This window comes from Peribacillus kribbensis DSM 17871 (assembly GCF_000430765.1).
GTDB classification, from domain to species: domain Bacteria; phylum Bacillota; class Bacilli; order Bacillales; family DSM-1321; genus Paraperibacillus; species Paraperibacillus kribbensis.
In genome coordinates, this window is the sequence record NZ_KE387238.1 from 302,435 (window position 1) to 356,879 (window position 54,445).

60 protein-coding genes, 1 pseudogene and 4 riboswitches are annotated in these 54,445 nt (G+C 43.4%); of the genes and pseudogenes, 22 read left to right on the top strand and 39 right to left on the bottom strand.

Going from position 1 to position 54,445, the window contains the following annotated elements; genetic code table 11:
- A pseudogene (locus H539_RS32530) lies at nucleotides 1-198 on the bottom strand (spore coat protein); the annotation flags it as partial.
- 183 nt (nucleotides 199-381) lie between these two features.
- On the opposite strand from H539_RS32530, the gene H539_RS0115215 reads away from it, so the two are divergent.
- Complete coding sequence (locus H539_RS0115215) at nucleotides 382-807, top strand: SRPBCC family protein (RefSeq protein ID WP_026694232.1); 426 nt, start codon at nucleotides 382-384, stop codon at nucleotides 805-807.
- 2 nt (nucleotides 808-809) lie between these two features.
- Nucleotides 810-1,136 (top strand): ArsR/SmtB family transcription factor, encoded by a 327-nt coding sequence (locus H539_RS0115220; protein WP_026694233.1) that lies wholly within the window; start codon nucleotides 810-812, stop codon nucleotides 1,134-1,136.
- A gap of 360 nt (nucleotides 1,137-1,496) precedes the next feature.
- Here H539_RS0115220 and pssA (H539_RS0115225) read toward each other — a convergent pair whose 3' ends face one another.
- A complete protein-coding gene (pssA, locus tag H539_RS0115225; RefSeq protein ID WP_425414730.1) occupies nucleotides 1,497-2,213 on the bottom strand; it encodes a CDP-diacylglycerol--serine O-phosphatidyltransferase in 717 nt (238 codons plus the stop codon).
- A 162-nt stretch (nucleotides 2,214-2,375) separates the two neighbouring features.
- Between pssA (H539_RS0115225) and H539_RS0115230 the strand changes: the two genes are divergently transcribed.
- Nucleotides 2,376-3,194 carry an SGNH/GDSL hydrolase family protein gene (locus H539_RS0115230; RefSeq protein ID WP_026694235.1) on the top strand — a complete coding sequence of 273 codons (819 nt, stop codon included), beginning with the start codon at nucleotides 2,376-2,378 and terminating at the stop codon, nucleotides 3,192-3,194.
- Nucleotides 3,195-3,309: 115 nt separating this feature from the next.
- Here H539_RS0115230 and H539_RS0115235 read toward each other — a convergent pair whose 3' ends face one another.
- From H539_RS0115235 to H539_RS0115315, 16 genes are all read right to left on the bottom strand, one after another.
- Nucleotides 3,310-4,437, bottom strand: coding sequence for a CAP domain-containing protein (locus H539_RS0115235; RefSeq protein ID WP_026694236.1), 1,128 nt, complete (start codon nucleotides 4,435-4,437; stop codon nucleotides 3,310-3,312).
- A 311-nt stretch (nucleotides 4,438-4,748) separates the two neighbouring features.
- On the bottom strand, nucleotides 4,749-5,621 hold the full coding sequence (locus tag H539_RS0115240; protein WP_026694237.1) for a proline iminopeptidase-family hydrolase: 873 nt from the start codon (nucleotides 5,619-5,621) through the stop codon (nucleotides 4,749-4,751).
- A gap of 102 nt (nucleotides 5,622-5,723) precedes the next feature.
- Nucleotides 5,724-6,740 (bottom strand): PTS sugar transporter subunit IIC, encoded by a 1,017-nt coding sequence (locus H539_RS0115245; protein WP_026694238.1) that lies wholly within the window; start codon nucleotides 6,738-6,740, stop codon nucleotides 5,724-5,726.
- 270 nt (nucleotides 6,741-7,010) lie between these two features.
- Nucleotides 7,011-8,912, bottom strand: a complete 1,902-nt coding sequence (locus H539_RS0115250) for a PTS fructose transporter subunit IIABC (protein ID WP_026694239.1) — start codon at nucleotides 8,910-8,912, stop codon at nucleotides 7,011-7,013.
- Nucleotides 8,909-9,835: a 1-phosphofructokinase gene (pfkB, locus tag H539_RS0115255; RefSeq protein ID WP_026694240.1), complete on the bottom strand. Its 927-nt coding sequence runs from the start codon at nucleotides 9,833-9,835 to the stop codon at nucleotides 8,909-8,911. The genes H539_RS0115250 and pfkB overlap by 4 nt, the downstream gene beginning before the upstream one ends.
- Nucleotides 9,832-10,584 (bottom strand): DeoR/GlpR family DNA-binding transcription regulator, encoded by a 753-nt coding sequence (locus H539_RS0115260; protein WP_026694241.1) that lies wholly within the window; start codon nucleotides 10,582-10,584, stop codon nucleotides 9,832-9,834. The genes pfkB and H539_RS0115260 overlap by 4 nt, the downstream gene beginning before the upstream one ends.
- A 201-nt stretch (nucleotides 10,585-10,785) precedes the next feature.
- The gene (locus tag H539_RS0115265) at nucleotides 10,786-10,971 is read right to left on the bottom strand and encodes a hypothetical protein (RefSeq protein WP_026694242.1); all 186 of its coding nucleotides are present in this window, start codon (nucleotides 10,969-10,971) and stop codon (nucleotides 10,786-10,788) included.
- Nucleotides 10,968-11,981 (bottom strand): nucleotide-binding protein, encoded by a 1,014-nt coding sequence (locus H539_RS0115270; protein WP_026694243.1) that lies wholly within the window; start codon nucleotides 11,979-11,981, stop codon nucleotides 10,968-10,970. Before H539_RS0115270 ends, H539_RS0115265 begins: the two co-directional genes overlap by 4 nt.
- Before the next feature lie 209 nt (nucleotides 11,982-12,190).
- Nucleotides 12,191-12,355 carry a hypothetical protein gene (locus H539_RS31605; protein WP_155890080.1) on the bottom strand — a complete coding sequence of 55 codons (165 nt, stop codon included), beginning with the start codon at nucleotides 12,353-12,355 and terminating at the stop codon, nucleotides 12,191-12,193.
- A gap of 164 nt (nucleotides 12,356-12,519) precedes the next feature.
- Nucleotides 12,520-12,625: riboswitch (TPP riboswitch) on the bottom strand.
- Between the two features lie 86 nt (nucleotides 12,626-12,711).
- Nucleotides 12,712-13,182, bottom strand: a complete 471-nt coding sequence (gene ribH, locus H539_RS0115285) for a 6,7-dimethyl-8-ribityllumazine synthase (RefSeq protein ID WP_026694244.1) — start codon at nucleotides 13,180-13,182, stop codon at nucleotides 12,712-12,714.
- Between the two features lie 94 nt (nucleotides 13,183-13,276).
- Nucleotides 13,277-14,410 (bottom strand): 3,4-dihydroxy-2-butanone-4-phosphate synthase, encoded by a 1,134-nt coding sequence (ribB, locus tag H539_RS28710; RefSeq protein ID WP_051348610.1) that lies wholly within the window; start codon nucleotides 14,408-14,410, stop codon nucleotides 13,277-13,279.
- A gap of 13 nt (nucleotides 14,411-14,423) precedes the next feature.
- Nucleotides 14,424-15,065, bottom strand: coding sequence for a riboflavin synthase (ribE, locus tag H539_RS0115295; protein WP_026694245.1), 642 nt, complete (start codon nucleotides 15,063-15,065; stop codon nucleotides 14,424-14,426).
- A gap of 143 nt (nucleotides 15,066-15,208) precedes the next feature.
- Nucleotides 15,209-15,338: riboswitch (FMN riboswitch) on the bottom strand.
- Between the two features lie 216 nt (nucleotides 15,339-15,554).
- Nucleotides 15,555-16,292, bottom strand: coding sequence for a FixH family protein (locus H539_RS0115300; protein WP_026694246.1), 738 nt, complete (start codon nucleotides 16,290-16,292; stop codon nucleotides 15,555-15,557).
- A gap of 146 nt (nucleotides 16,293-16,438) precedes the next feature.
- Nucleotides 16,439-18,892 (bottom strand): SH3 domain-containing protein, encoded by a 2,454-nt coding sequence (locus tag H539_RS0115305; RefSeq protein WP_026694247.1) that lies wholly within the window; start codon nucleotides 18,890-18,892, stop codon nucleotides 16,439-16,441.
- A 321-nt stretch (nucleotides 18,893-19,213) separates the two neighbouring features.
- The gene (locus H539_RS0115310; RefSeq protein WP_026694248.1) at nucleotides 19,214-19,696 is read right to left on the bottom strand and encodes a spore coat protein; all 483 of its coding nucleotides are present in this window, start codon (nucleotides 19,694-19,696) and stop codon (nucleotides 19,214-19,216) included.
- Between the two features lie 55 nt (nucleotides 19,697-19,751).
- Nucleotides 19,752-20,078: a hypothetical protein gene (locus tag H539_RS0115315; RefSeq protein ID WP_026694249.1), complete on the bottom strand. Its 327-nt coding sequence runs from the start codon at nucleotides 20,076-20,078 to the stop codon at nucleotides 19,752-19,754.
- A gap of 334 nt (nucleotides 20,079-20,412) precedes the next feature.
- Between H539_RS0115315 and H539_RS33130 the strand changes: the two genes are divergently transcribed.
- Nucleotides 20,413-20,547 carry a hypothetical protein gene (locus H539_RS33130; RefSeq protein ID WP_281171429.1) on the top strand — a complete coding sequence of 45 codons (135 nt, stop codon included), beginning with the start codon at nucleotides 20,413-20,415 and terminating at the stop codon, nucleotides 20,545-20,547.
- 52 nt (nucleotides 20,548-20,599) lie between these two features.
- Here the strand turns inward: H539_RS33130 and H539_RS28715 are convergent, their stop codons facing one another.
- Nucleotides 20,600-20,839: a GNAT family N-acetyltransferase gene (locus H539_RS28715; protein WP_051348611.1), complete on the bottom strand. Its 240-nt coding sequence runs from the start codon at nucleotides 20,837-20,839 to the stop codon at nucleotides 20,600-20,602.
- A gap of 403 nt (nucleotides 20,840-21,242) precedes the next feature.
- Nucleotides 21,243-21,351: riboswitch (TPP riboswitch) on the top strand.
- A 114-nt stretch (nucleotides 21,352-21,465) separates the two neighbouring features.
- On the opposite strand from H539_RS28715, the gene thiM reads away from it, so the two are divergent.
- From thiM to thiE, 3 genes are read left to right on the top strand one after another with little or no spacing between them, the layout of a single operon-like run.
- Complete coding sequence (gene thiM, locus H539_RS0115335) at nucleotides 21,466-22,272, top strand: hydroxyethylthiazole kinase (RefSeq protein ID WP_026694251.1); 807 nt, start codon at nucleotides 21,466-21,468, stop codon at nucleotides 22,270-22,272.
- A 19-nt stretch (nucleotides 22,273-22,291) separates the two neighbouring features.
- Nucleotides 22,292-23,098: a bifunctional hydroxymethylpyrimidine kinase/phosphomethylpyrimidine kinase gene (gene thiD / locus H539_RS0115340; RefSeq protein ID WP_026694252.1), complete on the top strand. Its 807-nt coding sequence runs from the start codon at nucleotides 22,292-22,294 to the stop codon at nucleotides 23,096-23,098.
- Complete coding sequence (gene thiE, locus H539_RS0115345; RefSeq protein ID WP_026694253.1) at nucleotides 23,095-23,748, top strand: thiamine phosphate synthase; 654 nt, start codon at nucleotides 23,095-23,097, stop codon at nucleotides 23,746-23,748. The genes thiD and thiE overlap by 4 nt, the downstream gene beginning before the upstream one ends.
- A gap of 184 nt (nucleotides 23,749-23,932) precedes the next feature.
- Here the strand turns inward: thiE and H539_RS0115355 are convergent, their stop codons facing one another.
- Nucleotides 23,933-24,415 (bottom strand): hypothetical protein, encoded by a 483-nt coding sequence (locus H539_RS0115355; RefSeq protein ID WP_026694254.1) that lies wholly within the window; start codon nucleotides 24,413-24,415, stop codon nucleotides 23,933-23,935.
- A gap of 415 nt (nucleotides 24,416-24,830) precedes the next feature.
- Between H539_RS0115355 and H539_RS0115360 the strand changes: the two genes are divergently transcribed.
- Together H539_RS0115360 and H539_RS0115365 are read left to right on the top strand one after the other, a co-directional pair.
- Nucleotides 24,831-25,400: a tyrosine-type recombinase/integrase gene (locus H539_RS0115360; RefSeq protein WP_026694255.1), complete on the top strand. Its 570-nt coding sequence runs from the start codon at nucleotides 24,831-24,833 to the stop codon at nucleotides 25,398-25,400.
- Nucleotides 25,401-25,450: 50 nt separating this feature from the next.
- Entirely contained in the window at nucleotides 25,451-26,335 is an 885-nt protein-coding gene (locus H539_RS0115365) for a YitT family protein (protein WP_026694256.1), read from the top strand.
- 55 nt (nucleotides 26,336-26,390) lie between these two features.
- Here H539_RS0115365 and H539_RS0115370 read toward each other — a convergent pair whose 3' ends face one another.
- From H539_RS0115370 to H539_RS0115395, 6 genes are all read right to left on the bottom strand, one after another.
- Nucleotides 26,391-26,684 (bottom strand): LapA family protein, encoded by a 294-nt coding sequence (locus tag H539_RS0115370; protein WP_026694257.1) that lies wholly within the window; start codon nucleotides 26,682-26,684, stop codon nucleotides 26,391-26,393.
- A gap of 89 nt (nucleotides 26,685-26,773) precedes the next feature.
- Nucleotides 26,774-28,255, bottom strand: coding sequence for a flavin monoamine oxidase family protein (locus H539_RS0115375; RefSeq protein WP_026694258.1), 1,482 nt, complete (start codon nucleotides 28,253-28,255; stop codon nucleotides 26,774-26,776).
- Nucleotides 28,256-28,404: 149 nt separating this feature from the next.
- Nucleotides 28,405-29,199, bottom strand: a complete 795-nt coding sequence (fdhD, locus tag H539_RS0115380) for a formate dehydrogenase accessory sulfurtransferase FdhD (protein ID WP_026694259.1) — start codon at nucleotides 29,197-29,199, stop codon at nucleotides 28,405-28,407.
- A gap of 129 nt (nucleotides 29,200-29,328) precedes the next feature.
- Nucleotides 29,329-29,871 carry a helical membrane plugin domain-containing protein gene (locus tag H539_RS0115385; RefSeq protein WP_026694260.1) on the bottom strand — a complete coding sequence of 181 codons (543 nt, stop codon included), beginning with the start codon at nucleotides 29,869-29,871 and terminating at the stop codon, nucleotides 29,329-29,331.
- Complete coding sequence (gene fdhF / locus H539_RS0115390) at nucleotides 29,856-32,783, bottom strand: formate dehydrogenase subunit alpha (RefSeq protein ID WP_051348634.1); 2,928 nt, start codon at nucleotides 32,781-32,783, stop codon at nucleotides 29,856-29,858. The genes H539_RS0115385 and fdhF overlap by 16 nt, the downstream gene beginning before the upstream one ends.
- A gap of 162 nt (nucleotides 32,784-32,945) precedes the next feature.
- Nucleotides 32,946-33,248, bottom strand: coding sequence for a hypothetical protein (locus H539_RS0115395; protein WP_026694262.1), 303 nt, complete (start codon nucleotides 33,246-33,248; stop codon nucleotides 32,946-32,948).
- A 395-nt stretch (nucleotides 33,249-33,643) separates the two neighbouring features.
- Between H539_RS0115395 and H539_RS28720 the strand changes: the two genes are divergently transcribed.
- The 3 genes from H539_RS28720 to H539_RS31610 all read left to right on the top strand — a co-directional run bounded on the left by H539_RS28720 (nucleotide 33,644) and on the right by H539_RS31610 (nucleotide 34,939).
- Complete coding sequence (locus H539_RS28720) at nucleotides 33,644-34,351, top strand: hypothetical protein (RefSeq protein WP_035322706.1); 708 nt, start codon at nucleotides 33,644-33,646, stop codon at nucleotides 34,349-34,351.
- Nucleotides 34,352-34,450: 99 nt separating this feature from the next.
- On the top strand, nucleotides 34,451-34,651 hold the full coding sequence (locus tag H539_RS0115405) for a hypothetical protein (RefSeq protein WP_026694263.1): 201 nt from the start codon (nucleotides 34,451-34,453) through the stop codon (nucleotides 34,649-34,651).
- A 144-nt stretch (nucleotides 34,652-34,795) separates the two neighbouring features.
- Complete coding sequence (locus H539_RS31610; protein WP_155890084.1) at nucleotides 34,796-34,939, top strand: hypothetical protein; 144 nt, start codon at nucleotides 34,796-34,798, stop codon at nucleotides 34,937-34,939.
- Nucleotides 34,940-35,096: 157 nt separating this feature from the next.
- Here H539_RS31610 and pssA (H539_RS0115420) read toward each other — a convergent pair whose 3' ends face one another.
- Nucleotides 35,097-35,792: a CDP-diacylglycerol--serine O-phosphatidyltransferase gene (gene pssA, locus H539_RS0115420; protein ID WP_026694264.1), complete on the bottom strand. Its 696-nt coding sequence runs from the start codon at nucleotides 35,790-35,792 to the stop codon at nucleotides 35,097-35,099.
- 467 nt (nucleotides 35,793-36,259) lie between these two features.
- Here pssA (H539_RS0115420) and H539_RS30860 point away from each other — a divergent pair, with 467 nt between their 5' ends.
- Nucleotides 36,260-36,433 carry a YjcZ family sporulation protein gene (locus H539_RS30860; protein WP_081415901.1) on the top strand — a complete coding sequence of 58 codons (174 nt, stop codon included), beginning with the start codon at nucleotides 36,260-36,262 and terminating at the stop codon, nucleotides 36,431-36,433.
- A 38-nt stretch (nucleotides 36,434-36,471) separates the two neighbouring features.
- Entirely contained in the window at nucleotides 36,472-36,570 is a 99-nt protein-coding gene (locus H539_RS30865; RefSeq protein WP_081415902.1) for a YjcZ family sporulation protein, read from the top strand.
- 112 nt (nucleotides 36,571-36,682) lie between these two features.
- Here the strand turns inward: H539_RS30865 and H539_RS0115440 are convergent, their stop codons facing one another.
- The 6 genes from H539_RS0115440 to H539_RS0115470 form a co-directional block, all read right to left on the bottom strand.
- On the bottom strand, nucleotides 36,683-38,509 hold the full coding sequence (locus H539_RS0115440) for an APC family permease (RefSeq protein ID WP_026694265.1): 1,827 nt from the start codon (nucleotides 38,507-38,509) through the stop codon (nucleotides 36,683-36,685).
- 213 nt (nucleotides 38,510-38,722) lie between these two features.
- Nucleotides 38,723-38,870, bottom strand: a riboswitch (cyclic di-AMP (ydaO/yuaA leader).
- A 71-nt stretch (nucleotides 38,871-38,941) separates the two neighbouring features.
- Nucleotides 38,942-39,130, bottom strand: coding sequence for a nucleotidyltransferase family protein (locus tag H539_RS0115445; protein ID WP_026694266.1), 189 nt, complete (start codon nucleotides 39,128-39,130; stop codon nucleotides 38,942-38,944).
- 113 nt (nucleotides 39,131-39,243) lie between these two features.
- Nucleotides 39,244-40,083: an STAS domain-containing protein gene (locus H539_RS0115450; protein WP_026694267.1), complete on the bottom strand. Its 840-nt coding sequence runs from the start codon at nucleotides 40,081-40,083 to the stop codon at nucleotides 39,244-39,246.
- A gap of 123 nt (nucleotides 40,084-40,206) precedes the next feature.
- Nucleotides 40,207-40,611, bottom strand: coding sequence for an anti-sigma regulatory factor (locus H539_RS0115455; protein WP_026694268.1), 405 nt, complete (start codon nucleotides 40,609-40,611; stop codon nucleotides 40,207-40,209).
- 779 nt (nucleotides 40,612-41,390) lie between these two features.
- Nucleotides 41,391-41,591 carry a cold-shock protein gene (locus H539_RS0115465; protein ID WP_026694269.1) on the bottom strand — a complete coding sequence of 67 codons (201 nt, stop codon included), beginning with the start codon at nucleotides 41,589-41,591 and terminating at the stop codon, nucleotides 41,391-41,393.
- A 144-nt stretch (nucleotides 41,592-41,735) separates the two neighbouring features.
- Nucleotides 41,736-42,992 carry an MFS transporter gene (locus H539_RS0115470; protein WP_035322708.1) on the bottom strand — a complete coding sequence of 419 codons (1,257 nt, stop codon included), beginning with the start codon at nucleotides 42,990-42,992 and terminating at the stop codon, nucleotides 41,736-41,738.
- A 125-nt stretch (nucleotides 42,993-43,117) separates the two neighbouring features.
- Between H539_RS0115470 and H539_RS0115475 the strand changes: the two genes are divergently transcribed.
- The 3 genes from H539_RS0115475 to H539_RS0115485 all read left to right on the top strand — a co-directional run bounded on the left by H539_RS0115475 (nucleotide 43,118) and on the right by H539_RS0115485 (nucleotide 46,266).
- On the top strand, nucleotides 43,118-43,552 hold the full coding sequence (locus H539_RS0115475; RefSeq protein ID WP_026694271.1) for a DUF2512 family protein: 435 nt from the start codon (nucleotides 43,118-43,120) through the stop codon (nucleotides 43,550-43,552).
- Nucleotides 43,553-43,736: 184 nt separating this feature from the next.
- On the top strand, nucleotides 43,737-44,372 hold the full coding sequence (locus tag H539_RS0115480; protein ID WP_026694272.1) for an FMN-dependent NADH-azoreductase: 636 nt from the start codon (nucleotides 43,737-43,739) through the stop codon (nucleotides 44,370-44,372).
- A 313-nt stretch (nucleotides 44,373-44,685) separates the two neighbouring features.
- Nucleotides 44,686-46,266: an amidohydrolase gene (locus tag H539_RS0115485; RefSeq protein ID WP_026694273.1), complete on the top strand. Its 1,581-nt coding sequence runs from the start codon at nucleotides 44,686-44,688 to the stop codon at nucleotides 46,264-46,266.
- Between the two features lie 19 nt (nucleotides 46,267-46,285).
- Here H539_RS0115485 and H539_RS28725 read toward each other — a convergent pair whose 3' ends face one another.
- Nucleotides 46,286-47,713 (bottom strand): S8 family peptidase, encoded by a 1,428-nt coding sequence (locus tag H539_RS28725; protein WP_245602193.1) that lies wholly within the window; start codon nucleotides 47,711-47,713, stop codon nucleotides 46,286-46,288.
- 148 nt (nucleotides 47,714-47,861) lie between these two features.
- On the opposite strand from H539_RS28725, the gene H539_RS28730 reads away from it, so the two are divergent.
- The 3 genes from H539_RS28730 (at nucleotide 47,862) to H539_RS0115505 (ending at nucleotide 49,837) form a co-directional block, all read left to right on the top strand.
- Nucleotides 47,862-49,073: a M20 family metallopeptidase gene (locus H539_RS28730; RefSeq protein WP_051348613.1), complete on the top strand. Its 1,212-nt coding sequence runs from the start codon at nucleotides 47,862-47,864 to the stop codon at nucleotides 49,071-49,073.
- 12 nt (nucleotides 49,074-49,085) lie between these two features.
- Nucleotides 49,086-49,469 carry a VOC family protein gene (locus tag H539_RS0115500; protein ID WP_026694274.1) on the top strand — a complete coding sequence of 128 codons (384 nt, stop codon included), beginning with the start codon at nucleotides 49,086-49,088 and terminating at the stop codon, nucleotides 49,467-49,469.
- A gap of 161 nt (nucleotides 49,470-49,630) precedes the next feature.
- Nucleotides 49,631-49,837 (top strand): alpha/beta-type small acid-soluble spore protein, encoded by a 207-nt coding sequence (locus tag H539_RS0115505; RefSeq protein WP_026694275.1) that lies wholly within the window; start codon nucleotides 49,631-49,633, stop codon nucleotides 49,835-49,837.
- Between the two features lie 90 nt (nucleotides 49,838-49,927).
- On the opposite strand, the gene H539_RS0115510 is transcribed toward H539_RS0115505, so the two are convergent.
- Nucleotides 49,928-50,686, bottom strand: coding sequence for a GNAT family N-acetyltransferase (locus H539_RS0115510; RefSeq protein WP_051348614.1), 759 nt, complete (start codon nucleotides 50,684-50,686; stop codon nucleotides 49,928-49,930).
- Nucleotides 50,687-50,920: 234 nt separating this feature from the next.
- On the opposite strand from H539_RS0115510, the gene H539_RS28735 reads away from it, so the two are divergent.
- The gene (locus H539_RS28735; protein WP_051348615.1) at nucleotides 50,921-52,063 is read left to right on the top strand and encodes an AI-2E family transporter; all 1,143 of its coding nucleotides are present in this window, start codon (nucleotides 50,921-50,923) and stop codon (nucleotides 52,061-52,063) included.
- Nucleotides 52,064-52,355: 292 nt separating this feature from the next.
- Here the strand turns inward: H539_RS28735 and H539_RS0115525 are convergent, their stop codons facing one another.
- The 4 genes from H539_RS0115525 to H539_RS33445 all read right to left on the bottom strand — a co-directional run bounded on the left by H539_RS0115525 (nucleotide 52,356) and on the right by H539_RS33445 (nucleotide 54,152).
- Nucleotides 52,356-52,961, bottom strand: coding sequence for a LysE/ArgO family amino acid transporter (locus H539_RS0115525; protein ID WP_245602200.1), 606 nt, complete (start codon nucleotides 52,959-52,961; stop codon nucleotides 52,356-52,358).
- Nucleotides 52,962-53,017: 56 nt separating this feature from the next.
- Nucleotides 53,018-53,569 (bottom strand): cysteine hydrolase family protein, encoded by a 552-nt coding sequence (locus H539_RS0115530; protein WP_026694279.1) that lies wholly within the window; start codon nucleotides 53,567-53,569, stop codon nucleotides 53,018-53,020.
- Nucleotides 53,570-53,654: 85 nt separating this feature from the next.
- Entirely contained in the window at nucleotides 53,655-53,903 is a 249-nt protein-coding gene (locus H539_RS33440) for an NrtR DNA-binding winged helix domain-containing protein (protein ID WP_425414727.1), read from the bottom strand.
- Nucleotides 53,904-53,945: 42 nt separating this feature from the next.
- Nucleotides 53,946-54,152, bottom strand: a complete 207-nt coding sequence (locus tag H539_RS33445) for an NUDIX hydrolase (protein WP_026694280.1) — start codon at nucleotides 54,150-54,152, stop codon at nucleotides 53,946-53,948.
- Between the two features lie 65 nt (nucleotides 54,153-54,217).
- Here H539_RS33445 and H539_RS32185 point away from each other — a divergent pair.
- Nucleotides 54,218-54,445: hypothetical protein (locus H539_RS32185; RefSeq protein WP_026694281.1), on the top strand; the 228-nt coding region annotated here is incomplete at its 3' end.

A 54,445-nucleotide genomic window follows, 5' to 3' on the forward strand; every position in this document is an offset into this window, starting at 1 on the left:
CATTCCGTAGCCTGGATATCCTCCGCTCATTCCGTAGCCTGGATATCCTCCGCTCATTCCGTAGCCTGGATATCCTCCTCCCTGAACAGGCGTCCCATAACCCATTGTTCCTGGCAAACCGCTGTATCCCATCCTGTCTTCCATTTCATGTATCATTCCATATCCTGCAAATTCATTGCCAAACTGATTTATTAACATCTCTATTTTCCCTCCTCAACTATTCGTGATAGTGTATGTGCTGATTTCTGTTTGGAATGAGGAGGATGCCTAGTACATTGAAAAACTAAAAGGTGTCAGGTGTTGCAAAATGACACTTGAAGGTGTTATAATTATCGTAATAATAACACCTATTAGTGTTACTTTATCAAGGAGGTATTATGAATGGAAACTAAAGAGACATTTCAGGAAATCCGTAAGACGGTTGTGCTTCATGCACCACTTGAAAAGGTATGGAAAGCGGCTGCAACTTCGGAAGGAATTGCGGCATGGTGGATGCCAAATACATTTGAACCGATTGTCGGGCATGAATTCATCCTGCATGCTGGTCAATTTGGGGATTCACCCTGCAAAGTAACAGAAATCATCCCAGAGAGCCGGGTCAGCTTCAATTGGGGGAAAGACTGGCAGCTTACGTTTGAATTAAAAGGAATTGATGAGCAAAAAACAGAGTTTACCTTAATTCATTCCGGATGGGATGAATCAAAGGCTACCGAATTTGGGCAGCCGCACAGCATTGTCCGCGGAATCATGGATGGCGGCTGGGAAGGCATTGTCAAAAAGCGCCTTAAGGAATATATCGAGGGATAACATTGGCACAGCCAGCGCTTAAGCATGATGTATTTCAGGCTATTGCCGATCCTACCCGCCGCAGGATGCTTAAATTACTCGCTGACAGGGAAATGCCGATTGCTTCTATATCCGATTGTTTTCCCATCACGAGGACAGCTGTCAATAAGCATCTGCATGTCCTGCTGGATGCTGGCCTTGTCAGCCGGAAGAAAGCAGGAAGAGAAACCCGCTATAAGCTTCAGCCGGCCCCGCTTTCCGAAATTAAGGAGTGGCTTTCTTTCTTTGAAGAATATTGGGATGATAAGCTATCCGCTTTAAAACAATTTGTAGAATCCGACAGCGAATAAAAAAGACCCTTTCGTTTTAGAATTCATACTTTTAAACGAAAGGGTCTTTTATCTATTTATACTGTGTTATTTCAGCCAGCAATTGGACCATCATACGGTCAAAAGAGGTAATTTATGTCTGGATAATAAGGGAGTACGTCATTTGGCCTATCCATAAAGTAATACAGATTATTCCAGAGGTAAATAAAATCTATTCAATTTAGTTTACATAATATAAATTATTATTTAATAAACATAAAAAGATACGAACATTGATCACCTTTGGATTACACAGTCCTTCCTGCCGGAAATGACCTGTAAGCGTTCGGTCAAGCAATGTTCGTATCTTTCTTACCTATTAATTACCCCATGGTATCAGAATTAAACTTCCTCTGCTTTATTCTTTTTAAAAAAATGATAGCCAATGAAAATAATATAAAGGGGAATCGCTATGTAGATAAAGTATGGGAATTCTTCATGCTTTTCCTTAAAAACGACATATAAGGCATATCCTAAATATGCTGTTACAATGATTCCGTATTTTGGAAGCGGCACATCCTTCAAGCTTGGGATCCTAATTTTGCTGACCATTAACACACAGATTACCGCAAAAGCCAGTGGAAGAACAAACGATGGAATCTTCCCCTGCAGCAGACAAAGCAGTGTAAGAAGCCCTCCCCCTGCTGGTATCGGAATGCCGACAAAATAATGGGAAGATGTCTTCCCGGACTGAATGTTAAATCTTGCAAGTCTGTAGGCACCAAAAAGCGGGAAAAAGCCGACTATCACCCGTCCAAGTACCCCAAACTCCGAAAAATAGGAATAATAAGCCATCATGGCCGGAGCCGCACCGAACGTAATCACATCAGCCAGAGAATCGAGCTGTTTTCCCAGCTCGCTGTCTGAGCCTAACAGCCTGGCCATCCTGCCATCCATACTATCGAGCATCATGCCGATTAAAATTAAGACAGCCGCATTCTTATATTCACCAAGGGCGGAATACATGATGGAAAGAAAGCCGAAATATAAATTAAATAGAGTAAATAGGTTAGGGATGCTGTTTCGAAGAATGTAAACTTCCCCCTTTTTATGAATAATCCATGATTATAGGATGCTTCAATTCTTTCCTGTCATACAGAAAGGAAGAAAATCCTAAATTTTTGCTTCTTTTCTTCCTCTCTGGGTATACTAATTCCAGAATTTTCTCCAGCGCCAATTATGTAAAAATCTGTTATAATAAGTATATAAAGAGGTGACAGCATGAGAGTGTTAACATATATCGTAAGTATTGCCGCCATTGCGGCACTTTGTTTTGCAGGCTGGTTTTTCTATCCTCAATATCAGCTCCATAAATTAAAGGCGGAGGCAGCTGAAGGGGAAAAGATGCATAAAGAAACACAAACTTCTTATATAGATTACTTCCGTAAATCCCCAAAGAAAGAGTTATCTCATCTTGCACTAGGCGATTCAGTGATCAAAGGATATGGAAGTGAAGAAAATAAGGATTTGGTCACTGACTTCTCCCTTTCCTTAGAAAAAGAAGTAAACAAACCCGTAGTGTATCAAAATAAAGGGATCAATGGGATTACCAGCTCACAGCTGAAGGACCTTATTCAGTCGGGAATTTATAACCAGGATATTATTTCTGCAGATATCGTTACCATTAATGTTGGGGGAAATGATATTCTAAAGCTTGCACGAAAGCAGAATTTTGCGGATGCCCTTAATTCCTTCGATACCCTGCAAAAGGGGTTCTCCATCAATATTCAGGATATCAGCGATTATATCAAGGAATTGAATCCAAACGCTACAGTCGTATTCCTGGAGCTTTATAATCCTCTTCCTCCGGACAGCCCTTATTATTCCATTGGAAACAAGCTGCTCCCAAGATGGAATGTTGCAATCTATCAAACCGCAGAAAAACTTAATTCCGCCCTCGTAGTGGAAACCACCCAGGTCATGAACAGCAAACATGTGCAGAATTTGTCTGACGACGGGATTCATCCAAGTGATCAAGGCTATGCCGCCATTTCAGACTTGATGCTCCACCAATTCAAGCATCGAAGCTTTCCGGCATAAATGAATAAAATCATAAAACAGGCTGCCAACAAGAGGAGTCACCAGCCCTGCGAAATGCTCTGCATCTCGCCTTGCGGGTGGAATCCTTTCTGTGGCAGCCTGTTCTGTCTTATAGCTATTTTGTGTAGAAGTTTTCAGTATAATAGGGCTGTGACTGTGAGTTAAACGCAACGCCCACTCCCAGGCGCTCGAAATCAGGTTTTAAAATATTTTCCCGATGTCCGAGAGAATTCATCAGACCTTCATGGGCAAAGATACTGCTCATTTGGCCGTAAGCGATATTTTCCCCTGCTACACTAAAATAAATATGATCATTGTGCATGCGGTCGAATGGTGATTGGCCCTTCAGGTTGGTGTGGTCAAAGAAATTATGGACGGCCATGTCATCACTGTGTTTTTCTGCAGTACCCTTGATGCGTTCATCCCAGGTCAGCGGCCTCAATCCATGAACCACCCTGGAAGCATTGGTCAGGTCGAACAACTGGGCTTCAAAGCCCTGGATCAATGACTTGCTTGGTTTTGTATAATAATCCTTTTTTTCTCGTTCAATATCCTTGCGGATCAGCTGGAGAGCAGTAACTGTATTATTTTGATGTTTATCATAAAATATAGTTGCATAGCTGTCGTCCAACAAATACATATCATATTCCTTATCCTTCGGGAGGAGGTAAAAAGCAAACCCTTTTTGAATTTTGGTCAGCGGGGTTCCCAGTGCTTTTTCTGCAGCTGACTGCTGTGTACCCAGCTTGATTCCCTTGGAAGAAGAAATGAGATCTTGGTCTGTATAGAGGGCTGCGATCCGGTTATCCTTATCATAAGCTGCCATAACAAAATTCTGGTAGTTTTTATGATACGAATACCACTTCAAACCATATTCATTGATACTTGAGCGTTTAGGGGCTCCAAGCTGCTTTTCTGCATTCGCCCTCGAATCCCCTAGCTCCAGATTATAAATGGAAAAAACATGCTGGGCTGGCGTGGTCAATTTAGGCTTTTCTGCTGTAGGAACAAGCTCTGAATTGTCCGTCCCGCCTTTGGAATTATTGCCTAACTTCGCTGCCAGGCTCTTAAGCTCAAACGATACAGATTCTAGAGTATTTTGAAGATCTGGATCTTTACTTAATTGCTGGATCTTATCTTTAAATTCTCCTAATGTCCCTTGCAGTGTGTGATCCGTTCCGCCACGTCCCATATATACCCATAAAGCGATGATAATCGCCAGAAGGGTCAGAAATTTCTTCATAGCCCACCTTCCTTTTATCCGTTTTCGTACATGGTGCCGGATTAGACATCGAAATGCCTGACACCTTTCATATACAACCATCTTTTACTAAACAGCCTTATCTTTTTGCCTAAAAATCAAACAAAAAAAACCGGTCTTTTTTATCACCCTTAGGGACATTCCCTTAAAAAAGCAATGCTATCTTATATTTTATTCCTATCTCAAGCCAGGGTACAAGTATAGAGGTGGAATAAAACGCTGGGAAAATTTACGAATAAAAAGGATCAGGGAGCATCCGCTGTCTCCAGATGCCCCCTGACCATACTAATCTTCTATTTTTCTGTTTGGTTTATAAATTCCCCTACTACCTTCAGATATTCATCTGTTTGCTCGAGATAAGGAGTATGGGAGCTTTCCTCAAAAACATGAAATTCGGCTCCCTGGATCTGCCGGCTATAGTGAAGGGTGGTTTCAGGCACCGCTTCATCATACCTTCCGCACATGAATAAAGAAGGTACATGGATCTTGTGCAGATCCTCCACGCAATTAAACTCTTTCAAATTTCCTGTAACACAAAATTCAGAGGGCCCCCACATGGTTTGGTAAATCTCTGAATTAGACAGCTTAGTAGCCTTCTGCATAACTCCCGGCCATGGATCAAGCCGGCATACATACCTGCTGTAATACTCTTTGATCGCTGCTTTATACTCTTTGCTGTCTGTCAGTCCCTCTGCTTCACATTTAAGGATTGTCCCTTGTGTTTCAGCGGGAAGCTCTTTCAATAGAACTGCCTGGTCTTCTGCCCAGCGCGGTGCACTCAAGCAGGGACTCGAAAACACAGCGCTTTTCATTCCTTCAGGATTGGTGAGAAGATAGGCAGCCAGCAGGGTTGTCCCCCAGGAATGGCCGAGGATATGCACTTCCTTCAATCCAAGGGCCTCCCTCACTTCCCCAAGCTCAAGCACAAACCGGTCCAATGTCCATAAGTCTTCGCCGTCCGGCCTGTCTGAATATCCGGATCCCAGCTGGTCATAATAAATGACTTCACGCTCCCGGGCAAGAGGATCCAGTGCTTCCAATGGAAGATGTGAATTTCCCGGCCCTCCATGCAGGATTAATAAGGGAGCCTGATCCTTTGCCTCTCCAATCCGCCTGTACCAAACATTCCCGCCTGTTACCTCTACAAGTCCTTCCGTCACGTTCATAAACATTCTCCTAGTCTTAAGGTCTCCTTTTAGATGATACCTCTTTTTTGAATATTTTAAATCTAAAAAAAGAGGCGCCCCTAAGGCAGCCTCCCATTTCCTTTATTGAATCTCCATATGCAGGTCTCCTTTTTTTGCCCAGCCCCAGAGCTTGATAAGCTGATAGAGCGACAGCGATATCACGATCGGAAGGATGACTCCTGTTGCGATAAAAACAAGCAGCGCTGAGACGCCGGAATCTGCTAATATGCTGAATGGCGCAATGAGTGAGTTGAGGCCGAGACCTGCAATTTCATAATTAGCCGTAAACTTAAAAGATAGAGTTGCAATTGGTGCACAAACAACCGCTGAAACAAATGTCGGAATCACAAGCCGGGGATTCTTAATCAAATTTGGGAATTGAACTTTAGGTGTCACGAGAACCTGTGCAAGGAAACCGCCTAAATCATTCTGCCTTAAACTCATGGCTGTAAAACCTGCGAACTGGGCTGTACATCCGATTAATGCCGCAGCACTTGAAACCGGGTCCAATTGAAGGGCAATCGCAATGGCAGCTGACGATGCAGGTGACATCAATAGAATGCTCCAAACAAGAGCTATAACCATGGAAGCAATGATCGGACTGCCTTGAACAGAAGTCGTGATTTCCTCACTGATTTTTTGCAAAAGCGGTGTAGTGACTGCTGCCAGCCCCACCCCTGCTATTCCTCCCGCCAAAATTGCGGCAAAAGGGATGGCCATCATATCAAGCTTTGTTCTTCCAGTAACCCGCTTTCCTACAAAGACGGCCACGGCTGCTGCCAGGATCGCACTGATCGGCTGGCCGGTAACAATTGTAAACGCTCCTTCAGGTGTATGTGTAATCGCATTTCCCCCAATTACCGCACACGCCATGGCACTGAATAAAACCAGGGTATTTCCTCCCAATTGATAAGCAACTGCGGCTCCGATTGCCGGAGCCAGCAAGACCTTAGCTGCCCCGCCTATTACCAAAAATATATGCCAGCCTAGAAACTTTCCAAGCGATTCAAATAACAATCCGATTCCAAGAGTAACCAAAACCGCATTCGCTACTCCTGCTGATACCTTGTACATTCTTTCTACGATGTAATTCTTCATCTTCCACACCCCTGAGTTGTAATTAGCTGGTCCTATGCTGCATCATCATTCTAACCGGCTTTCTAAATGATTGTTTTAATATAACAAATTTTCAGTTAATTACAACTGTTTTTTTGGTTTTTTATGAAAAAATAACGATATTTTTCGTGTAAAGCGCTTACAACTTTTTATACTGATATACTTTTACCTCATTTTTCATTGTGTACGAAAAAAACTGCAGCCAAATTCAGATGTATACCTGAATTCGCTGCAGTCAGTCACTTCTATTTATTAAGCAGCCGCCTTTTGAACTTCACTTTCTGCTTTCTTTTTCCAAATCCCTAATATCACGGCGGTTACAAGAGATCCTATAAGAATGGCAAGGATATAGAGCAGCTTATGGTTGACTGCCAGGAGAATCGCGAAGATTCCGCCATGAGGAGCCTGAAGCGTTACATTAAAGACCATGGACAAGGCTCCGGCAATCGCTGAACCTGCCACACTGCTGATAATGACTCTGAGCGGGTCAGCCGCTGCAAATGGGATGGCTCCTTCGGTTATGAAGGAAGCTCCTAAAAAGTAATTTGTAAATCCAGATTTTCTTTCTGTCTCTGTAAATTTATGTTTGAATAATGTGGTTGCAAGAGCGATTCCCAGCGGGGGAACCATGCCTCCAGCCATAACGGCGGCATGCGGGCTTAGGCTTCCTGCCTGGATCGCTGCAATGCCGAACGTGAAGGCCGCTTTATTGATAGGGCCGCCCATATCCACAGCCATCATTCCTCCGAGTATGATGCCAAGAATTATTTTGTTCGTTCCGGATAAGCCATTCAGCCAAGATGTGAGGCCTTTATTAATGGCAGTAACAGGATCGTTGATCACATAGAGCATGATCAGTCCTGTGATCAAAATTCCGAACAGCGGATAAAGCAGGACCGGCTTTAACCCTTCAATCTGCTGAGGGAGCTTCTCAAATACTTTTTTCAAGCCTACTACTACATAACCTGCAAGGAAGCCGGCGATCAATCCGCCAAGGAATCCTGCACCAGCCTGGGCTGCAAGGAGACCTCCTACCATACCTGGAGCAAATCCGGGACGGTCTGCGATGCTTGAGGCGATGAATCCTGCGAGTACCGGTACCAGGAAAAAGAAAGCGCCGCTTGTTCCGCCGCCGATATCCATCAAAGCTTTTGCCAGCGGATGGAAGCTTGGGTCATTCGGGTCAGCGGACTTGATGCCAAAGATAAAGGATAAGGCAATCAGGACCCCTCCTCCCACTACAAATGGAAGCATATTGCTGACGCCATTCATTAGATGCTTGTATATGCTGCCTCCTACAGAGCTGCTTCCCGGGCTTCCACTGGCTGCTTTTCCGCTGCCGCGGTATATAGGGGCATCATGATCAATGGCCCTCTGAATCAATTCCTGTGGTTTTCTGATTCCCTGGGCAACAGGAACGATGATGACAGGCTTTCCATTGAAGCGGTCCATCTCCACCTGCTTGTCAGCTGCTACGATGATGGCCTCCGCTTCTGCAATTTCATCAGGAGTCAATGCATTTTTAATTCCCGTTGAACCATTCGTTTCTACCTTGATATAGACTCCCATTTCACGCGCCTTTGCCTTAAGGGCATCAGCAGCCATATAGGTATGGGCAATTCCGGTCGGACAGGCTGTTACAGCCAGGACTTTCTTCGCGCCAGCAGAAGCATGGTGTCCTGCTTCCTCCTGATTGACTTCATTTTCTTTTTCGTCGATCGCTGAGATGATTTCGTCCACCGTGCCGGCCTGCAGGAGCCTTTCCCGGAACGCTTCATCCATTAAAAGGGTGGATAGTCTTGAGAGCGTTTCCAGATGGTCGTTATTAGCCCCTTCACTCGCGGCAATCATGAAGAATAATTTTGCAGGCTGACCATCGAGCGATTCATAGTCAATTCCGCCTTCAGCCCTTCCAAAGCAGATGGATGGTATTTTGACAGCAGCCGTTTTGGCATGGGGAATAGCGATTTCCTCGCCGATTCCTGTGGTGCTCTGCTCTTCCCTTGCTAATATGGCGTTTTTATAGTCTTCTCTATGATTCAGCCGTCCTGCTTGATCAAGTTTATTGACCAGTTCATCAATCACACCGATTTTGTCACTCGCGGCAAGGTCCAGGATTACAGTATCCTTCTTCAGTAAATCTGTAATTTTCACTTTACTTCCTCCTTTAACTCTTGAATATTTACTTGATGAAGCAGATCTTCAATATCAGACTTCTGACATAGATCATGGGAAAAAGCAGTTGCACTCCCTGCAGCCAGTCCATAAGCGAAGGAGCGGAGCAGATCGCCGGTTTTTGTATACATTCCGGTAAATCCTGCAACTACCGAGTCACCCGCTCCAACCGAGTTAATCACGCTGCCCTTTGGAACCGATGCAAACCAGGAATTTTCTTTGGTGCAGAGTACCGCACCGCTGCCAGCCATGGAAACGATCACATGAAGCGCTCCCATTTCGACTAGTTTTCCAGCATAGTAAACTGCATCGCTTGGGCTCTCAATTTGAACAGAAAACAAGTCTCCCAGTTCATGATGATTGGGTTTAATCAGAAACGGACGGTGTTTCACTACGTCCAGTAGAGAAGGGCCGCTTGTATCGACCACAACCGAGACTCCATTTTCTGCAGCTGTTTTTGCAGCAGTTACATAAAAATCCTCTGCTATACTCGGCGGGACGCTGCCAGCCAGTACAAGGGTGTCTCCCTGGTTTAACTTCTTTATTTTAGAGACAAGCTCTTCATATTGGGCTTGTGTTATATGGGGGCCCATTCCATTGATTTCGGTTTCTCCGTCTGCTTTCAGCTTGATATTAATTCGTGTATCTTCCTGGATTCTTGTAAAATCACAATTCACAGTTTCCCTTTTCAAGAAATCTTCAACAAAATTACCTGTAAATCCGCCCAGGAAACCAAGGGCCGTATTCTCTATGCCCATCCTGCTTAAAACCCTGGACACATTGATTCCTTTTCCTCCCGGAAATTTATTGTCCCTTTTCATTCGGTTTAAGGAGTGGATCTCGAAATGATCGACCTCTACGATATAATCGATCGATGGATTAAGCGTCACTGTGTATATCATGCGGTCACGACCTTTGTATGGGAATTTTTTCGGAACGGTCTCAAGATGGATTCATCATTCGCATCTGTAATTATGACCGCTTCCGTCATATCGGCGACTTTTGCAAATGCAGAATCGTTTAGCTTTGAGCTGTCTGCCAGCACATATGCTTCTCTGGACAATTCGATTGCGGCCCTTTTTAGAAGGGCTTCATCCGGATCTGGTGTTGTATACCCAAGTTCAGGGTGCACAGCATTCATGCCCAGAAAGCACTTATCAAATCTATATTGCCTGATAAAGCTGACTGCTGTACTGCCCACAATGGCATTGGTAGACGTCTTGACCTGCCCGCCAATGATCATGGTCCGGATGCCTGCCTCTGATAATAAAGGAAGATGCATAAGTCCATTTGTGAGAACGGTTACATTCTTTCCGGTTAAAAATGGGATTAATTCTTTCACAGTGGTCCCGGCATCCAGGTAGATACAATCCTCGTCGGATATGTATTCAGCCGCTTTTTTCGCAATTTTTAGTTTTTCAGCAATAAACTTATTGGTTTTTTCATGAAGTCCAGGCTCGATGCCGCGTCTCTTCGGCAGGCTTGCTCCTCCATGTACTCTTTTTAAAAGTCCTTTTTTTTCAAGAGAAGCGAGGTCGCGTCTGAGTGTGGCTTCTGAAGCCTCAAGCTGTTCAATTAAATCTGCCAATTTTACAATTTCATTTTCTTGTAAAAGGGCGAGTATGATGTTATATCGTTCATCAGCCAGCAAATGATTCACTTCTCCCTTCTGTTACTATCATAACGAAAGCCCTTTCAAAAATCAATCATTTTCAATCAAAAACAATCAATAAATTTCAATTCCGTTCATTAACAATCAAAAAAACAGGCTGGGGGGGTAAATCTGGTCAGAGCTCCTTAAATTTTTGCAAAATAAAAACCCAGCGGGATTTCTGCTGGATTCATATACCATTTAAGCCCTGTTTAAAGATAAGCCCCTGTATTCAGCCTTGCGCTTATATACAACGGTCCCTTTTTCCTCTTCTCCCTGATTTGTGGAGACTACGGCCTTCATGCCGGAAACAGGCTCACCTATTTTATAATTCTGATTTTCAACTGCCGTTTTCTTCGTTCTAATTGATTTAGGAAGCCGTCTCATACTGAACCCCCTCCAAAAAGATAATTAATTGTTCCCATTAAATTATGATTGGCCAGGAACAGCTTGTCCAATTCTTCGTCAGACAGTTCCTTTTTCCCAGAAATCGCCACTGTAATTAAAAGGGTACTGGCTATAGGATAGCATATAACATACGTTTCATCAAAATGGGAATCCTTTAGGAGCACCTGCTCTTCACTTCGGAGAAAAGAATCAATGACAAGGATATGATCTTCTTCCCCTCTCTCCTCATTAATGGAAAAAGGGTAAAATTTCCCCCGCCCTTCATTACCGGCAATCTGCCTCAGTCCTTCTGTCCCATCTGCCTTCCATACTCCGATTCCCTGTACAGTAAACTGATGCGGCGGTCTAAAGGCATTCCATAATGATTCGAAAAGATATTCGTACTTCTTCTCTGGATGGGCCAGCAGCCCTTTGGCCAGATTCCTCGTGAACCGGATTAATGCATAATTCTCCTGCAGCTCAAGCTCTGCATTTTCAATCAGGAGGGAAGGCTCCTCAAAGCAGCCTAATTTTTGAATCTGACCTGCGATGACAGAGCAGGCCACATTAACGGCGGCATGATAATTTTGATCAGCCCTGTTTTCATATTTTAATACAGAAAGCCCGTCCAAGTCTGAGGGCAGATGGAATTTATCCACTTTCAGTCCATCCAGCTCTTCAGGAATTGATTCAGAAATTAAGTAAAAAACTCGTCCTCTTCTTAACTTTCCCCAAAACAATCCCATTTCAAACAGCGTGTTGTCACGGGTATTGACCGTAAGACTGCCGCGCATTTTCACGACATCGTCCGGCGAGAATATAAAAACGGCAAAATCGCTTTGATTCAATTGCTTTTCCAGGCTTTCCATCGTATAAGAATGGGCATTGAAAACACCCGTAAACCATGGAGTCACTTCCGCATAATACGCAAGGGCAGCCTGGACAGCCGTCGCATAATGCATCGATTCACTGGCAGAACCTATAAAAACCTTAGGCTTATTTTGATCCATACGTCCTCCGTAACTATCAGAATATTCACTATTATACCATTGTGTCTGAAAGTTTATAACAGGGGAGATGTACTATTTCCATTAAAGATTCAGAAAAGCGTCTTCGGCATTGACTCGCTCCTTGATTACATGATTCTTATAAGGCCATTTTGAAATATCCTGCCATTCCTTTAGGTTTTGGCTTCCAAATGGTTCATTTTCGCTGCTCATTAAAGGAAGCAGTATATCCAGGCTTTTTTCTTCAATCTTTTTATCCAGCGGTGAAGATGAATCTGAATTTTTAAGCCCTTTCCCAAACCAATGACAAAAGGATGCCGATGGGTTCTTTCCCAGATCTCACTCACTTTTCTCCTCATAGCCTCAGAATATTTCATCTTTTCTCCTCCTTTAGGGTATTGCACCACCTTGCCATAAAAACAGCTAAAACCTTCGCGTAATCCAAAAGCTGCTTAATTTCGGCCTTTCATACAAAAAAGCCCGCTCACTATTCTGGAAGTGAGCGGGCTTATGGGTACATGCCAAATTAAAGCATGACAATCTTAAAAGTCCTCCACTTCCCTACGCTGGTATGATCCAGTTCAGGTTCAAAGGGTTAAAAAACAAATGTTTTTCTCTCAGCCATAAAGGCACCCCTAGCGAAATTGGATATAGGTGCTAAAAGCACGGTATCCCTGTTTTTAATTTGTTACCTACATCATACAATCGTTTTTCCTTGCGAGTAAAGAACGCATTAAATCTCGATCAGCTTTTGAAGATTGGCAAGCTCGATCGCTGAAACGGCAGAATCATATCCTTTATTGCCTGCCTTTGTTCCAGCACGTTCAATGGCCTGTTCGATATTTTCTGTAGTCACGACCCCAAAAATGACCGGCAGACCTGACTCCAGGGACACAGAGGCAATCCCTTTTGCAGCTTCATTGCAGACATAGTCATAATGAGTAGTTGAGCCTCTGATCACTGTACCAAGTCCAATGATGGCATCATATTTTTTCGTCTGTACTAGACGTTTTGCAATAAGCGGAATTTCAAATGCCCCAGGCACCCAGGCAACATCAATGTCCTCTTCATTCACTCCATGCCTTTTAAGTCCGTCCATTGCACCATCCAAAAGCTTCCCCGTGATAAATTCATTGAATCTGCCAACGACAATCCCAACCTTAAGACCTGTACCAACTAAATTTCCTTCAAATATTTGACCCATGATGAGTTCCTCCTAAGTATCTAATGTATGCTGTTTGATATCCAGACAGCTTTCTACTGTGCGCTATGTCACTGGCCTTTTTTCCTCGGCTTACTTAAAACTCTCTGCCCGCATTCCCGGTATTCTGAATGGGAACACTTTCGACTATTTCCAGGCCATATCCGGTCAACCCGGTTATTTTCTTTGGATTATTGGTCAGCAGTCTCATTTTTTCTATTCCCAAGTCCCTCAGGATCTGTGCCCCGATTCCATAATCGCGCAGTTCGGGTGCTGAGCCAGTTTCCAGTGAGGCAGGGGTTTCGCTTGATTTATAAGACCATAGCTTATCGAGAAGGCTGGTTCCTCTTGAATCCTGGCGCATATAAACAAGGACGCCTTTGCCTTCCGCCTGGATCTGGGCCAGGCTCGCATGCAGCTGCGGGCCGCAATCACATAAATGCGATCCGAACACATCTCCAGCCAGACATTCTGAATGAACCCTGACCAATACAGGTTCTCCCGGTGCCCATTCACCTTTAATAAGAGCAAGATGCTCCAGCTTATCAATAGGGTTGGTATAGCCTATCGCCCTGAATTCACCGAATTTTGTCGGAAGGTCGACCTCTACTTCACGTGTCACGAGTTTTTCGTTTCGATTACGGAATCGGATCAGCTCTGCAATGGTGATAAGTTTTAGATCATGCTTCAGAGCAATATCCTTTAAATCCGGCACCCTGGCCATGCTTCCGTCTTCATTCATGATTTCACAGATCACACCAGCAGGCGCAGCGCCTGAAAGGACTGCCAGGTCTACTGACGCTTCCGTATGGCCGGCCCTGCGGAGGACTCCCCCTTCTTTTGCGATGATCGGGAACACGTGGCCGGGTCTTCTGAAATCAGCAGGTACTGTTCGTTCATTAAGCAGTTCCATAATGGTCCTGGATCTCTCATGAGCGCTGATTCCGGTACTGGTCGTCTTATGGTCGATGCTTACTGTAAAAGCAGTTCCATGGTTGTCTGTATTATGTTCAACCATTGGATGAAGGTCCAGCTTAGAGGCCAGGTCCTCGGTTATGGTTGTACAAATAAGACCCCTGCCGTGGGTGGCCATAAAATTGATGGCCTCCGGAGTCGCCTTCTCTGCACTAATCACAAAATCTCCTTCATTTTCCCTGTCTTCATCATCGACCACAATCACGGCCTTGCCAGCTTTCAAATCTTCAATAGCTTCTTCGATTGTATGGAACATGTCAACAACCACCTTATTTAAATCCATTTTCAGCTAAAAATTCCAGCGATATTTCTCTCTTTGGCGCCTTTCTCTCCAATTGATGGACAATATATTTGCCTAACATATCGTTTTCAATATTCACGACATCTCCAGGCTGCTTTTTCCCCAAAACTGTGTCCTGGTGTGTGAGAGGAATGAGGGAAACCGTAAGCAGATGATCTGTAATCCCAAAGATTGTCAAACTGGTGCCATCAATGGCTATGGACCCTTTCGGTATACAGTACCTGGAGGCTTCCTCGCTTAGCTCGATGGTGTAATATACTGCATTTTCTTTTCTTTCTTTTCTCACAATTGTCCCGATGCCGTCCACATGGCCGCTGACAAAATGACCCCCAAACCGGCCTTGAGGGCTCATCGCCCTCTCCAGATTCACAGGGGAACCCGGCTTCAACAGTTTTAGAGAAGTATCTTTAACCGTTTCCGGCATCACATCGACGGTGAAGGAGGAACTTGTAAACGAGGTAACTGTCAAACAGACTCCGTTTACAGAAATGCTGTCTCCCAGATGAACGTCCTCCAAAATTTTATCGGAGAGAATCGTCATCTCCATGCTTTTCCCGCTGCTGTTGATGGATGACACCTTGCCGATATCCTCAATTATGCCCGTAAACACCCAATCACCTTCTTTTAAAATGGACTAAAAACCACAGGAAAAGCCCTGCGGAAAATCCTGCAGGGCTGGGAGAGATGATCTTAAGTATCACAAAATAAGCCTATTTTTTCACAAAAAAACAGACGGATGCTGTATACAATTTCATTGTCCTTCTCCCATCCAGACTATACTGTCGGCTTTGGAATCTCACCAAATCCTGCCTTTTACGGCTCGCGGGCTTAGAGCAATCTCATTACCGCCGGCTGGGAATCTCACCCTACCCTGAAGGACTATTTCTGCGCAAAAAATTCTCAAGCAGAAATACTACATATTCATTTTACTTTTATTATCATACAATACTTTTTTAACGTGCACTACTATTTTACTCTGTATTCTTTTATTATTTACTATCTCCTTATGATATAGTTCTAAACCGCCAGCCTGAACCTGATAAACAAGAATAAGACGTGAACCCCATTCATACGTATATTCCTTTATGCAAAAGGTGATTTATTTCACGACAACTTTCATTTCTATATGCTCATGAATTTTTTCTTCTTTTTCAACATGCACTTTGACATGATAAAACCCTGCAGCAGGAAATTTGTGTGTATATGTATAGACTCCCCGTGCAGCTTCCTTGGCATCCAGATACTCGTGCCTGCTTTCTCCGTCTTTCCAGAGTTCGAATCTTACGGCTGCCTTTTCAAGCGGTTCATTGTGATTAGAGACATGGGCAGTAAGCAGAACATCTGCATGTGCCTTGATATTTTCCACACCCATTAAATGAATTTGTACGTCACCGCTATGATCATGTTCTCCCCCGCCGTTGTCAGACTCTTTTGCAGCAGCCGTATCTCCTTTGCCAACTATGAGTTTTCCGCTTGGCATGCTGTGCATGTCCCTTGCGGTCACATGGGAGGTAATCAAATAGACGCCATCTTCCGAAAAAGTTTTTTTAATTTTGTAGATTCCTTTTTTCTGTGTCTTGACCTCCACCATTTCGGATTCAGCTTCACCGTTTCTTCTAATTTCGAATTCCACTTTCTCTGCATCTGTCACTGCCTTTTTGTCCTGAGTCACTTTAGCAGAAAGCTCAACCTCCTGATTGACTTCTGCCGTTTTAGGTATATGTAATTGGACATCGAGCATTTTGGGCACCGCGTCCCTGGTTTCACGATGACCTGAGTCTGAACAGCCAGATAACAGAAGCAGTGCAGTCAGAATGGCCGCTCCATATTTTTGCATGTTTTGTCCTCGTTCCATGTTAGTTTATTCAATTTTTAATTATACTTGATGACAATGGAATAATTGTGTACAAATTCGTACATTTGCCAAAGGAAAGTGAAACAGGGAGCACACTTTTTCACTCGTGTACTCCCCCTCTAGTAAAACTATTTCAGTTCCCGGGCAATATATTTAGCACTCACCCAGCCTGTATTTCCTGTTGGAAGCTTCACCTGATACCAAGTTCCCGAAGGATCAGTAATCAGACTGTTATCCTTGTTCATCACCAGCATGACATTTTGATTCAGTTTTAATTGTGTAAGAATATTGCTGGAGGATGATGTATCCGGCGTTATTCGTACGTTGACCGTGTCTGTGGCTCTCCCCAGGTTTAATGCACTGATATATGTTTTGTAATTAACGAAATCAATGGATTTGGTCCAATACAGCTTTCCGTCCGTCTCCACTTTCACCCAGTAATCATTGGTTTTTTCGATGAGATGGAGCACACTTCCTTTTTTAGCCGTCATGATATGATCCGAAACCCCTTTGGCAGAATTGAGGACTAAATCGCTGTTTGCCATGATGGATATCCCATCCGGGAATAGATCACTGCCTTGTGGTATAGAAGGTACCTGGTCAGATGTTTCATTCCTTACTGCTCTGGAATAGTAGGCAGGATCGTATGGAAGGATATTCTGCATATGCGCTGCAATCTTTTTCCCCCATTCAGGGTCACTTGCATAATAAAAGTTCATTCCCTCACTGTCAGCATCGATCCGCTTTCCTTCCATATCAACAGTACTGAACCCCAGATAAGCCCCTTTATATCGAAAGAAGACGCCTGATATAGGATTCGGATTCAGATAAGTTGCCTTAATCTGCCTTGCAATATAATTGATATTTTCCTCCAGTGAATTAAATTTATAGGAAGAAATAAACGGGGCTGCATCATATGATCCAAAACCGAATAAATTATTCTTCCCGATGGAAATCAGGGAGGTCCCAAATGCACTTTCATGAATAGCATGTGCAGCAAGATAAAGGGAATTCACTCCATATTTCTTTCCTGCGTCGACAAAAAGTTGTCCTTTTCCGGATAAAACGCTGACACTTCTAAAGCTTTTATATCTGCTGTCTATATAGAAATTGATCTGTTGGGCAGTTACCGGGGACTGTGTGCGCAGGTCAATGAACTGGTAGCCTTCCCTGCTGCCCTGATAGCCTGTTTTCACTTGTATCAACCCTTCCTCCCTCACATAACCTGAGGTACTTCCACTCATGATTTTGTACCAGCCATCAGAGGTTTTTGCCTGGGCTGTAACAAGGGTGGATGCTGCAATACTGCCAGTTATGGATGAGCCTTCAGATGCTTCTTTATATAGGGTAAGATCTGTATTTGTGACAAAGGAAAGATTATTTACTTGTACTTCAACTGCATTATTCTTCTGTAAATCCTCACTCTTTACATATCCCTGGCGTCCATTGAAGGAAACCTTGAACCAGGTGCCAATTTTTTCTTGAGGCACAAGCTGGCTTCCGGCCGGGATGCTACCGAGCATTTTATAGGCACTTCCGAACGATTCATAGAGAGTGGTGTCTTGTAATGCAGAGTATGTCTCCTGGGTGACAGGGCTTGCTTTTTCTTTTACAACATCCTTGCTGTTTAGATAATAGGTTTTGGAATTGAATTGAACCTTGTACCAGAGATTCCCGTCAGGACTGACTGCCTTTCCTGGAGAAGAAAATCCGTTGTTCGCCGTGACAGTGCCCTGCTTTGTAAACACGTTTTGATTGAGAATAAATAGTGCCGCCTCGTTCTTGGTGAAGACGATTCCCTGGCTGCTCGTATCATATTGTATATTGGGTGCTGCGGAATATTTTTGGACTGCTCTTGAGTCAATCCAACCCCAAAGTCCCTTGTACCCCGCTGAATACCAGCTCCCAGCCATTAAATTCGATGAAAGCACGGTTCCCTTCGGAATTTTGACGAGCTTTTTATATCCAGTTCCCAATCCCTGAAATAAATAGGTATCCTGTGTAGTTTGAAGCTTGATCTGGGCGGTGCTCACCTTCGCTTTTGCCCCTGTGTCCCTGCTGTTTATATACAAGGTTTTCCCTGAAAAAGAGAGCTGGTACCATTTCTCGCCCCTGCTGTTGGTCACAAGCAGTGTAGTATAAAAGCCGTTTCCTGCTGCAAGTGTCCCTGCCCTCTTGTTTATTGTATCCGCGGAAGGATATAAAGCCGCGCTTTTTGGAGCAAAGAAATAAGTTTTTACTATGGGCTGCTTGTAATAATATTCTTTAGCATATTTCTTCATAATCCATCCGGCAGCAGAGGTTTTCTTTTTATTCTTCGTAAATGTATAAGTTACCTTCAGCCAGCTGTCCTTTTCTTGTACCGATGCAGCGACTGCTCCTTTTGGGATCGTGAGGATTGTTTTATAACTCGTTTTGGGTCCAGAGCGCAAATTAACATTTGCCGTTGTCTGATAGTTGATCACCTGTGTCTGAGCGAAAGCTTCAGAATTTCCTATTGACTCCCTGAATGGCAGCGGATAGACGGCAGCACCTGTTGTAATTCCGGCTGTCAAAACCAGAAGTCTTGCAATCTTTTTCATAGATTCTCCTTTAAGTACTCCAAACATGGATGTTTTACCCATGTAAGAAATAAGTATATTTGGGATAACATAAACAAATTGTAAAATACTCCTAGTAGAATTATAGCAGGGCGATAAATCTATGACTATGTAAAATCCATACAAATAACGATAAATTAATAGTTCTTACAACCCGGCAATATTCAATAAATAGGAAAAACCCCTTTAGGGGGTTTTTCTAGAAGGGGGTATGATGGTATTTTCTTAAGCCGAAGGCAATATTGTTTGGACTTTTAGAATGAGTTATTGGAGTGTGTTGTTTACTTATCATAGGCAGGTAGATTATAGGATATCCAGTCTTACAAGAAGGGCAACCAAGAGCTGTACAAGGATTTGGATATTTACTGCTACTTGTGTGTCGACTGTTTCAACAGAAACATTTCTGGAATTCTCAATAACTGTTTTCTGGCGTGAGATCTGCTTAACCTGTGAAGATTGAAGCAGCTCTTGGGCCACTCTCTCTGCCCTGCTTGCATCAGCGATGGAAATGTTGATGAGTACCACAATGGCAGCCTGAAGTGCAGCCTGGAGTGAGATGGCCGCTTTAGTATCGATTGTAGTAACTGTAATGTCACAAGAGTCTTTAATAAAAACTAATTCCTCTGAAAGCTGGAATTCATTCCTGCTTTGCACAGCTTCCTGCTGTACATTCTCTTCCTGATCGCAGCATAATGGATGGTTCCTTGTTGGGTCGAGGGCAGACCATCTCTGGCTGGAGCAAGCACTTACTTCTTCATTTCCTGAGTGATAATATTCTTGGTTCATTCATGTTCCTCCTATATCCCTTTTGGATATTTGATCTTCGGTTTTACCCGATTCCTTATTGATCTTTATTGAAAATCTTCAGAGAATTAACATCATTTTCAACCGTTTCTGCAGCAGCAACAGCATCCCCGGATTGGTCAGGGTCGGCAGCCGGTGGAACAGCAGACGTGACTGTGGTTTCTGTGACATTTTTGTGTAAGTTTTTCAGAAAAGAATCTGCTTGTTTTTTTAGCTTCTTAACCGTTTTCCGCAATTCCTGCTTTTCCTTATCGGAAAGCTTCATAGCAGTATTTTCTATTCCATGTTTCTTAAGCGTATTTGACACAAGCAGCCCCATTAACCCTTTAGTTGCGTCTTCATGCTTAGACTTTCTCTTCGACACTTATACCCCTCCTTTTCTTTATTCCCTATTACCTTATGTACACAGCCTGACTTTTGCCTTAAGGCAAACGTGTAATTTATACAAGCGTGAGCCCAAACTTTCTGGGGGGACTGCCCCTATTTCCCTGGGGACATGCCCCTTTTCCCATGGACAGACCCCTATTTCCCGGGGACAGACCCCACTTCCCGGGGACACGCACCGTTTCCCAAATACGGGTCACAAACAGCCTATTGATGAATAAACTGTAAGGATTGGATAAAAAATCATTTTTATGTTTGATTGTCTCTATATTGGTAAAAGTTAAAGAGGACGTATTAAGAAAGGAGGCATGCCGATGTCAAAGGAGAAACACCCTTTGTTTTCTGATGAGTTTCTGGATAATCTGGCATCTGAGATTAATCAGATGTACAGTGGAGGAGCCGCTGAGGAAGCCCCTCTTGAACAGAGTGAGGATACTGGATTGATTTAATCTAAAGGGGATTCCTTCTCTCTTCCCCTAATTGCACCCGGCTGTTCACTTCTCATGTTTGTTTTTTTAACACACAATGACATTCCTTATGACCCTGACCCATTTTGGGAAATATTTTTCCTGTGCTCTCAAGCAAAACAAAACCGGATTTTTCTATAGATCTGCAGGAATTAAGATTTCCCTCCCAGGCTTGAGCATGGATTTCTTCCACCATTAATTGATGGAATGCAAAATCATAATCCAGCCATCGGGCTTCCTGTGTAAATCCTTTTCTCCAATAGGGCTTTCCCATTCTCTGACCTCCTATGAAATCACTTGAGCCAGAGATGCATGAATGGTTCAATATTCCTTAAAACAACCAATTGTCCCTGAAGGAGCGGGGCATCCTTGAAAAAGTGCCTCATGAAAAATCTCCTTCCTATTTCGGCTGGCTTGTTCGAGTAAAATCCTTACAAGTTATTTTCTTCCACCAGGCGGCGGTGCTAAAAGCTGCAGCCATTATGATAGCACCATGGCTGTATTCGCTGCGGCAGATGCCATTGCTTTCCTCCCCTTTATGTATTACCTCCATCATACAGCATGACAGTCCATATATTCCTTGCCTTGACAGGGATTCTATAGGCAGTTTTAGTTCCTACCCGGCCGTTTTGCTTTACTATATTCAAAAATAGAGATAAAATTATAACTGGAATCTATATAACTGCTAGGGGTGCCTGATAACCGGGCTGAGAGAAAAACGTTGTTTTTTAACCCTTTGGACCTGATCTGGATGATACCAGCGTAGGAAAGTAGTAATAAATAGACAGACCCTCTATCTATTTGATATTACAAGCCAGGTCCACATTCGGTCCTGGCTTTTTTGTGTCTTATTCCTGGCTGGAATATTAGATGGCAGAGAAACGAAAGGAGATTATTGGGATGGATGAATTGCATATTGCCGGTCTTCTGGACAAAGTGCGGAAGGCAAATCCGCTTGTACATAATATTACAAATATAGTCGTAACCAACTTTACAGCGAATGGACTGCTGGCTCTTGGAGCCTCCCCTGTCATGGCCTATGCCCCCGAGGAGGCAGCCGATATGGCCAAAATCGCAGGAGCTCTTGTATTGAACATTGGCACCTTACAATCGGATGTGGTGGAATCGATGCTGATTGCGGGCAGGTCAGCCAACCATCATTCTGTTCCTGTTATACTTGATCCGGTTGGAGCGGGGGCGACTGCTTACCGGACAGAAACAGCCCGCAGGCTCTTGAAGGAATTGAAGATTACCATATTGCGGGGGAACGCCGCGGAAATTGCCAATGTGATCGGAGAAAACTGGGCGATCAAAGGGGTAGATGCCAGCGCGGGCTCAGGCAATACAGCAGAACTCGCCGTTAAGGCGGCCACAGAGCTTCGCTGTACCGTTGTCATTACCGGAAAGGAAGATTTCATTTCGGATGGCAGTACAGTATATTCTTCAGCCAATGGACACCCTCTTTTAACGAAGGTTACCGGTACAGGATGCCTTCTCACTTCTGTCATAGGAGCCTTTGCAGCAGTGGAGGAAAATCCTGCGGCAGCCTCACTGGCAGCTGTGGCCGCTTATGGAATGGCTGCTGAGCTTGCCGCTGAAAAGACAGAAACCCAGGGTCCCGGAAGCTTTCAAATTGAATTGTTAAATCAATTATCCAGGATTAACAGCAGGGATATAGAACGTCTAAGCAAGATAGAAAAATTGTGATACTTTGGAGGAATTCCCTATGCAAAAAGCATTGACCATAGCAGGCTCTGACAGCGGCGGCGGGGCTGGCATCCAGGCAGATCTGAAAACCTTCCAGGAAATGAAGGTTTATGGCATGTCAGCACTTACTGCCATTACTGCCCAAAATACAGTCGGCGTACAGGCTGTTTATCCAATGACTCCTGAGGCTGTTGCTGCCCAAATGGATTCCATTGGCAGTGATATCGGAACAGATGCCCTTAAAACCGGCATGCTGTTTAATGCAGACATCATCAAAGCGGTCTCTGATAGAATCAAATTCTATAAGTGGACGAATGTCGTGGTCGATCCAGTCATGATTGCTAAAGGAGGTGCTTCCCTTCTTCAGCAGGAAGCTGTTTCGGCACTTAAAGAGCATCTGCTGCCTCTTGCTTCAGTCATCACCCCCAATATCCCAGAGGCTGAAGTATTGACTGGCTTAACGATCCATACACTGGATCAGAAAAAGGAGGCAGCCAGATTGCTGCTCGATTTAGGGGTAAAAGCTGCCGTTATTAAAGGCGGCCATGATGAGGACCCTATGGTGTCATCGGATTTATTTTATGACGGACAAAGCTTTGTCGAACTAAAAAGCACCAGAATCAACACAAAAAACACACATGGTACCGGATGTACGTTTTCTGCTGCTCTCACGTCGGGACTTGCGAACGGTGAGGAAGTGCTGGAGGCTGTCACTAAAGCAAAGAAATTTATCCAGGCGGCTATCCAGAACCATCTCCACATCGGCCACGGCCATGGGCCGACCAATCATTGGGCCTATAACGAGACAGGAGGTTCCCTTAGTTGATATACACATCCCAAGAGATAAGAAAGCTGCTTAAAGTGTACTTTATCATGGGCAGCACTAATTGCTTTAAAGATCCAAAAGAGGTATTAGAGGAAGCCATCAAAGGCGGCATCACTTTATTTCAGTTCAGGGAAAAAGGGACTGGGGCCCTTCAGGGAGAGGAAAAGCTGACATTGGCCAAAGAACTGCAGGCGATATGCAAAGAGAACAGCATCCCCTTTATCATCAATGATGACCTTGATTTAGCCCTTACTCTTGATGCAGATGGAATCCATATTGGACAGGATGATGGAGATATCGTAGAGACAAGAAAACTCATTGGAGACGATAAAATCCTTGGCGTTTCCGTCCACAGTGAAGAAGAGGCTGTATTGGCTAAGCTCTCCGGTGCCGATTATTTTGGCATCGGCCCGGTCTTCCCGACAAGCACCAAGGAAGATGCAAAGCCTGCGCGGGGATCTGTTTTGATTGAGGAGCTCCTAAAAAGAGAAATCCATGTACCCATCGTGGGAATTGGCGGAATCACCCCTGCCAATGCGGGTACAGTAATGGCTTCTGGAGCAGATGGCGTTTCCGTTATAACCGCCATATCGCATGCGGATTCTCCCCTGCAGACAGCCAGGGAGTTAAAGAGCATATGTATCAAATAAAACAAGAAGGACTGCTGGTCCTTCTTGTTTTCATCTTATATTTGACATTGAGTATTCTTTAAGAAAGTTCCTGACCACCTCATGATAAACATCTGCTATCAACTTTCTCTCCCATTCAGCTGGCAAAGCTGCTTCCCCCTTAATCCATATGCCAGAAACATATATTTTTAGTATGTTTAAGTTCTTAAGCAAAAACTGCTGTGCCTGCTATAAAAGGAGCTAGACCATTAGAATAACGTTTAAAAGATTTTTCGTAGTTTTTTATATAGTTCTCACTGTCTTTCACTTCCAGCAGCCATCTTTGCCCCGCTGCGATCATAACCTGACAAAAGATATTTATATCGACATGCAGGGCTCCATTCATGATTTGATCATGAGTCTGCGAGTCGCCGGAAGGTACAATAAATAGGATTTTGATAGAGGGCTTTTGCTCTGGACTTCCCTGATGGAGGAAGGAGCATCTAATATGATAACAATCGCTGGCAGTCAGATACATCTTTCCATCTACGTATTTATCATACCAGGCTTGATACTTAATTCCATTCGTTCTGCCATTCTTTGACTCCAATGCAGCACATAGATCAGGGATGCATAAAGCCATTCCTAATGCTAATTGATAAACTCCGGCATCCAGGCCTCTTTCTATTTCAGCAAACAAATCCTCCATCTAAACCACTCCCCCTAGAAAGATATATAGAAGGATTCTATAAGAAGATAGAAGATTCCTTTTTTATCTGTACTATACGAGCTTTGTTTTTATAGGCTCTTTCCTAAAAGATTGTTGCTTTTTAATTTCTGTGAGGCAATTTCATGATTAAAACAGGTGGAGTGGAACGAAAGTTGTGAGACTCCTGATCCAGCTGCGAAATCGATGTCTGCTTTTCAAATAGTGTGGTTTTTAGAATTTATTTGTGCTTCAGACTGCCTCCATTATGTGCGATTTAAAAAGCATCGTTAGGAGGACAGGTGAATATCGCAAAATACTAATTAAAATTCCCAGTAACTTAGTCAGGCATATTCTTTTACGAGGTTACATATTCTATGATAAGATGAATTTAAGTAACATACAGTGGAGGATTTTAATGGAATTTGTAGAACCTTTCAAGGATATCCAGCACATTCTTGCACTTAAGAAGTTTTTTAAAGAGCATTCACAGCGAGATTATCTTTTATTTGTCATGGGCATCAATACAGGGATGAAGATCAATGAACTGCTCAGTTTAAAGCTGAATGATATTCTTGATGAAAACCAAAATTTGAAGCATTTCTGTATACTTCACAACCCAGCCTCGGGAATTACTTCGAGCTATCCTTTGAATTCAAAGGTGAAGGAGGCACTCAGCCTGTATCTCAAGTCCAGAGATTCACTGGGTGAGGACTATCTATTCATTTCTGCCAAGACCCAAAAACCAATCAGCCGCCAGCAGGCACACCGTATCATCCACGATGCACTCGACCACCTTGGCATAAGAGGAAGATTCGGAACGGGATCCATGAGAAAGACGTTTGGATATTTTGCCTATATCAAAGGAATTTCCATTTCAATCATCCAGAAATGTTACCACCATTCCTCCCCTTCCGAGACGTATAAATACCTAGGATTAACAAAGGAGGATACGGACCAGCAGGTTTTTATTGATGTAAACCTGTAGGTTACGAACAAGAAGGGCAGGAGAGCTGCTACAAAAAAAGGAGGAATTTTATGACTGATCTCATTCAGGCTAAATCCCAGCACAAAAGACTTTCCCCAACAAAAATTTTTACCAGAGCTATATTTTTGACCCTCGGAGCTCTTCTTATGGCTACAGGACTAGAAATCTTCCTTGTTCCAAACCAGGTCATTGATGGAGGAATCACAGGTGTCTCCATCATGCTATCCTCTGTAACAGGCTGGGAGCTCGGTATCTTTCTGATTATTATCAACGCTCCCTTCATTTATCTCGGCTATAAACAAATCGGCAAAACCTTCGCTTTCTCTTCTATATATGGAATCACTGCCTTATCCCTTTTTGCCACACTCTTTCACCCCGTCCCCGCTTTCACGGAAGACATACTGCTCGCTACGATTTTCGGCGGCATGGCAATCGGTATCGGCATCGGGCTGGTCATCCGAAATGGCGGTGCACTTGACGGTACAGAAATTCTTGCCATCGTCATCAACAAAAGGGTCCCATTTTCCGTTGGCGAAATCGTTATGTTCCTGAATATTTTCATTCTTGGAGCCGCTGGTTTTGTATTCTCATGGGATCGGGCCATGTACTCCATTCTCGCTTACGTTATTGCTTCAAAGGCAATCGATACAGTAGTAGGCGGACTTGAAGAATCAAAATCCGTATGGATCATCAGCGATTACATCCATGAAATTGGAGATGCGATCAACGCCCGTCTTGGACGCGGGGTCACTTATCTGCATGGAGAAGGAGCCTATTCCGGCGAGGATAAAAAAGTCGTCTTCTGTGTTATAACCAGGCTTGAAGAATCCAAGCTGACCTCTCTTGTTGAGGATATCGACCCTTCTGCTTTTCTGGCAATTGCCGATATCGCGGAGGTACGCGGCGGTAGATTTAAAAAACGTAGCATTCATTAATGTGAACACAAATAAAGAGCCTGTTTCACTTCAGAAACAGGCTCTCTTTCCTATTTTAATAGGCTGGGTCTTCATTATTCTCTCGATCAGCAAGATGATTTTGTATCTTCAGTTCATCTTTTTCTTTTTTCAATTCCTTGATTTCCCGCTTTAGTTCCCTATTTTTTGCCGCTCCTGCAGCCCCCATGATGAGCACTCCCATTAAAACAGAAACCAGGATCACTAAAATAAGCGGCCATTGCGAGGTTCCAAAAAGGTAATGGACCTCAACTCTGTTCACATTAATGACGGCAAAAATGGCAATGATTAGAGCGAAAACTACCGCTAATAGAAGGTTCCATTGCTTCATCCTTCGCCCTCCCTCCTATAAGGATGACATATTCTTTCCATACCCTGTAAATGAACTTGACTAAACCTCCGGCGCTATAGGGTGTTCAGTCACTCATTGTGAAGAAAAACAAGCTGATTCACTTCTTCCGCTACCCGTATACCCGATTCGATAGCCCCTTGTATCCAGCCAGGATAATTGGAGGTATGTTCACCTGCAAAAAGGACCCTGCCTTCTCTGCTTGCAATATACGGTCCCAGTGTGGTCTGCTGCAGTGGCTTATAAAAGGAAACCACTCCGGCTGAGTATGGATTCTGTCCCCAGCTGAAGCTTTTTCCAGCCATGAAATAACGGCTAAGATCTCTTCCATGAATGATGGATAAATTTTCAAGAGACTTATGTATTCGGTCTTTCTCGTCCAGACTGTCCCAGAACAGGGAGTCGTCTCCCCAGGTGTAGCTGGCCAATACGATTCCTGGTGTATTTGTGCCTATCCCTCTGCTTGGGTAATAGCTGAATCTCACCGGAAGATCTGTAATGCTTTGTCCTCCATATTGGCCATTTTCCTCCCAGAACCTCCGGCTGAATTGCAGGCCGATTTTCGTGCCCGTAATATAATGCAGTTCGTTGATGGCTCTCCATTTATGATATGAAAGCAGGGAGCGTGGATTCACATTTATAAAAGGAAATGCTGAAAATGGGACAGTAATGATCACCAGGTCACTTTTCGTTATGAATGTCTTGGCATTTTTTCCAGCGGTTGAACGAAGAACGATCTCATCATTGGACTGCGTCAATCCTTCTACCCTTTGGTTCAACATAATGATGGATTGTAATTCTTTTAAAAATGCATGGGGGAGCAGGTCGTTGCCCCCTGTGATTTCGTGCAAAACGAGTCCTGATTCCAATAAATAAAGCAGTTCCCTTAAAACGGCGGTAAAAGAAAGCTCCGGGAAGCCCTCCAACGCAAGGAGCACCTCGAGCATGTTGATTGCCCCATCTGAGAGGGACAATGCTGCCGGGTTGTATTTTAAAAAGGCTTCAAAGGAATAGCTGTCAAAGTCCCTTACAACCTTGGGCCAATTTTGGGCCGGATTCCTTGCAATGAATTCTGTAATTGGGCGAATGGCTGTCTGGAATAACTGCAGAGGAGAAATTTTTTGCTCTGCCTCCAGCAGGGGAAATCCTAAAATCCCTGGGGATTTAAGGACCTCTTTTAACCGGGCTGTTTTTCCGTTTACATATACGAGGTCATTGGGCGTTGTCCCAATAAAGCGGTTAATCTTTAAACCAAATTTTTCTATGTAAGCAAGCGTCATGAAATGTACGTCAGGAATCCTCATGGCTCCCATGTCCAAGTATTGCCCATTTTCAAAGGGCTTCCGGGCCGTATAAATTTTCCCTCCCACCCTGTCTGATGCTTCGAGGATCGTAACATGGTGTCCAGATGCCTTCAGCAGGGATCCGGCAACGAGTCCAGACATTCCTGCTCCAATGATGCTGATTTTTTTGGGAGAATTCGTATTGGGAAGACCGTGACGAATAAGGGAAAGCACCCTCTCCCGGGCTTCTTTTGTATAAATATCAAACATCAACCTGCTCCCAACTTTGTATTTATACAGTATATTAATAAGGGCAGGACAGTATGTAAAAATGTGGGATTCACCCTATATTCATCTTAGCCGCCGGCAGACAGTGAAGCACCCGCTAGCAAGGAGAAAGGGAGACTTTTGATAGCCCCCTAAACTTGTATGCGGTCTGCGTGAGTATAAATATTCATGGCTCCCTTTCTGATAAATCCTACAGCCGTGATTCCCAGCTCTTCTGCCAATTCGAGAGCCAAATCAGTTGGGGCCGATTTGGAAAGGACAATAGGACAGCCGATTTTTGCAACTTTCAAAAGGATTTCTGAAGAGATCCTCCCACTGAAGACAATAATTTTATCTCGTATGCTGATACTGTTTTTCAGGCAATATCCATATATTTTATCAAGAGCATTATGTCTTCCAATATCCATCCTGCTTACAACCATTCCATCCACATCGCAAAGTGCCGCATTATGGACGCCTCCTGTATTCTGAAAGGTGTGCGCACTATTCTGCATGTTATCCATCAAGCTGAAGCAGTCTTCCGGTGAAAGGGTTACATCTGCATCATGCATTTTTTTTGCAGTAAGAGCGTCATTGACAAAAACGAATCCCTGCCGGCTCATGCCGCAGCATGAGGTAATATATCGTTTGCCTGAAAACTTTTCATAATAAGGATTCACCTTGGCCAATTTCACATGGACAAAGCCTTCTTTTTCTTGGACCCATAAATCCTCAATATCGCTGTAGCTTTTAATGACTCCTTCTGAAGCGAGATATCCTATCACCATATCTTCTAAGTATTCCGGAGTACAGACCATGGTAACAAATTCTTCAGAGTTGATCTTAATGGTAACGGTATATTCAGATACAATCGTATCCTCTTTGTCCACGGCTCCCTTGCCGCGCTCATAGCGAATGATGTTCCGGGAAATCGACGTATCCTTCATAAAGCTCTCCTCTTTCTATCAGGGACAGATTCCCCATTCTAAAAAATTTCTTTCCTTACATTATATCCGTCATCTTAACGCTTAATAAGCAGATAGCACACCCTCGGGCGTGCTATCTGCTCGTGTCATTTACATTTCATGATTCGGATTTTGATGCTGGCGCTGATGTTCAGGAAGCCTTGTATTTCTTTCCAGAGAGGAAGTATCCTCGCCCATTCCTTTTAGGAAAGTTAATAGTAAAGTGATGGAACGGTTGATTTCGGGATCCTTCAAGGACCGCATTAAATCAAAGACGCCAGTCTTCTCATCGGTTACTTTTGCTTCTGCGACTCTTGCTATACCTGAATTCACCTTAACCAGGATCGGCTCCAGCTGTTTAACATTCAAGGTGCCGAGCACTCCCACCATCAGAAGCAGATTCTTCAGCATGTTGGCTGTTTCAGGAGTATCTGCCTTCTTAACCAGAACATCCATCACTTTGTCTCCCTGCCCAAAAAGGGCGGACATCATGGATAATACTCCACGGTCGTGCATATGATTCAGCGTTTTCAGAAGTTCAAGAAGGCTGTCTTTATTCTCGAGCAAGGCATTTTCAACCTCAAGGAGATCCTGGGACCTTTTTTGTTCTTCTGTAAATTCGATTTTATGGATGGATTTTATCGCTTTTGCCATAATGCTTCCGCTCCTTTTTCCGCCAGTTCACCCGGGAAAACATAATCCTTGCGTGCCCACTTTTTCTGGACCTGGACGCCAATCTGCGGCTGCGGATTTCCATTTCTATGGTTGATTCTAGGCAGCGGGCTCTTTCCTTCCTGCCGGAGAATCTCCATCTTCGCATTTGTTTCCTTATAGGCTGGAGTATCTGTATCTTTATCCGCTTCACTGCTGGTCAATAAGTTGATGGCCGCATCACCAGAATCATTCATAGGAAGATAGACTTCTTTTCCATGAACACGGTCCGTTACCACACACTCTACTTTTACGCTGCCAAACGGTGAAGTCAAGCGGACAAGAGTTCCATCCCGCAGGCCTCTTTCAGAAGCAAGCTCAGGTGAAACCTCCAGGAATACTTTTGGAGTTTTGGAGGAAATCCCCTTGGATTTATAGGTCATGTTCCCTTCATGGAAATGCTCCAGCAAACGGCCATTGTTTACATGAATGTCATATTCCTCAGCATACTGAAGCGGTACAGACCATTTAACCGGATACAGGTTCGCTTTTCCGTCCGGGAAATTGAAGCCGTCTTTGTATAAGACCGGAGTGTCCGTTCCATCTGGTGCAACCGGCCATTGGAGGCTCTTATACCCTTCAAGGCGGTCATACGTGACACCAGCGTATAACGGCATCAGCTTGGCAGCTTCCTCCATGATTTCTCCTGGATGCTCATAATTCCATCCAGCACCAAGGCGGTTTGCCACTGCCTGGATGATCTGCCAGTCAGGCTTGGAATCTCCCAGCGGCTCGAATACCTGATACAGACGCTGGATTCGTCTTTCTGTATTGGTGAAGGTGCCTTCTTTTTCAAAGCTTGGGCTTGCCGGAAGCACAACATCAGCGAATTCGGCAGTGCGGGATAAGAAAATATCCTGTACCACGAAGAAGTCAAGCTTTTCAAAAGCTGCCTGGACATGGTTGATATTGGAGTCCACTAGACCCATGTCCTCCCCTTTCAGGTACATGGCCTTTATGGTACCCGCGTGGATTCCCTCTACCATTTCATGGTTATTTAGTCCCGGCTTTTCTGGCAGCTGAGTCCCCCATGCTTTCTCATATTTCGCACGTACAGCAGGATCATCCACTCGTTCATAGCCAGGCATATTCGCAGGGGCACTTCCCATGTCGCTTGCGCCCTGTACGTTATTATGGCCGCGGAGCGGATAAGCTCCAGCACCTGGCTTGGCATGGTTCCCAGTCACCAATAGAAGATTAGAAATGGCTGTACTTGTATCTGAACCGCCTAGATGCTGGGTCACTCCCATCGCCCAAAGGATACAGGTTGATTTAGCTTCATAGATCATGGTTGCGATTTGGATCAGGGTCTCGCGGGAAATTCCGGTATGATCCTCTGCATACCCAAGAGTGAAGCCTTCCAGGCTCTTCACAAACTCTTCATAGCCATTTACTTTTTCCCTTATAAATTCTTCGTCCGCCCAGCCCATATCAATGATATATTTGGTTACAGCATTCAGCCACACAACATCTGACCCTGGCTTTGGACGGATAAATAAATCTGCACGATCTGCCATTTCGTGTTTCCTTAGATCCACTACAATGGTCTTCTGTCCGTGGAGCTTTTGTGCCCGTTTAATCCTTGTAGCAAGGACCGGATGGGCTTCAGAAGTATTTGTGCCCACCATAATGACAAGTCCGGACTGGGCAATATCCTTAATAGAACCTGAATCCCCCCCATATCCGACGGTTCGAAGCAAGCCGACGGTTGCAGGAGTCTGGCAGTAGCGGGAGCAGTTGTCCACGTTATTGGAACCGATGATGCCGCGTGCAAGCTTCTGCATTAAATACGATTCTTCGTTTGTACATTTGGAGGATGTGATAAAGCCCATGGATTCCGGGCCATGCTGCTCCTTGATTTCAGAAAACTTCTTCGCGATTAAAGTCAGTGCTTCTTCCCACTCAGCCTCACGGAAAGCATCCCCTTCCCGGATCAGCGGCTTTGTCAAGCGCTCTTCGCTATTCACAAAGCTCCAGCCGAATTTCCCTTTCACACAGGTGGAGATATTATTGGCAGGCCCTTGAATGGATGGCTCGACCTTCAGGATTTCCCTTTCTTTAGTCCATACATCAAAGCTGCAGCCTACACCACAATATGTGCAGACCGTTTTGGTTTTTTTGATCCGCTCATCACGCATGGCAGACTCCATATCGGAAATGGCTAAAATGGAGCCGTATCCAGTTTCGACTCCTTTTGTTATTTCAATCATGGGACGAAGAGTCTGCTTGGCAATGCCAGTCAAGAAGCCTGCTTCCCCTACCATGCCTTTTTCCATCATCGCGTTACAAGGACAGACTGTGGAACAGTGGCCGCATGAAACACAGGAAGATTCATTGATTGGAACATCATTATCCCAGATTACGCGCGGACGCTCTCTATCCCAGTCGATCCTAAGTGTTTCCGTTACCTGAACATCCTGGCATGCCTCTACGCAGCGTCCGCAGAGAATGCACTGATCCGGATCATATCTGTAGAAGGGATTTGAATTATCCTCTTCATAAGGCTTTTGGTCAAAAGGGATGCTTTGATGATTGATTTTCATCGCTTTAACGGTATTATGTATTTCACATCCACCGTTATTGTAATCACATACTGTGCAATAAAGTTCATGATTGTATAAAATCTTGTCCATTGCGATCGTCTGTGATTTCTTTACCAAAGGAGAGACCGTATCGATTTCATCTCCCTGCTTCAGCTTGGTTGAACAGGATCTGACAAGCTCTCCGTTAACTGAAACAATACAAGTATCACATGTTTCTATCGCTCCCATGGCAGGATGATAGCATACGTGAGGAATTTCAATAGAGCTGTCAGATAAAAATTGGAGGATTGTCTGGTCCTGCATCGTCTGCATTTCCACTCCATTTACTTTAATACTGATGGAATCTGGCAACCGGCTTCACCCTTTCTATTATAGCTATATAGTTTTTCGTTCACTTAAATTCCCTACCCAGTCCTTCTGATACTCAAACCTTTCAGGGGAAAAGTATCGATCTTTTCCCTTTGTGAAGATTATCTAATCCAGGATTTGAATGTTCGCAAGCGAGGCAAGATGCGTTTTAATTACTTTTTCTCCATATACTAATGAAACATACTTTTCTTTCGAAGAACCGGACTCCGATCCAGTACTTTTAGGCTCTATCCTTATAATTCCTGTCTCCCCCTGTTTGTCCCTGAATTTTTTGCCATTCAGGGCACTGCCAAGGCTTTCTTCAATTCCAGAAAGGACTGAGGCAACCTCCTGCAGCTGCGTTCTTAAATGAAACATATTATCATGAAGATTTATATAGCGGCGCATTAAACTCTCATAGTTATCCATTCGGTTCCTCCTTAATGCCTACACCTCTATATTTCTGTACCCCGTGATCTGCTAAAAAAAACTACCTGGTGTTGTGTGAACATCTTTTAAAGTAAAATATTTTCTGCCCCATCACTAAATTCCTTTTGAATAACCGATACTTTTACTAACTAAACCTGCAGCTGCGGTTTCGAGTCATAACCCAGTGTGTCTCGCGGAGAAGCCCGGGTAATGCTTGGTGAAAAATACTCGAAAGTTACTTTATACTAACCTGTAATGTATACTTTTAGAATCGGGACTTAAAAGCCGAGCATTAGACAGCTGCCGAAGCGGCATAAGGATCCAAAAAAGCAAAGGATTCATCATTTTGCAGGGGGTCTTCGCCGGAAAGAACTGATGACTAAGGGAGGAACCAGATGTTTACGACGATACCGCCTAAGGGAGATTTCTTCCCTTTTGATAATGAAGAAGAGTACATAAGAAAAGTCAAAGAATGGGGACTGATTTCTGCTTCAGCAAAATCACCTAAAAAAGAGTTTTTATACAAGCGGCAGGGCTCTGTCTATACGGTTGCGATTGAGGGGTATCAGACGAGCGGAAGCCATGAAACAGCCGTCGTATCCTTTGCCAATGATGTGCTGCACTGTGTTCATCCTGCTTATCTTAAGGAGATGCAAAGCGGTTCATTTGGTAAAGAAGTGCTTTTTGTGTTAGATGAACAGGAAGCAGCGGAGTCAGGCGGACCTGAACCAGTGAAAGAGGGAAAGGCTGCAAAAAGTCCGAAGAAGAAGGAAGCAAAGCCAAAGAAAAAGCAGCTCCCTGCCATAGAACTTCCGGCTGAAAAGGTATCCTTTACTGCTGCGATACAAGAATTTTCCACCAAATATAACCACTTTAACGAAACAGAAGAAGAAATCATTATTTTCAAAGATGTAATCATCACGGGGGATTCCCCCGTTGAAGTTGGTGAAGCCTGGTGCGGATACAGCAAGACTCTGAAGAAATTGGAGCTCGGGCCGGAAGATCAGCTTACCTTTGACGGCAAGATTGTGGATCGGAAGCTAAACAAAGACATACGGTATAAAATCAACAATCCATCAAAGTTACAGGTTGAAAAAGCGTAAATCTCATGGTTCTCGATTATGTGTAAATTACACCCATCTGAGCCCGGGAAGGGATAAACCGGGTACATCTACGCATCTTATACTTAGGAGGTGATTGGGATGAATCAATCAAATGGACAAAATCAGGATAATGAGCAGCATGGATTCATGGGAATGCTCTCCCAAGCCGCAAATTCCGTGGTAGAAACCGTAAAAAACCTGACTGGCAATGAGGAGAAAAGCCAGCACAGCCAGGGACCGGGAAATCAGGAGAATAACTACCAAAACAACCATCATAAAAAGAATAAACATCAGCACTAAAGAAAACGCCAAGATTTTGGCGTTTTTTATTTTGGTCAAGATGGTGTCATGAATCATAAAAGCCTGGATTATACTAGTACAAACCCGATTAAAAAAAGTGTATTTGGGCAACATGAGGACAGGCTTAATAAAAGGAGGCTGCAAATGATTGATGAGGAAGAGCGTCTTATTTTTTTCAAGGAAATTGAACTTCTTTTACATGAATATAAAAACTGCAGGGATGGAGACATCCAAAAATCCATCTGCAGCGATATCCTATTGATATGTGGTGCGCTAGCAGAGGAATAGAGTATGAGTGTTACAACCCTCGGGTTATTCAGCCCTTTTTTTATATCCATACTGGTTTAAAAGAAAGGTAAAGGATAATCCGCCCCAGCATGTAAAAGAAAAAAAGAGAAACATATCGTTCCTCTTTTTAGACTTGCAGGTTAAAGATCCGATTCACTTAATCCAGGTCTTTCTTATGTTTGCCCCTGACAAAACGGTACGCCAAAAAGGCAATATACAGCGGAGTAGCTATATAAATTAAGTATGGCGATTGATTATACGTTCCCTTGTACAGCAAAAAAAGCAGGCTCCCAAGAAACAGGGTGATGATTGTTCCATATTTAGGAAGCGGAACTTCCTTTAAGCTTGGAATTCTCAGCTTGCTCACCATTAAAAAGGACAATGCGGTAAAGATGACAGTTGTGACGATATTGGGGATCTTGTCTCCAAATAAAGTAAGAAGCGCCAGAATTCCTCCCGCAGCTGTTATTGGCACACCGACAAAATAATTTATGGATGATTTCCCTGTACCAATATTAAACCGGGCAAGACGGTATGCCCCAAACAATGGGAACAGCCCTGCAATAGCCAATCCTAATAATCCAAATTGATGAAAGTATGTGTAATAGACAAGAAAAGAAGGAGCAATTCCAAAGGTAACAATATCGGCCAGTGAATCCAGTTCCTTTCCCAGTGCGCTGTCGGCCTTCAGCATCCTGGCCACTCTGCCATCCATGCTGTCAAGCATCATGCCTATCAACACGAGAACTGCGGCGTCTTTAAATTTCCCGTTTGCCGCAAATCCGACAGATAAAAAACCGCAGAATAAATTTCCCAATGTAAACATATTGGGAATGCTTTTGGTAATCCTCACGTAAAGACTTCACTCTCCCTTAACTTTCAGGTTAACCTGTTTGTACTCATTTTCTTCCCTACCTTACTATATCACTTATAAAGAGGGTTCGTTTACTACTATAGCAATTTTTTTGTTTTTCCTTCTGCCGGCAGAAGGATTTTTCTTGTAATTGTCCACACTCTTATCTATCAATCTTCATAGTATAAAGTATGTTTCATAGAATTGCACGAAGAAGATATGGAGAAGATTGTAAAAAATTCTGAGCAGCGTGAAGCAGAGTTGATCAGACTTTTAAATATGTTTGAGGATAAGTATGACATACTCACTTTTAAGGCAGAGGAAATCCTGAAAAAACTAACCGGTTGATCACTAAAAACAATATGAATTTGATCCATTATTTTCATTTCTATGATAGCAGGATAAAGGTGGAATTCTATTATAAATAGGTGCATGTCCTCACAAAAAATGTCTAAGGTCATACCTTAATGTATAGGGAATTCCTTAAATCCACCAAGGTGGTGAACATTAAGGGCTGTTTCGGAGGATATGGATACTACGGCGGAGCTGGTTATGGAGGCGGCGGTTATGGAAGCACATTTGCCCTGATCGTTGTACTTTTCATTCTTTTAATCATCATTGGCGCAGTGTATTCATACTAAAGGATTGTGAACTGCAGCTCATAAGGGAGGTGACATAAATGGGTGGAAACGGCTATGGTTACGGTGCAGGTTTTGCACTAATCGTTGTATTGTTCATTCTTCTAATCATTGTTGGCGCAGCATTTGTTGGATACTAATATCTCTAAATGATTAGGAGATAAGGGCAGATTTTTTAATCTGTCCTTTGCTTTTTTATATCAAGCAAATAAAGCCTGTGAAGAAAACATCACAGGCTTTATTCACATAAAATTATTCTTCAAGATGATAAGGGACCGTAGTGACAATCACATCCCTGCGATATAAAAGAAAAGCTCTTATCAGCAGACTTGATTGATTGTGAAGGATATTGTGCCAGCTCTTTTTGGGAATAAACTGCGGTATGAGAACCGTCACTCGATAATTCGATTCATTGGCCTTTTTTTCGACCGTGGCAATGAATTTTGTAAGCGGCTGTATGATGCTGCGATAATATGAATTCAGCGTGACAAGCCTGATTCCAGGCTGCCATTTATTCCACTTATCTTCGAACTTTTTTTCATCCTCACGTTCAAACGAGACGTATACAGCAATAATCTGGTCTGCTGATAACGACTTGGCGTAATTCAGCGAATTTTCCACAACATGCGTGATTCCTGCCACAGGGATGATAATGACATTCCCCTCTATTGGAGGGACCGGTTTATTTGAAGCGATTCTTAGCTGTTTGCCAACAGCATCATAATGCCTCCTGATCCTATGGAAAATGATCACGAGCACCGGTAAAAAGATTAAAACCGGCCAAACCTGGCCAAACTTGGTGATAAAGAAAATCATCATGACCGTAAAACTTATTATAGCACCTACAGCATTAATAATTAATTTACCCAGCCAGCCCTTCGGTTTTTCTTTGATCCATTTCACCAGCATACCGCTCTGCGACAAAGTAAAGGGAATGAAGACCCCTACAGCATATAAAGGAATGAGCTGTTCAGTCTTCCCTTTAAAGATGACAATCAGCAGGATGGAAGTCAGTCCAAGGGTAAGGATGCCGTTTGAGTACCCCAGCCGGTCCCCTCTGATGGTAAACATTCTAGGAATATACTTATCTGCTGCCAGATTAAAGGCCAGCAGCGGAAAAGCTGAATATCCTGTGTTTGCCGCTAATACTAGAATTAAGGCTGTTGTTGCCTGAATGAAATAATAGATAACATTCCGTCCAAAGGTCGCTGATGCGATTTGTGAGACAACCGTTTCTTTTTCTGCCGGCTGTATGCCATAATAGTAGGCCAGAAAGACGATCCCACAAAACAGAATGGCAAGGAGCAGCCCCATAGCTGTCAGCGTTTTTGCTGCATTTTTAGGTGCAGGACTTTTAAAATTGGGAATGGCGTTTGATATTGCTTCCACTCCAGTCAAGGCAGAACTGCCTGAGGCGAATGCCCTTAAGAGGAAAAACAATGAAACCCCTGCTACAGGCGTACCCAATGGTGTATGCAGATTGGATGAAACATCACCTGTCAAGATTTTATATACGCCTACTCCGAGAAGTATGAATAATGCCAGAACGAACAGGTAGACAGGATAAGCCAAAATAGAAGCAGACTCCGTGATTCCTCTTAAATTCAATATCGTAATTAAAACAACCAGTATACTTGCTATCAATACATTATGTGTATGAAGCTGGGGTATTGCGGATGTAATTGCATCTGTACCAGCGGATACACTTACTGCAACCGTTAAAATATAATCGACAAGCAAGGATCCTCCTGCAAGCAGCCCAGGATTTACACCAAGGTTTTCCATGGATACTACATAGGCTCCCCCTCCCTGTGGGTAAGCATGGATAATCTGCCTGTAGGAAAGGATCAATGCCGTCAGCAATACCAGTACTCCAGCAGCTATCGGTATAGAATACCAAAAAGCCATCGCGCCTGCCGTGATCAATACAATTAAAATCTGTTCTGGCGCATATGCCACCGACGAAAGAGCATCGGAAGACAATATCGCTAATGCCTTGGTTTTACTAAGCTTTTGTTCCCCCACCTCAGTGGATTTAAGGGGACGGCCAATTAAGAATCTTTTAACCGCAGAAAACATTGCTGCACCTACCAATACCAAAAATTATTCGGGCTAATTTTGCCGGCCTGCATTTCCACGGAAAGCCAGGCGGTTTTCTTCCATTTCAATAACGAAAAACATTCTACGAATCAGCCATAAAACTGGTGATCTTAGCTTAAAAAACAAAAAAGGTCCACTCAGGCAAAACGAATAAGCCTGTGGACCTGTATATTTTAAGCCTCACCAGCTTCACCTTCCTCTCTATGAACGCCTGCGGGGTTAGCTGTCGGGTTCGGGCCAAAGAGTAGCCCTTCCTAACTAATAATCAGGATTCACCCCAAGTGGCAGTGCCACGCAACATTGGGTTCCCCGCTCCATAAGGATTAAGCGATAACGAAATATGAAACTGTTGATTATCTTACTCCTAAGAATTGCACTTGTAAATAAGGAATATAAATTTTTTTAAAAAATTTACAATTCCATATCGTTCCAATTCCCAGGAAGCGGAGTTTTTACAATGTATTGGTAAAGCGCGTCCCAACCCTTCGATCTTATAAAACCTGCATACAGCCAATCAGGCAGATCAAGCACCTCGGCTGACGAAGGCAGTTCCACTATCCTTGCGTCTTCTTTAATAAGTCCAGGTACAATTCCCCTCAATTCCTCCTCTCCCCCCTTCATCCAGCACAAATAGGCCTGTATGAAAGCGGATTTGCATCAATCGGCAAACCTGCCAGTGTAACATCCTCCAGGCCTTATAAAGCTTATCTGGGCTATTCCACTTTTTTAAATCCAATCTCAGATAAAGCCTGCCTCATATTTGCCCTGGTATTGATATGACTGAAATCCACTCCGAGACCAACAATTGTCTGAGCAATTTCAGGACGTATTCCTGTCAAATATGCTTTGACTCCTGTCAAATTCAGGGCGCTTATAATTTGGAAAATCTGATTGGCGACCATTGTATCAATAATGGGCACTCCCGAAACATCTAAAATTACATCAGTGAGGTTCAGACGTGCACTTTCATTTAGAGATACTTCCATAATCAGCATCGCCCTTTGGGTGTCAATGGACCCGACAATTGGTATGATGGCTACTCCGTCTGTTACAGGAACAACCGGAACAGACAGCTCCTCAAGGGCTGAATAAGCATTGTTCATTAAATTGGTATTATGCCTTTCATAGACTTCACTCATGACTCTCCCTATCCTGTCCAGCAGGGGGTCAATCGTCTTTGAAACATCCAGGATGGTAATGGCGGCAAATTGCCTTTCTGCCAGCTCCTTTGTAAATACTTCCCATACCACTGTACGGTAGCTTGAAATGACCCGCAGAGAATCACTTATGGAAAGTCCAGAGTGAAGAGCAATTTCCGCAGCTTGATTACTCCATTCATCCACCTTCTCAATAAGATTCTCCATATCATCAGTGAACAAGGAAATGCCAAATAATTCAAAGATCTTTTTTCGGTATTCCACATGTATAGCAGAAGAGAGTATATCATCTTTTTCTCTTTCAAGCTCAGATAGATTCTTCCCACCGACGGTCATGGATAATTGATATGCATTTTCTATAATTTTTTCACCGATATATTTGAGTTCTTGTTTCATTTAAGAAAATGATTCCCCTTTAGCCCTTTTTTACGCAGGTACAGCATCCTACAAATTTGGTTTTATTTTATCATAGAATATATTTAGGTTACCAAACATATCTAATTCTGATTCCCAAAGAAATTACGATATCCATTTTAAGACTGTAACTTTTGTGCCTTTTCCCGGAGTTGAATCAATATCAAATTCATCCATCATATTTTTGACTCCAGGGAGCCCAGCCCCAAGACCGCCGGATGTGGAATAGCCCTTTTCAAGCGCTTTATTAACCATTGATATCCCCGGCCCATGGTCCTCAGCTGTAAGCCTCACTCCTCTTTTCCCGGCTGGTTCTTCTATTATTTCTAAAGTCAGCCTGCCGTTTCCTGCATATAAATAAATATTTCGGGCCAGTTCAGAAATAGCCGAGAGTACTCGTGCCTGATCTATCGCACCTGCATTCATGTCCCGCAGCCTATTTCTTCCGCCAGTCCGTGCCTTCATAATATCTTTTTCGGCATTAATATCTATTACCAACGATTTCTCCATTTCAATTCACTCATTTATTGGAAAATAAATTTTTTTTGCAAACCATTAGTAATGACATCAGCATACATTCCTATACCTGTTATCTTGGCTAAAAAAATAAAAAAAGCCAAAAAGAAGAAAGAATCTCCTTTTTGGCTTTTGTCTAGTTCTATTGCCCAGCTCAATTTGCCTTTATTTAAGAAATGAATCAGAATATTTATCTTTTATATGAACTACTTCTAATAGAACTAAGCTTACAATACTTAGATTCCTTTTTGATCATATCATACTTTGCCTCTATGTCGAAAATAAACCAAAGAAAAATCAGATATTTTTTGGGGGAAGCACCGTTCTCCGCTTTTTTATTAAAATCCAGCTCCAAGCTGAGACCCTCGAGTCATAAGCCAATCCGGCTATGAGGAGAAAACCGCTCCTCACATCCGGCTCGTCTTATGCTTGTCGGGTCTCTGCCTTCCAACTAGTAGAGCATTTATTAATTTGAGTCCGTTACATCTCATTTTAAATACGTTTCATTAGGAAGGCACCGCTTTCCACTTTATATTTAATCCAGCTCCGAACTGCCGCCTTCGGTCATAAGTCAATCAGTCCATGGGAAGGAAAACCGCTTCCCATAGCCTACTCGCCTTATGCCTGTCAGGCGGCTGCTTTTCAATGAGTTTTATTCTTAGACTTGTCTCTTTTTCATTCTGCTTCATTTTATCTTTGTGTGAAAAGCACCGTTCTCCGCTTTATAAAATAAAAACAGACTCTTTTCAGAGTCTGTTTGTTTTTTGGTTGGATTATAGTTTTTGTACGTTGGTTGCTTGGGGTCCGCGCTGGCCTTGTTCTACGTCAAATTCTACTTCTTGGCCTTCATCTAGAGATTTGTAGCCCTCTCCTTGAATAGCTGAGAAATGTACAAATACATCTTCTCCGCCTTCTCTTTCAATAAAGCCAAATCCTTTTTCTGCATTAAACCATTTTACTTTACCACGTTCCATTTTGTTGCCTCCTAGCATGTTACTGAGAAAATTTGCAATTTGCTTTGCGTATATATTATACCCAGCATTTTTAGAGTTAAAACATAAAACATTCAGTATTTGAAAATTTTCTATGATATACCTTATTTTTGCTTAGTAAATCATCTAATTAAAGGTTCTTATTCCTTTATGGAGCATAAGGATCCCGGAAACTGCCATGATGATTAAACTGAAAATTAGTAACGTCAATATTTCACCAGCTGATTCGGCTATCCATCCTGTAATAAGATATCCTAATGGAAGGAGGGCGAAAGAGCCCAGCATATCTAGGCTGGCTACCCGGCCAAACTTTTCTTCTGGCACAAGCTCCTGGAGGCTTGTTTCCCAAATAAGGCCGAAAAGCATGATTCCAGCTCCGTTTACGAATAAACAGACGATGAGAAGAATCAGATGAGAGACAAAGGGGGCTGCTAAAAAGGCCGCTCCGCTGATGAAGACCCCTGCATAAGCAAGAAGTCCCCTCTTCTCCCACTTCTTTTTCATTCCGAAAATAATTCCGCATATAATGGCCCCGGCACCAGAGGCCGATAAAAGAGTTCCGTATACCACTGGATCGTATTTATAATGAATGTTCACAAGCCAGGGAATCAATACTCTAATAATACCCCCAGAAAAAATGTTGATGACTGAAAAAGCAATAATTGTGAGCCACAGCCAATCCTGCTGCTTAAGGACCTCGATTCCCTCTAAAAAATCCTTTTTTATTGAAAATTTATTCCCTGACGCAGCTGAAGCCTGCTTAAATGTAAGAGATCTCATACTGCATAAAATTAAGAAGGAAATCAGGTAGGTCGCTGCATCAATCCCAAAGCCCCATGCAGATGATACAGCCGAAATCAACACTCCACCAGCAATCGGACCAAAAATTCTCAATGCCTGGATGCTGGTCTGAGTCAAAGAATTTGCCGCGTTACGGATATCCTCGGTAAACACCCTGGCTCTTACCGATGAATAAGCCGGCTGGAAAAAACTATCCATTGCCCCCATTAGAAGCATGAATAGATATAAGGACAGCATATTTACCTTATCAGCAACAATCAATGCACATAAAGCTCCCATTAACACAAAGCGGATGGCATCCATAGTCAGCATGATATGTACTTTATTCCTTTTGTCCACCAGCACCCCTGAAAATGGAAGGATGATTACAAAGGGAAGCATATATAAAGCCATGACTGTTCCCATAGCTGCAGTGGATCCGGAAATGTTAAGAACCAGAATGGGAAGGATGACATTTGTAATGGAACTTCCAAATAAGGAAAAAATCTGGCCAAAATAGAGAGCTGTAAAATACTTCGATTTTTTAAATGGCTCGAACAGTGCTGTTGATCTGACTGAGCCACGGGTTTCGAGCGAACTCATTATGTATCCTCCCCCGACAATATATCTAAATATTACCACTAATCTCCTTTTTATGGATTTATTTGTTAAAAAAGTATGAAAAATATTTTTTTGGTAAAAGATGTTGTAAAAAGGAGGAAGTAAAAATGAGAGCTGTATTTATATTACTTATGAAATTTATTGTCAGTCTGGCTGCATTTTATATTGGCCTGGATTTGTTTTTTGATGCTTCTGTTGCAGATATCGCTTCTTTCAGTGCAGCTGCGGCATTATTGACATATGTTTTAGGAGACATGATCGCTATTCCCCGTCTGGGAAGGTCACAGGCCCTTGTGATCGACTTTACCCTTGTCTACCTTTCTGTATGGATTTTTGGGAGTATCTTGCTGGATGATTACGGGCAAATTGGCTGGGGAAGCATTCTATCCGCGGGTGTGTTTACTCTTGCTGAAGCCGTTCTGCATCGATTTGCATTTAGAGATCCAGAGGCAGGGATGAATGGCACGAAAACCCGCACCATTAATCCGAAGCTTGCCTACTCTACAGAGATGGCAGAGGAACCTGCGGGAAAAGATAAATAATTCGAACATTCACTAGTGTGAATGTTTTTTTTTGCCCTTTTTATGGCGGGCATAAAACACCAGGAAAATAAGCAATATAAAAAAGCAAGAGTAAACTGCTGTTAACGCACGGAACTGTTGCTAATTGTCTATAGGGCATTGATTTATATCTTGGAAAATCCACTCGGAAAGGCAGGCAATATTTATGGCAGAACTTTTATTCATAACGGCACATCCCCATGATGAAAAACAATCGTTCAGTATGGCGGCCGGTAAGGCTTTCGTTGATTCATACCGGGAAAATCATTCAGGTGATACCGTGACTCACCTGGACTTATACAAAGAACATATCCCGCATATTGATGCCGATGTTTTCAGCGGCTGGGGCAAGCTCAGCTCTGGTTCCTCATTCGATCAGCTTTCCCAGGAAGAAAAGTCCAAGGTAAGCCGTTTATCGGAGCTTGTCGAGCAATTTACACGTGCAGATAAATACGTTTTTGTCACTCCTCTTTGGAACTTTTCCTTTCCGCCTATCTTGAAGGCTTATATAGATTCTATTTGTGTTGCGGGAAAGACGTTTAAATATACAGAACAAGGACCTATCGGGCTGCTTACAAACAAAAAGGGTCTGCATATTCAGGCCCGCGGAGGAATTTATTCTGAAGGACCTGCCGCTGATCTGGAAATGGGGCACCGCTATCTGTCTGTTATCATGCAGTTTTTCGGTATCCCTTCCTTTGAGGGAGTCTTCATAGAAGGGCACAACCAATATCCCGACCGGGCTCAGGAGATTAAAGAAAAAGGCATCGCAGAAGCGAAGGAAAAAGCAAAGACATTCTAAAGGATACATTAGGCATCCAGGAAATTCTTTTCGAGGATTCCGTTCTGAGGGGCCTTCCTTAATAATGTTCCGACATGACAGTCATCGTTATTGGTATAAAAAGTTAAACTCGCCATTGGCGAGTTTCTTTTATTTTAGAGCACTATTTCCGCCGTCTTACTTATCTACCTTAATAGGAATGCACTGAAAACGGAACAGGTCAGGAATTTTCCCTCATGCTTTTTTCATGTACCCGTTTTTCTCATCATAATCATGATTAACCCCACTTTTTGTTTTTTTATCAAAGGGAGTTGAAAAGCGGGAGGTTACAGTGATGGCTTATACATTTGTAAATGGAAAGATCTTCACCTCCGACCCATTGATGCCTTATGCTGATTCCATGGTTGTCGAGAATGAACGTATAAAATGGATAGGGCCTTTCAGCGAATTGCCTGCAGCTTATGGAGAATGTATTGATTTGGGCGGCAGACGTGTCCTCCCTGGATTTATTGATGCGCATATGCATGCTGAAATGCTGGCAGAAAACCTTTCTCAGATTCCCTGTACCCCGCCCGCTGTTTCCTCCATACGGGAATTGCAGATAAAACTGAAAGAATCCGCAATTTCCCGTGAGGCTGGCTCGTGGATTCTTGGCTGGGGCTATGATGAAGAAAAAATGGAAGAAAAGCGTATGCCTGACCGATGGGACCTTGATAAGGCATGCCCTGATCAGCCTGTCATGATTATGAGGTCTTGCGTACATGTATGTATCGTGAATAGCTTCGCTTTGTCACTGGCTGGAATCGGCCAGCAGATAAACGGCGATCCTGAAGGAGGCAGGATCGACCGGGATGAAAGAGGAATTCCAACTGGCGTTCTTCGTGAAGAAGCAGCAATCAGCCTGGTCCGGAAACATCTCCCTCAAAGATCCCAAGAAGAAAAAGCCCAGACATTGGCTGAATTAAGCAGCCTCCTTGCTTCCTATGGCATTACCTCCGTTACGGAGATGATGGCAGACGGAGGCTCCTATGACAGATTCCTTGCCGGACGCAGAAAGGGGTTTAAGCAAAAGGCTGTTTTATACTGTATGTGGGATTCACTAAGGGCCCGTCCGGTCTCTCCTGAACAAACCAATGCAGGCAATCACCTGTTTATCGCCGGCGTCAAGCTTTTTGCAGATGGCAGCATTACGGGCCGGACTGCATGGGTCGATCCTCCCTATCTAGATTCCTCGGAAAATGGTATATGTATCATAAATAAAGAAGAAATTACCGCTGCCTGCCGTTATGCAAGAAAACATAATCTGCAGGTAAGTACCCATGCCATGGGTGAGATGGCTATCCGAATGGCGCTCGATGTATTCGCGGGGGAATACCCATGGATCCCTGATTCGCCCACTTTCCGTATGGAGCATGCTTCCCTTGTTCAGCCTTCAGATCTGGAATTGGCAAGCTCAAGACAAATTGCACTCCTGCCTCAGCCTGTTTTCATCTTTGCGGAAATTGAAGGGTATATCAGCAGCATTGGAATTGAACGAACTCGAAAATCTTATCCTATTCGCAGCATGCTTGATAAGGGCATCCCCGTCTGTATATCATCAGACGCTCCGGCAACCGCGTGGAGCGAACCGTATAATCCATTCATTGGCATTAAGGCTGCGGTTACCCGGACATCCTGGAATGGGACTGACACCGGCCAAGAGCAGAGAATCAGCCTAATAGAGGCAGTATGGCTATACACTCGAAAAGCAGCAGAAATAGCCCGTCTTCCTTCGACCGGCTGTTTGAAAAGCGGGAATTTTGCTGACTTTATCGTATTAGACAAGGATATTTTCGACGTTCCGCTCACTGAGGTTGATTCTGTGAAGGTGGAAATGACTTATATAAACGGGGAGAAGGTCTATCATAGAACATGACCTTCTCCTTTTTTTATTATTATCGGATTTTAAAAGTCTTTTTAATATTGCCCCAAATCCCCTCGTGCTGGGCATGCTTGGCAGGTGCCTGGCTTCTTACATTTTGAAGAGCACTTTTAATATCGATCAGTCCGTCTCCATAATAAGGATCAGTCCCTTTTTGCCCAAGGTCGTAGGAGGACGACTTCATGATTTTCATGATTTCATAATTCTTAAGACCACGATTCTTCGACTTCATCAGACCAGCAAGCGCAGCTGCGTGCGGGGAAGCCATCGACGTTCCTGATAAAGCAGCATACTGGCTATGGAAATACGTACTAGGAATATCTACTCCCGGCGCTGTAACATCCACATATTCACCATAATTCGAAAAGCTGGCTCTTTTTCCATTATAATCGACTGCTGATACACACAGCACTTCAGGATATGCTGCAGGAAAGCTGGGCTGATCGGTATTATCATTGCCTGCTGCTGTTGTAATCACCACATTACGCTTAAATGCATATTTCACTGCTTCATGCATGACAGCGGAAGGCTGGTAATTGCCAAGGCTCAAATTTATGACATCCGCTCCGTGGTCTGCAGCCCAAATGATACCCCTGGCTACATCAAATGCATTTCCATAGCCCTTTTCATTCATCACTTTAATTGGCATGATCCGGTTATACCAGGTAATCCCTGCGATTCCCCGTAGATTATTGGTTTCAGATGCAATTATTCCTGCCACATGGGTCCCGTGGCCATTGTCATCATCTGGATTAAAATTTTTGCTTACTACATTATACCCTTTCATGATTCTATTCCTTAAATCGGGATGGCCAAGATCTACTCCGGTATCTACGACTGCAATCACTACATCTCTGCTTCCCTTGCTAATAGTCCAGCCTCCCTCGGTCTGGATAGCAGGAAGATTCCATTGGTACTTTCTTTTGTACAGAGAGTCATTTGGTTCTGCTTCATTCTGCATGTAGATATAATTCGGTTCTGCAAACGCAGTTTTAACATGTTTATTAAAGTATTGCAGCAGATCGGAGGTAGAGAGAGTTTTGGAACGGAAGACCATAGTATGATCAAAATCTTTAAGGATCGTCCCGTCAATTTCCATTAAAATGGCAGCAAGTTCCGGTTTATGCGGTATTTCCTTAAAACGGACGGTCACTTCATGCTCATGATAATGACTCTCATCCTGAGTATTGTGTTTAATAACCGTTATTCCAGGCTTTGTGCGCAGATGGGATTTCAGCGATACCCCATTCTCAAGGCTATTGATATATAAAAGTCCACTTTGTCCATCCTTTGATTCATTCAGGATTTTCGGATTTCCCGTTCCGAAACGTTCCTGACCTTCCTTTTGTATTGTTTTGGTTTGAATAGAATTATCGTTGTTTAATGCACAGCCTGTCATTCCGAGCAAAAGAATCAGCGGAAGAAAGCTTTTTATTCTCATATCATCACCTCTATTGCTATCTATCTTTATGATGTGTTGATAACAAAAAAAGATAATAGCAATGATTGGCATAGATCCTTCTTCTTTTCAAATAATTCAAAAATCTATATAATGACTTCTATAGCTGAAACAGCTCGGAGGGGATAAAATGATCGTTTCTGATATTAAGAATATGGCGGATGAAATCAAAGATGAGGTGATAAAGTGGAGGAGGCATCTTCATCAGAATCCTGAGATATCCTTCCACGAAACAAATACCTCAGAATTCATTTACAATACCCTGGCATCTTTTGAAGGCCTTCAGGTTTCACGTCCTGCCCAAAACAGTGTCGTAGCCAGGCTGATCGGCGGCCGGCAGGGTAAAGTACTCGCAATCCGCGCCGATATGGATGCTCTCCCCATTCAGGAAGAGACTGGCCTGGAATTCAGTTCACTGAATGAAGGTGTTATGCATGCCTGCGGCCATGACGGACATACTGCAATCCTCCTTGGAACAGCGAAAATCCTGTCCGGAATGAAGCAAGATATATCCGGAGAGATTCGTTTTATTTTTCAGCATGCAGAGGAACTGTATCCAGGCGGTGCTGAGGAACTGGTGGAAGCCGGAGTGATGGACGGAGTAGACGCGGTAATTGGCACTCATCTCTGGTCGCCTCTGGAGAGCGGTAAAATTGGCATTGTTTACGGGGAAATGCTTGCTGCTCCCGACACATTTTACGTGACCATAAATGGGAAGGGCGGGCATGGGGGCCTGCCGCATGAAACGGTTGACAGCATTGCCGTAGGGGCCCAGGTTGTGACAAACCTCCAGCATATTGTTTCCCGGAATCTGGACCCTCTCGAGCAGGCGGTCATCTCGGTTACGAAGATCTCCGGCGGCACTACCCATAATGTCATACCCGGCAGTGTGGAGATGATGGGGACTGTCAGGACATTTAAGAAGGAAGTCAGGAAGGAAATACCGGGTCTTATGGAAAGAGTGATTAAGGGGATTACAGAAGCCCACGGAGCTGGTTATGATTTCAAATTTGAATATGGGTACCGGCCGGTCGTCAACAAAGACACTATCACTTCGTTCATTCATGACACGGCTATACAGCTTTATGGTCAGGAAGCTGTGCAAGTAATGAAGCCAAATATGGTTGGAGAAGATTTTTCCGCTTATCTAGAAAAGGCAGATGGCTGTTTCTTCTTCACTGGGGCCGGCAATTCTGAAAAGGGCATTACATATCCCCATCATCATTCTCGTTTTACAATTGACGAAGATTCATTGAAAATGGGAATGGAGATGTTTGTTTCCGCCGCCTTGAGCTTCAGCGGGGCTGGCATTCCCCAGAATGTTCACAAGATTAATTCATAAGGGAGAAAAAGAATGAAAAAAAGACTCGATCACCTTGGGATCATGGTAAAAGACATGGATGCATCCATTCAATTTTATGTAAATGAACTTGGATTTACCCTGAAAGACAGGCTTCTGCATACAAATGGTGTGATAGAACTGGCCTTCTTGGGCTTCAATGAATCCGGGGAAACTGAAATTGAATTGATAAAAGGATATAACGACTCCCTTCCGAACGAAGGGAAAGTCCATCACTTTGCGATCCAAACGGAGACAATCGAAGACGATTTTAAACGAATGATGGAACACACCCATATTGAATTGATTGACAATGAAGTCATCACCCTGCCAAACGGGTACCGCTACTTTTATATCTACGGTCCTGACCGTGAATGGATTGAATTTTTTCAGCGATAACTTTAGAGAAGCTGTCTTAGAGGTTTACACCCTATAGACAGCTTCTTTTTTCTTTTTACCCCTTCGCCATATTTTACAAGAATTCTCAGGAAAAAAGAATGTATGAATGATTGAGAACAGAGGGAGATTAAAAGTACCAACCAACAAGGAGGTGAAAACACATGGCAAGAAGCGGAAGCAGAAATCAACTTTTGGTTAACGGCGCTCAACAAGCGATCGACCAAATGAAGTATGAAATCGCTCAAGAGTTTGGTGTACAACTTGGAGCAGAAACAGTTTCACGCGCAAACGGATCAGTAGGTGGAGAAATCACTAAACGTCTAGTTGCTACTGCTCAATCTCAATTAGCAGGTCAATTCACTCGCTAATCAAAAATTTAATACCTATGAATATGGGCTATCTGCCTCAAGGCAGATAGCCTCCTCTGCTATTCCCCATAAATTGGTTAGATCCATATGTTAATTCGTTAAATAAAATGAATCCACCACTCTTGAGACTGTACATGAGTTTAATGTAAATACCCGCTGCATGGCCATATTGGTTGTATGAGTGCTTCCTATATAGTATTCAGCCCCCATTCCTTTCAGCATCCAAAGTGTCTGGTAATGCAGCATTTTACTGAGTCCTCTCCCCCTGTGTGCAGGCATAAGGCCGAAGTAGAAGAGCCTCCCCTCATTTTTTCTCCCTGGCTCAATATGCGGAATTGCCAAAGCAATAGGATTTTCTTTTAAAAAAGCTGCTTTACAGGAAGCTTCCCAGCCTTCTCCAAGCTCCCTTTGGACGGAAGCCAAATGCTGATCCATAGTCATGGAGGAAGCCTTGTTGGCTGAACCGATCATGCATTGTCTCCAGATTTCCTTGAAGAATTCAGGTGATAACCCTTTCTCCCCCATGGTCCTCCACTCTGCTTCACCTTGCATCTCCCTTACATCTTCCAGCCCCCGGTGTACTTCCACTCTGGCCGTATAAAACTCAAATCCCAAACGGATCAATTCTGTTTTCATGCGGGAATAATGGCTGGTTGATTGGAGTATGAATGCTCCCACCCGGTCGATATTTAGATCTATCAGGGAGGCTGCCTGCGTTACAGCCTTTTCAATTTCCTCCTCCCTTATAGTCAAATTATTTTTTTCTTCTAACTGAATATAAACGGGTGATCCATCCAGGACTCGAAAAATCTTGTTCAATATACCTGCATGTAAGATGGAATGCATCATTTTCTCCCTCCAACGTGTATTTTCCTCCATTTCCGGGTGCCTTTCCGGGCAAACACCCTTTACAAAGGTTCCTTTCCAAAATAGCAGCTAGTTTAGAATCCTGTTTTTTAGGAAAAGTGTATGTATACAGGGCTGTGGTATTTATCTTTTTATTGACCCTCTAAAAAGATTGTACCTTGTTAACCTGTAAATAAAATAGAAATTCTTTTTCTTACTGTCAGGGGAGGTCTGCCAATGTGGATTCATAAGCCATTTTTCAAATATGCTGCAGGAATCATATTAACGCTGCTTATCATTGTACTCTTGGGGAAAATCGACTATCTTTTATGGCCGATCCAGCAATTTATTGCTACTATCTTTTTTCCGCTTTTAATCGCAGGGCTGCTCTATTATTTAATCAGGCCTATCGTGAGACTGCTGTCAAAGAAACTTCCTAAGTCTGTCAGCATTTTGGCAGTCTATGCCGTTGTTATCGGTCTCATTTATGCCATCATCCATTTTTCCGGACCTGCAATCAGCAGCCAGATTCAGAATCTTTCCCATACCTTACCGGAAAGGTTCAAGGAGTTGTCCTCTCAATCAGAGAAGACCATCCAGAAACATAACTTAGGATTCATTCAGGGTGGAAATATCAAGGAAACTGCCATGCACTACTTCAATAAATTATCTGAGAAAACATCCTCTAATATAGTTGAGATTTTTTCCATGATTACAAGCATTGCAGCGGTTTTGATTGTGATCCCCTTTACGCTGTTTTATTTTTTGAAGGATGATGAAAAGCTGCGGCCTTTCTTATTGCGTTATATCCCTGAAGAGCATGAGCTTGAGGGAAACAAAATCCTGCTTGACGTAGATAAAGCCCTCTCTACTTATATTACCGGCCAGTTCATTATCGCATTTGTGGATGGCGTACTGATGTATGTCGGCTATTTAATTATCGGGCTTGATTATGCTCTTCTTCTCGCGGTGTTTGCTATGCTGCTGACCATCGTCCCTTTTATAGGTCCCTTTATTGGCATTATCCCAGCTTTATTGGTCGCCCTGCAGACCGATTCCTTCATGGCGCTGAAGGTTATTTTTGTCCTGATTGCCGTCCAGCAGCTTGAAGGCCATCTAGTGACTCCCAATGTTATGGGGAAACGGCTGAATATCCATCCATTAACCATCATTATGCTTCTCCTTGTTTCGGGTTCCCTGTATGGATTTATTGGTATTCTAATTGCCATCCCGCTCTATTCAGTGGTTAAGACGCTGATCAAGAACTTCCGGCTGCTTTACCAGCTCCGCCACAAAAAAGCCTCTGTCAGGGCAGAAGCAGAACAGGAGTTTAATAATGAATTGTCCTCTTTAGAAGGCAAGGATATTCAGAGTGATTGAAATGCTGTTTTAAAGAACCTGCAGAGGGGATAGAACCGTATAAGACATAATGAGCATCATCACCTTTAAATTAAGAATTAAAGGAATTAAAATGCCAGCAGATCATGGTAAAGAAAGCTTAAGGAATGCCGAAAGACGTTTTCAAGAAGGAAGCAGGCCACAAAATCAAAAAGACCCTGATACAGGACGGAGAGCTTCCGAACAAAACCGCTTAAAGGATGAGGAAAATTTAAGAAGATAAAAAAAGTGTGAGGATCCGTTTTGGATTCTCACACCCTTTTTTATACCCCTTTTATGTAATTAGGTTCTTTATGAGAAGGATCGCAACAGCCCATATTATGCAGGCTGATATCTTATTGATGACAATCATCAGCCTCCCTGATGCATCGATCCTGCCAAACATCCTCCCGGCAGCAGCAAGGCCCAAAAACCATATCCATGAAACAGAAATGCAGCTCGAGGCAAATACCCATCTCTCACCACCTCCATACTGCAGGGAACTGGTCCCGATCACTCCAATGGTATCAAGAATGGCATGGGGATTGAGCAATGAAACCGAAGCCGCAAAGATAATCTGCCTTTTGAAAGGAAAAGCCTGTCCATCCTTCTCTTTCCCCGGTTTACTAGTCCAGGTAGCCCAGCCCATATATAATAAAAATAAACATCCTATTGAAATCAGGATCGTTTTAATAACAGGGCTCGCCAGAACCACTACTGAAACACCCCCTACCGCCAGAGAAATCAGCAGCGTATCACAAATGGAAGCCATGATGACGGCAGGAAGGGCATAGAGGAATCTCCGCTGATAAGCGCCCTGCTGAAAAATAAAAACATTTTGAACACCCAGCGGCAGAATCAGCCCCATGGCCAAAAACACTCCATGTAAAACAACGGCAATCAAATTTCAAAACTCCTTGCCATAAACTCTCCTCCTAAACAGTGTGAACCGCACTTTTATACAACAGATGCTCCCAATGTACCTTCAAAATGCCCTAAAGCCCATTCATGTCCCGCCTGATTAAAGGATGCAGCAGCATTTTTGTAAACCACGATGGTAAATCCTTTATTGTAGGCATCCACTGCCGTATGGAGGACGCAAATATCTGTACAGACTCCGATCAGGTGGACCTCCGTTATCCCGCGTTCCCTCAGTTTTATTTCGAGATCGGTACCCGCAAAGGCTGAGTAACGGGTTTTATCCATGAAATAAACATGTGGCTCACTCTTATTCTGTTCATAGACATCGATTAAACTGCCGTATAAGCTTCTTCCTTCAGTGCCCCGAATATTATGGGGCGGGAACAGCTTCGTTTCCGGATGATGGTGGTCCCCTTTTTCATGAACATCCACTGCAAATACTGTATAATCTCCATTTTGGATAAACTCCCTAGTAATGCGGCAGACTTCCTCTTCAATATCCTGTCCGGGCTTCCCGCAAGTCAATGCTCCATGAGGCGCAATAAAGTCCTTAGTATAATCAATATTGATCAAAGCTTTCTTTCCCATATTTCATCTCCTTATCTCTGCTATTTGCATGGTTATTCCTGATTACTCTCCGTTCACATTCACAGATAATGGCAGATTGACTCAATCATTTCAAAATCATTGAACCTATAGAGCTGTGAGGGTCTGAATGAATGGCGGCTTGTCTTTTTAGGATTCCCCTTCTCATCCAAAACCTTCTCAATGAACGTAAGCTTTGGAGCCTTCGTATAAAAAAGATTCTCCTTAGACGTGGATCGTCCCAAACCGTCAATAAAACTCTCTGCAATTCTGACAGCGTAAACTCTTCCGGCAGAAAATTTTTAGCTGCCGTGGTCTGAATCATATTGAAGGGCATCCATTTTAATCCTGCGATGATCAAAGGCCAGCTTAAGACTTACTACCTCATCCACTGTAAAAAGTTCAACTTCTGTATATGTGCTTCAGGCACAATCGCATAAAATGCATTAGAAATCATCCAGCCCCTTGGATTGCGGTCTATTTCATCATAGACTCCAAAATGCTTAAGGAGCAATCCATCCAACTTCGTTTCCTCCTTAAGCTCCCTTCCCTGCGGCCCTAAAAGCAGTCTCCTTTTTAGGTGCATCCACAAAACCTGCTGGAAGGGCCCACTTCCCCCCTCTTGAAATATTTCTCGGGAAAGCGCAGAAAGTGACAAAGAAAGTCATAATTCTGTTTATTTTTCAAATGTATGTAATGGTTCGTTCAAAAGAAATAGAACTGCCTCTTTATTTAAGACAGTTCTATTTTATTGCTTTTTCTGCCATACAGGCTACTTTTCATCTGAATTTCAGCTTTGCCCAGATTGTCCCGGGAATTGCTGGTATCCACCCATTCCTGACTGCCCGCTCATACCGGGATACCCGGTTGTACCTGGCT

Bases quoted from the DNA above. Each gene is read 5' to 3' on its own strand.
- H539_RS0115455 (WP_026694268.1), bottom strand. From the start codon at position 40,611: ATGGAGAAATCGTTGGTAATAGATATTAATGCCGAAAAAGATATTATG.
- H539_RS0115300 (WP_026694246.1), bottom strand. From the start codon at position 16,292: ATGCAAAAATATGGAGCGGCCATTCTGACTGCACTGCTTCTGTTATCT.
- H539_RS0115395 (WP_026694262.1), bottom strand. From the start codon at position 33,248: ATGGATAACTATGAGAGTTTAATGCGCCGCTATATAAATCTTCATGAT.
- fdhF (WP_051348634.1), bottom strand. From the start codon at position 32,783: ATGCAGACGATGCAGGACCAGACAATCCTCCAATTTTTATCTGACAGC.
- thiD (WP_026694252.1), top strand. From the start codon at position 22,292: ATGCAAAAAGCATTGACCATAGCAGGCTCTGACAGCGGCGGCGGGGCT.
- H539_RS30860 (WP_081415901.1), top strand. From the start codon at position 36,260: ATGTATAGGGAATTCCTTAAATCCACCAAGGTGGTGAACATTAAGGGC.
- H539_RS0115365 (WP_026694256.1), top strand. From the start codon at position 25,451: ATGACTGATCTCATTCAGGCTAAATCCCAGCACAAAAGACTTTCCCCA.
- H539_RS30865 (WP_081415902.1), top strand. From the start codon at position 36,472: ATGGGTGGAAACGGCTATGGTTACGGTGCAGGTTTTGCACTAATCGTT.
- H539_RS28725 (WP_245602193.1), bottom strand. From the start codon at position 47,713: ATGAGAATAAAAAGCTTTCTTCCGCTGATTCTTTTGCTCGGAATGACA.
- ribH (WP_026694244.1), bottom strand. From the start codon at position 13,182: ATGGGTCAAATATTTGAAGGAAATTTAGTTGGTACAGGTCTTAAGGTT.
- H539_RS0115385 (WP_026694260.1), bottom strand. From the start codon at position 29,871: ATGGCAAAAGCGATAAAATCCATCCATAAAATCGAATTTACAGAAGAA.
- thiM (WP_026694251.1), top strand. From the start codon at position 21,466: ATGGATGAATTGCATATTGCCGGTCTTCTGGACAAAGTGCGGAAGGCA.
- H539_RS0115505 (WP_026694275.1), top strand. From the start codon at position 49,631: ATGGCAAGAAGCGGAAGCAGAAATCAACTTTTGGTTAACGGCGCTCAA.
- H539_RS0115465 (WP_026694269.1), bottom strand. From the start codon at position 41,591: ATGGAACGTGGTAAAGTAAAATGGTTTAATGCAGAAAAAGGATTTGGC.
- H539_RS0115405 (WP_026694263.1), top strand. From the start codon at position 34,451: ATGAATCAATCAAATGGACAAAATCAGGATAATGAGCAGCATGGATTC.
- H539_RS0115500 (WP_026694274.1), top strand. From the start codon at position 49,086: ATGAAAAAAAGACTCGATCACCTTGGGATCATGGTAAAAGACATGGAT.
- H539_RS0115370 (WP_026694257.1), bottom strand. From the start codon at position 26,684: ATGAAGCAATGGAACCTTCTATTAGCGGTAGTTTTCGCTCTAATCATT.
- pfkB (WP_026694240.1), bottom strand. From the start codon at position 9,835: ATGATATACACAGTGACGCTTAATCCATCGATCGATTATATCGTAGAG.
- H539_RS0115360 (WP_026694255.1), top strand. From the start codon at position 24,831: ATGGAATTTGTAGAACCTTTCAAGGATATCCAGCACATTCTTGCACTT.
- H539_RS33445 (WP_026694280.1), bottom strand. From the start codon at position 54,152: ATGCACCTAAAAAGGAGACTGCTTTTAGGGCCGCAGGGAAGGGAGCTT.
- H539_RS28720 (WP_035322706.1), top strand. From the start codon at position 33,644: ATGTTTACGACGATACCGCCTAAGGGAGATTTCTTCCCTTTTGATAAT.
- H539_RS28735 (WP_051348615.1), top strand. From the start codon at position 50,921: ATGTGGATTCATAAGCCATTTTTCAAATATGCTGCAGGAATCATATTA.
- H539_RS0115470 (WP_035322708.1), bottom strand. From the start codon at position 42,992: ATGAGTTCGCTCGAAACCCGTGGCTCAGTCAGATCAACAGCACTGTTC.
- H539_RS0115530 (WP_026694279.1), bottom strand. From the start codon at position 53,569: ATGGGAAAGAAAGCTTTGATCAATATTGATTATACTAAGGACTTTATT.
- H539_RS0115475 (WP_026694271.1), top strand. From the start codon at position 43,118: ATGAGAGCTGTATTTATATTACTTATGAAATTTATTGTCAGTCTGGCT.
- H539_RS33130 (WP_281171429.1), top strand. From the start codon at position 20,413: ATGTCAAAGGAGAAACACCCTTTGTTTTCTGATGAGTTTCTGGATAAT.
- H539_RS0115480 (WP_026694272.1), top strand. From the start codon at position 43,737: ATGGCAGAACTTTTATTCATAACGGCACATCCCCATGATGAAAAACAA.
- H539_RS0115245 (WP_026694238.1), bottom strand. From the start codon at position 6,740: ATGAAGAATTACATCGTAGAAAGAATGTACAAGGTATCAGCAGGAGTA.
- H539_RS0115355 (WP_026694254.1), bottom strand. From the start codon at position 24,415: ATGGAGGATTTGTTTGCTGAAATAGAAAGAGGCCTGGATGCCGGAGTT.
- H539_RS0115265 (WP_026694242.1), bottom strand. From the start codon at position 10,971: ATGAGACGGCTTCCTAAATCAATTAGAACGAAGAAAACGGCAGTTGAA.
- H539_RS0115485 (WP_026694273.1), top strand. From the start codon at position 44,686: ATGGCTTATACATTTGTAAATGGAAAGATCTTCACCTCCGACCCATTG.
- H539_RS28730 (WP_051348613.1), top strand. From the start codon at position 47,862: ATGATCGTTTCTGATATTAAGAATATGGCGGATGAAATCAAAGATGAG.
- ribB (WP_051348610.1), bottom strand. From the start codon at position 14,410: ATGTTCCATACAATCGAAGAAGCTATTGAAGATTTGAAAGCTGGCAAG.
- H539_RS31610 (WP_155890084.1), top strand. From the start codon at position 34,796: ATGATTGATGAGGAAGAGCGTCTTATTTTTTTCAAGGAAATTGAACTT.
- H539_RS0115240 (WP_026694237.1), bottom strand. From the start codon at position 5,621: ATGAACGTGACGGAAGGACTTGTAGAGGTAACAGGCGGGAATGTTTGG.
- H539_RS0115510 (WP_051348614.1), bottom strand. From the start codon at position 50,686: ATGATGCATTCCATCTTACATGCAGGTATATTGAACAAGATTTTTCGA.
- H539_RS0115235 (WP_026694236.1), bottom strand. From the start codon at position 4,437: ATGAAGAAATTTCTGACCCTTCTGGCGATTATCATCGCTTTATGGGTA.
- H539_RS31605 (WP_155890080.1), bottom strand. From the start codon at position 12,355: ATGAAATATTCTGAGGCTATGAGGAGAAAAGTGAGTGAGATCTGGGAA.
- H539_RS0115310 (WP_026694248.1), bottom strand. From the start codon at position 19,696: ATGAACCAAGAATATTATCACTCAGGAAATGAAGAAGTAAGTGCTTGC.
- fdhD (WP_026694259.1), bottom strand. From the start codon at position 29,199: ATGAAGGATACGTCGATTTCCCGGAACATCATTCGCTATGAGCGCGGC.
- H539_RS0115305 (WP_026694247.1), bottom strand. From the start codon at position 18,892: ATGAAAAAGATTGCAAGACTTCTGGTTTTGACAGCCGGAATTACAACA.
- H539_RS33440 (WP_425414727.1), bottom strand. From the start codon at position 53,903: ATGCCCTTCAATATGATTCAGACCACGGCAGCTAAAAATTTTCTGCCG.
- H539_RS28715 (WP_051348611.1), bottom strand. From the start codon at position 20,839: ATGGGAAAGCCCTATTGGAGAAAAGGATTTACACAGGAAGCCCGATGG.
- H539_RS0115215 (WP_026694232.1), top strand. From the start codon at position 382: ATGGAAACTAAAGAGACATTTCAGGAAATCCGTAAGACGGTTGTGCTT.
- H539_RS0115375 (WP_026694258.1), bottom strand. From the start codon at position 28,255: ATGTTTGATATTTATACAAAAGAAGCCCGGGAGAGGGTGCTTTCCCTT.
- H539_RS0115230 (WP_026694235.1), top strand. From the start codon at position 2,376: ATGAGAGTGTTAACATATATCGTAAGTATTGCCGCCATTGCGGCACTT.
- H539_RS0115270 (WP_026694243.1), bottom strand. From the start codon at position 11,981: ATGGATCAAAATAAGCCTAAGGTTTTTATAGGTTCTGCCAGTGAATCG.
- H539_RS0115450 (WP_026694267.1), bottom strand. From the start codon at position 40,083: ATGAAACAAGAACTCAAATATATCGGTGAAAAAATTATAGAAAATGCA.
- H539_RS0115440 (WP_026694265.1), bottom strand. From the start codon at position 38,509: ATGTTTTCTGCGGTTAAAAGATTCTTAATTGGCCGTCCCCTTAAATCC.